Source organism: Agrobacterium sp. DSM 25558, from assembly GCF_900100825.1.
GTDB lineage: Bacteria > Pseudomonadota > Alphaproteobacteria > Rhizobiales > Rhizobiaceae > Agrobacterium.
This window is the reverse complement of the sequence record NZ_FMUD01000004.1, coordinates 1-56,504: the sequence shown is the minus strand read 5'-3', so window position 1 is coordinate 56,504 and position 56,504 is coordinate 1. Positions and strand designations below refer to the sequence as shown.

57 protein-coding genes and 1 tRNA gene are annotated in these 56,504 nt (G+C 55.1%); 24 read left to right on the top strand and 34 right to left on the bottom strand.

The window, feature by feature from the left end; all coding sequences use genetic code 11:
• Positions 1-144: 144 nt before the first annotated feature.
• Both repB and repA read right to left on the bottom strand, forming a co-directional pair.
• Positions 145-1,158, bottom strand: a complete 1,014-nt coding sequence (repB, locus tag DSM25558_RS05190) for a plasmid partitioning protein RepB (RefSeq protein WP_077102475.1) — start codon at positions 1,156-1,158, stop codon at positions 145-147.
• Positions 1,155-2,369 carry a plasmid partitioning protein RepA gene (repA, locus tag DSM25558_RS05185; protein WP_077102473.1) on the bottom strand — a complete coding sequence of 405 codons (1,215 nt, stop codon included), beginning with the start codon at positions 2,367-2,369 and terminating at the stop codon, positions 1,155-1,157. The genes repB and repA overlap by 4 nt, the downstream gene beginning before the upstream one ends.
• A gap of 361 nt (positions 2,370-2,730) precedes the next feature.
• Here repA and DSM25558_RS05180 point away from each other — a divergent pair, with 361 nt between their 5' ends.
• A complete protein-coding gene (locus DSM25558_RS05180; protein WP_077102471.1) occupies positions 2,731-4,122 on the top strand; it encodes an FAD/NAD(P)-binding protein in 1,392 nt (463 codons plus the stop codon).
• A gap of 145 nt (positions 4,123-4,267) precedes the next feature.
• Here DSM25558_RS05180 and DSM25558_RS05175 read toward each other — a convergent pair whose 3' ends face one another.
• Positions 4,268-5,602, bottom strand: a complete 1,335-nt coding sequence (locus DSM25558_RS05175) for an omega-aminotransferase AptA (RefSeq protein WP_077102457.1) — start codon at positions 5,600-5,602, stop codon at positions 4,268-4,270.
• Between the two features lie 148 nt (positions 5,603-5,750).
• Between DSM25558_RS05175 and DSM25558_RS05170 the strand changes: the two genes are divergently transcribed.
• From DSM25558_RS05170 to DSM25558_RS05155, 4 genes are all read left to right on the top strand, one after another.
• The gene (locus DSM25558_RS05170) at positions 5,751-6,299 is read left to right on the top strand and encodes a cupin domain-containing protein (RefSeq protein ID WP_077102455.1); all 549 of its coding nucleotides are present in this window, start codon (positions 5,751-5,753) and stop codon (positions 6,297-6,299) included.
• Between the two features lie 407 nt (positions 6,300-6,706).
• Positions 6,707-8,785: a GumC family protein gene (locus tag DSM25558_RS05165; RefSeq protein WP_077102453.1), complete on the top strand. Its 2,079-nt coding sequence runs from the start codon at positions 6,707-6,709 to the stop codon at positions 8,783-8,785.
• Between the two features lie 9 nt (positions 8,786-8,794).
• Positions 8,795-10,087 (top strand): lipopolysaccharide biosynthesis protein, encoded by a 1,293-nt coding sequence (locus tag DSM25558_RS05160; protein ID WP_077102451.1) that lies wholly within the window; start codon positions 8,795-8,797, stop codon positions 10,085-10,087.
• A gap of 52 nt (positions 10,088-10,139) precedes the next feature.
• On the top strand, positions 10,140-11,054 hold the full coding sequence (locus DSM25558_RS05155) for an ATP-grasp fold amidoligase family protein (protein WP_077102449.1): 915 nt from the start codon (positions 10,140-10,142) through the stop codon (positions 11,052-11,054).
• A gap of 24 nt (positions 11,055-11,078) precedes the next feature.
• Here the strand turns inward: DSM25558_RS05155 and DSM25558_RS05150 are convergent, their stop codons facing one another.
• Positions 11,079-12,314: a glycosyltransferase gene (locus DSM25558_RS05150; RefSeq protein WP_077102447.1), complete on the bottom strand. Its 1,236-nt coding sequence runs from the start codon at positions 12,312-12,314 to the stop codon at positions 11,079-11,081.
• Positions 12,315-12,618: 304 nt separating this feature from the next.
• Here DSM25558_RS05150 and DSM25558_RS05145 point away from each other — a divergent pair, with 304 nt between their 5' ends.
• The 4 genes from DSM25558_RS05145 to DSM25558_RS05130 all read left to right on the top strand — a co-directional run bounded on the left by DSM25558_RS05145 (position 12,619) and on the right by DSM25558_RS05130 (position 18,094).
• Positions 12,619-13,725 carry a glycosyltransferase gene (locus DSM25558_RS05145; protein ID WP_077102445.1) on the top strand — a complete coding sequence of 369 codons (1,107 nt, stop codon included), beginning with the start codon at positions 12,619-12,621 and terminating at the stop codon, positions 13,723-13,725.
• Positions 13,722-14,801, top strand: a complete 1,080-nt coding sequence (locus DSM25558_RS05140) for a glycosyltransferase family 4 protein (protein ID WP_077102443.1) — start codon at positions 13,722-13,724, stop codon at positions 14,799-14,801. The genes DSM25558_RS05145 and DSM25558_RS05140 overlap by 4 nt, the downstream gene beginning before the upstream one ends.
• Before the next feature lie 92 nt (positions 14,802-14,893).
• Positions 14,894-16,159 (top strand): glycosyltransferase, encoded by a 1,266-nt coding sequence (locus DSM25558_RS05135; protein ID WP_077102441.1) that lies wholly within the window; start codon positions 14,894-14,896, stop codon positions 16,157-16,159.
• 105 nt (positions 16,160-16,264) lie between these two features.
• Positions 16,265-18,094, top strand: coding sequence for an alpha/beta fold hydrolase (locus DSM25558_RS05130; protein WP_077102439.1), 1,830 nt, complete (start codon positions 16,265-16,267; stop codon positions 18,092-18,094).
• 116 nt (positions 18,095-18,210) lie between these two features.
• Here the strand turns inward: DSM25558_RS05130 and DSM25558_RS05125 are convergent, their stop codons facing one another.
• The 8 genes from DSM25558_RS05125 to rpmB form a co-directional block, all read right to left on the bottom strand.
• Positions 18,211-18,447 carry a hypothetical protein gene (locus DSM25558_RS05125; protein WP_077102437.1) on the bottom strand — a complete coding sequence of 79 codons (237 nt, stop codon included), beginning with the start codon at positions 18,445-18,447 and terminating at the stop codon, positions 18,211-18,213.
• Positions 18,448-18,574: 127 nt separating this feature from the next.
• A complete protein-coding gene (locus tag DSM25558_RS05120; RefSeq protein WP_244554121.1) occupies positions 18,575-19,267 on the bottom strand; it encodes a TfuA-like protein in 693 nt (230 codons plus the stop codon).
• Complete coding sequence (locus DSM25558_RS05115) at positions 19,264-20,442, bottom strand: YcaO-like family protein (protein WP_083716318.1); 1,179 nt, start codon at positions 20,440-20,442, stop codon at positions 19,264-19,266. Before DSM25558_RS05115 ends, DSM25558_RS05120 begins: the two co-directional genes overlap by 4 nt.
• A gap of 2 nt (positions 20,443-20,444) precedes the next feature.
• Positions 20,445-20,669, bottom strand: a complete 225-nt coding sequence (locus DSM25558_RS05110) for a hypothetical protein (protein WP_077102807.1) — start codon at positions 20,667-20,669, stop codon at positions 20,445-20,447.
• A 12-nt stretch (positions 20,670-20,681) separates the two neighbouring features.
• Positions 20,682-22,475, bottom strand: coding sequence for a tetratricopeptide repeat protein (locus DSM25558_RS05105; protein ID WP_077102435.1), 1,794 nt, complete (start codon positions 22,473-22,475; stop codon positions 20,682-20,684).
• A gap of 5 nt (positions 22,476-22,480) precedes the next feature.
• Positions 22,481-22,915, bottom strand: coding sequence for a helix-turn-helix domain-containing protein (locus DSM25558_RS05100; protein ID WP_077102805.1), 435 nt, complete (start codon positions 22,913-22,915; stop codon positions 22,481-22,483).
• Positions 22,916-23,116: 201 nt separating this feature from the next.
• Positions 23,117-23,752: a queuosine precursor transporter gene (locus tag DSM25558_RS05095; RefSeq protein ID WP_077102433.1), complete on the bottom strand. Its 636-nt coding sequence runs from the start codon at positions 23,750-23,752 to the stop codon at positions 23,117-23,119.
• A gap of 110 nt (positions 23,753-23,862) precedes the next feature.
• Complete coding sequence (rpmB, locus tag DSM25558_RS05090; protein ID WP_077102431.1) at positions 23,863-24,165, bottom strand: 50S ribosomal protein L28; 303 nt, start codon at positions 24,163-24,165, stop codon at positions 23,863-23,865.
• 252 nt (positions 24,166-24,417) lie between these two features.
• Here rpmB and DSM25558_RS05085 point away from each other — a divergent pair, with 252 nt between their 5' ends.
• The gene (locus DSM25558_RS05085; protein WP_077102429.1) at positions 24,418-25,191 is read left to right on the top strand and encodes a DUF3108 domain-containing protein; all 774 of its coding nucleotides are present in this window, start codon (positions 24,418-24,420) and stop codon (positions 25,189-25,191) included.
• A gap of 9 nt (positions 25,192-25,200) precedes the next feature.
• Here the strand turns inward: DSM25558_RS05085 and DSM25558_RS05080 are convergent, their stop codons facing one another.
• The gene (locus DSM25558_RS05080; protein ID WP_077102427.1) at positions 25,201-25,635 is read right to left on the bottom strand and encodes a cupin domain-containing protein; all 435 of its coding nucleotides are present in this window, start codon (positions 25,633-25,635) and stop codon (positions 25,201-25,203) included.
• Positions 25,635-26,405: a hydroxyacylglutathione hydrolase gene (gene gloB, locus DSM25558_RS05075; protein ID WP_077102425.1), complete on the bottom strand. Its 771-nt coding sequence runs from the start codon at positions 26,403-26,405 to the stop codon at positions 25,635-25,637. Before gloB ends, DSM25558_RS05080 begins: the two co-directional genes overlap by 1 nt.
• Before the next feature lie 96 nt (positions 26,406-26,501).
• On the opposite strand from gloB, the gene DSM25558_RS05070 reads away from it, so the two are divergent.
• From DSM25558_RS05070 to DSM25558_RS05060, 3 genes are all read left to right on the top strand, one after another.
• Positions 26,502-27,263: a class I SAM-dependent methyltransferase gene (locus DSM25558_RS05070; protein ID WP_077102803.1), complete on the top strand. Its 762-nt coding sequence runs from the start codon at positions 26,502-26,504 to the stop codon at positions 27,261-27,263.
• 83 nt (positions 27,264-27,346) lie between these two features.
• Entirely contained in the window at positions 27,347-28,453 is a 1,107-nt protein-coding gene (gene hisC, locus DSM25558_RS05065; RefSeq protein WP_077102423.1) for a histidinol-phosphate transaminase, read from the top strand.
• The gene (locus tag DSM25558_RS05060) at positions 28,453-29,382 is read left to right on the top strand and encodes a prephenate/arogenate dehydrogenase family protein (RefSeq protein ID WP_077102421.1); all 930 of its coding nucleotides are present in this window, start codon (positions 28,453-28,455) and stop codon (positions 29,380-29,382) included. Before hisC ends, DSM25558_RS05060 begins: the two co-directional genes overlap by 1 nt.
• A gap of 3 nt (positions 29,383-29,385) precedes the next feature.
• Here DSM25558_RS05060 and DSM25558_RS05055 read toward each other — a convergent pair whose 3' ends face one another.
• On the bottom strand, positions 29,386-30,387 hold the full coding sequence (locus DSM25558_RS05055) for a DUF2125 domain-containing protein (RefSeq protein WP_077102419.1): 1,002 nt from the start codon (positions 30,385-30,387) through the stop codon (positions 29,386-29,388).
• A 46-nt stretch (positions 30,388-30,433) separates the two neighbouring features.
• On the opposite strand from DSM25558_RS05055, the gene DSM25558_RS05050 reads away from it, so the two are divergent.
• Positions 30,434-30,970, top strand: a complete 537-nt coding sequence (locus tag DSM25558_RS05050; protein ID WP_077102417.1) for a gamma-glutamylcyclotransferase — start codon at positions 30,434-30,436, stop codon at positions 30,968-30,970.
• On the opposite strand, the gene DSM25558_RS05045 is transcribed toward DSM25558_RS05050, so the two are convergent.
• From DSM25558_RS05045 to ftsE, 4 genes are all read right to left on the bottom strand, one after another.
• The gene (locus tag DSM25558_RS05045; RefSeq protein ID WP_077102415.1) at positions 30,949-31,740 is read right to left on the bottom strand and encodes a lysophospholipid acyltransferase family protein; all 792 of its coding nucleotides are present in this window, start codon (positions 31,738-31,740) and stop codon (positions 30,949-30,951) included. The two genes, DSM25558_RS05050 and DSM25558_RS05045, sit on opposite strands and share 22 nt — an antisense overlap.
• Before the next feature lie 128 nt (positions 31,741-31,868).
• Entirely contained in the window at positions 31,869-32,570 is a 702-nt protein-coding gene (locus DSM25558_RS05040; RefSeq protein ID WP_077102413.1) for a YdcF family protein, read from the bottom strand.
• Between the two features lie 50 nt (positions 32,571-32,620).
• On the bottom strand, positions 32,621-33,625 hold the full coding sequence (locus DSM25558_RS05035; protein WP_077102411.1) for a cell division protein FtsX: 1,005 nt from the start codon (positions 33,623-33,625) through the stop codon (positions 32,621-32,623).
• Positions 33,618-34,277 carry a cell division ATP-binding protein FtsE gene (gene ftsE / locus DSM25558_RS05030; RefSeq protein ID WP_077102409.1) on the bottom strand — a complete coding sequence of 220 codons (660 nt, stop codon included), beginning with the start codon at positions 34,275-34,277 and terminating at the stop codon, positions 33,618-33,620. Before ftsE ends, DSM25558_RS05035 begins: the two co-directional genes overlap by 8 nt.
• Positions 34,278-34,474: 197 nt before the next feature.
• On the opposite strand from ftsE, the gene DSM25558_RS05025 reads away from it, so the two are divergent.
• The 3 genes from DSM25558_RS05025 (at position 34,475) to DSM25558_RS05015 (ending at position 36,288) form a co-directional block, all read left to right on the top strand.
• On the top strand, positions 34,475-35,143 hold the full coding sequence (locus DSM25558_RS05025) for a DUF3426 domain-containing protein (protein WP_077102407.1): 669 nt from the start codon (positions 34,475-34,477) through the stop codon (positions 35,141-35,143).
• Positions 35,144-35,226: 83 nt separating this feature from the next.
• On the top strand, positions 35,227-35,772 hold the full coding sequence (hpt, locus tag DSM25558_RS05020; protein ID WP_077102405.1) for a hypoxanthine phosphoribosyltransferase: 546 nt from the start codon (positions 35,227-35,229) through the stop codon (positions 35,770-35,772).
• 147 nt (positions 35,773-35,919) lie between these two features.
• Positions 35,920-36,288, top strand: a complete 369-nt coding sequence (locus DSM25558_RS05015) for a response regulator (protein ID WP_045232360.1) — start codon at positions 35,920-35,922, stop codon at positions 36,286-36,288.
• A gap of 61 nt (positions 36,289-36,349) precedes the next feature.
• On the opposite strand, the gene DSM25558_RS05010 is transcribed toward DSM25558_RS05015, so the two are convergent.
• From DSM25558_RS05010 to argH, 4 genes are all read right to left on the bottom strand, one after another.
• Complete coding sequence (locus tag DSM25558_RS05010; protein WP_077102403.1) at positions 36,350-39,010, bottom strand: TIGR02302 family protein; 2,661 nt, start codon at positions 39,008-39,010, stop codon at positions 36,350-36,352.
• Between the two features lie 154 nt (positions 39,011-39,164).
• Positions 39,165-40,433, bottom strand: a complete 1,269-nt coding sequence (gene lysA / locus DSM25558_RS05005; protein ID WP_077102401.1) for a diaminopimelate decarboxylase — start codon at positions 40,431-40,433, stop codon at positions 39,165-39,167.
• 11 nt (positions 40,434-40,444) lie between these two features.
• Positions 40,445-40,642, bottom strand: coding sequence for an LPS translocon maturation chaperone LptM (locus tag DSM25558_RS05000; protein ID WP_077102398.1), 198 nt, complete (start codon positions 40,640-40,642; stop codon positions 40,445-40,447).
• 95 nt (positions 40,643-40,737) lie between these two features.
• Positions 40,738-42,138, bottom strand: a complete 1,401-nt coding sequence (argH, locus tag DSM25558_RS04995) for an argininosuccinate lyase (RefSeq protein WP_077102396.1) — start codon at positions 42,136-42,138, stop codon at positions 40,738-40,740.
• 24 nt (positions 42,139-42,162) lie between these two features.
• Here argH and DSM25558_RS04990 point away from each other — a divergent pair, with 24 nt between their 5' ends.
• Entirely contained in the window at positions 42,163-42,831 is a 669-nt protein-coding gene (locus DSM25558_RS04990; protein WP_077102394.1) for a thiol:disulfide interchange protein TlpA, read from the top strand.
• A gap of 11 nt (positions 42,832-42,842) precedes the next feature.
• Here DSM25558_RS04990 and DSM25558_RS04985 read toward each other — a convergent pair whose 3' ends face one another.
• The 7 genes from DSM25558_RS04985 to DSM25558_RS04955 form a co-directional block, all read right to left on the bottom strand.
• Positions 42,843-43,724 carry a 3-hydroxybutyryl-CoA dehydrogenase gene (locus tag DSM25558_RS04985; RefSeq protein WP_077102392.1) on the bottom strand — a complete coding sequence of 294 codons (882 nt, stop codon included), beginning with the start codon at positions 43,722-43,724 and terminating at the stop codon, positions 42,843-42,845.
• 115 nt (positions 43,725-43,839) lie between these two features.
• Positions 43,840-44,769, bottom strand: coding sequence for an electron transfer flavoprotein subunit alpha/FixB family protein (locus tag DSM25558_RS04980; RefSeq protein ID WP_077102390.1), 930 nt, complete (start codon positions 44,767-44,769; stop codon positions 43,840-43,842).
• Positions 44,770-44,793: 24 nt separating this feature from the next.
• Positions 44,794-45,540: an electron transfer flavoprotein subunit beta/FixA family protein gene (locus DSM25558_RS04975; RefSeq protein WP_077102388.1), complete on the bottom strand. Its 747-nt coding sequence runs from the start codon at positions 45,538-45,540 to the stop codon at positions 44,794-44,796.
• Between the two features lie 181 nt (positions 45,541-45,721).
• On the bottom strand, positions 45,722-46,498 hold the full coding sequence (locus DSM25558_RS04970; protein ID WP_077102386.1) for a rhomboid family intramembrane serine protease: 777 nt from the start codon (positions 46,496-46,498) through the stop codon (positions 45,722-45,724).
• Positions 46,499-46,522: 24 nt separating this feature from the next.
• The gene (locus tag DSM25558_RS04965; RefSeq protein ID WP_077102384.1) at positions 46,523-47,110 is read right to left on the bottom strand and encodes a cob(I)yrinic acid a,c-diamide adenosyltransferase; all 588 of its coding nucleotides are present in this window, start codon (positions 47,108-47,110) and stop codon (positions 46,523-46,525) included.
• A gap of 9 nt (positions 47,111-47,119) precedes the next feature.
• A complete protein-coding gene (locus DSM25558_RS04960) occupies positions 47,120-47,317 on the bottom strand; it encodes a twin transmembrane helix small protein (protein WP_077102382.1) in 198 nt (65 codons plus the stop codon).
• A 64-nt stretch (positions 47,318-47,381) separates the two neighbouring features.
• Positions 47,382-48,215: an SDR family oxidoreductase gene (locus tag DSM25558_RS04955; protein WP_077102380.1), complete on the bottom strand. Its 834-nt coding sequence runs from the start codon at positions 48,213-48,215 to the stop codon at positions 47,382-47,384.
• A 174-nt stretch (positions 48,216-48,389) separates the two neighbouring features.
• Between DSM25558_RS04955 and DSM25558_RS04950 the strand changes: the two genes are divergently transcribed.
• Positions 48,390-49,298 carry a YihY/virulence factor BrkB family protein gene (locus tag DSM25558_RS04950; protein ID WP_077102378.1) on the top strand — a complete coding sequence of 303 codons (909 nt, stop codon included), beginning with the start codon at positions 48,390-48,392 and terminating at the stop codon, positions 49,296-49,298.
• Here DSM25558_RS04950 and gluQRS read toward each other — a convergent pair.
• Positions 49,269-50,150, bottom strand: coding sequence for a tRNA glutamyl-Q(34) synthetase GluQRS (gluQRS, locus tag DSM25558_RS04945; protein WP_077102801.1), 882 nt, complete (start codon positions 50,148-50,150; stop codon positions 49,269-49,271). The genes DSM25558_RS04950 and gluQRS overlap by 30 nt on opposite strands.
• 82 nt (positions 50,151-50,232) lie before the next feature.
• Between gluQRS and DSM25558_RS04940 the strand changes: the two genes are divergently transcribed.
• Positions 50,233-50,856, top strand: a complete 624-nt coding sequence (locus DSM25558_RS04940) for a DNA-3-methyladenine glycosylase family protein (protein ID WP_244554119.1) — start codon at positions 50,233-50,235, stop codon at positions 50,854-50,856.
• A 100-nt stretch (positions 50,857-50,956) separates the two neighbouring features.
• Positions 50,957-51,514 carry an HNH endonuclease gene (locus DSM25558_RS04935; RefSeq protein ID WP_077102374.1) on the top strand — a complete coding sequence of 186 codons (558 nt, stop codon included), beginning with the start codon at positions 50,957-50,959 and terminating at the stop codon, positions 51,512-51,514.
• Positions 51,515-51,520: 6 nt separating this feature from the next.
• On the opposite strand, the gene DSM25558_RS04930 is transcribed toward DSM25558_RS04935, so the two are convergent.
• Positions 51,521-52,036: a disulfide bond formation protein B gene (locus tag DSM25558_RS04930; RefSeq protein ID WP_077102372.1), complete on the bottom strand. Its 516-nt coding sequence runs from the start codon at positions 52,034-52,036 to the stop codon at positions 51,521-51,523.
• A 253-nt stretch (positions 52,037-52,289) separates the two neighbouring features.
• Here DSM25558_RS04930 and DSM25558_RS04925 point away from each other — a divergent pair.
• The 3 genes from DSM25558_RS04925 (at position 52,290) to DSM25558_RS04910 (ending at position 54,044) form a co-directional block, all read left to right on the top strand.
• Positions 52,290-52,374: transfer RNA gene (locus DSM25558_RS04925), tRNA-Leu, on the top strand.
• 294 nt (positions 52,375-52,668) lie between these two features.
• Entirely contained in the window at positions 52,669-53,058 is a 390-nt protein-coding gene (locus DSM25558_RS04920) for a hypothetical protein (protein ID WP_244554118.1), read from the top strand.
• 479 nt (positions 53,059-53,537) lie between these two features.
• A complete protein-coding gene (locus tag DSM25558_RS04910; RefSeq protein ID WP_077102370.1) occupies positions 53,538-54,044 on the top strand; it encodes a hypothetical protein in 507 nt (168 codons plus the stop codon).
• Positions 54,045-54,807: 763 nt separating this feature from the next.
• Here the strand turns inward: DSM25558_RS04910 and DSM25558_RS04905 are convergent.
• Both DSM25558_RS04905 and DSM25558_RS04900 read right to left on the bottom strand, forming a co-directional pair.
• Positions 54,808-55,116, bottom strand: a complete 309-nt coding sequence (locus tag DSM25558_RS04905) for a hypothetical protein (protein ID WP_244554117.1) — start codon at positions 55,114-55,116, stop codon at positions 54,808-54,810.
• A gap of 230 nt (positions 55,117-55,346) precedes the next feature.
• The coding region (locus DSM25558_RS04900) for a methyl-accepting chemotaxis protein (protein ID WP_244554116.1) at positions 55,347-56,504 on the bottom strand (1,158 nt) is incomplete at its 5' end.

Sequence of the window (56,504 nt, the reverse complement as noted above, 5' to 3'; positions counted from 1 at the left end):
ATGCCAAGACTATTGACTATGATTCGCGGAAATGAGATTCTTTGGGTGCTTAGATCAAAGAAAGGCTTCCGTGCGGCAACGTTCGGGGGCTTTTTTCTTTTGGGCTTGCTGCTCCTGTTAATGGTTCAATCGAAAACGGGTTGATTACTGTTTAGAGCGATGCTCTTCGAACAGTGTTTGTAGGTGCTCTAGAACGAAGGCTGCGAATTCTGGCGCTTGCCTACGGTCGATAGAGATATCCAGCCGGTGATCGGTTTCTACGATCTTTGCGAGTTTCTGACCGCTCTCCGTTGATAGAACACCGGTTTTCTTTGGCTCAACCTTCGGCTTGAGAAACTCCAAAATTGACTTGAAGCGCTCTTCCGAAGAAAGCTTGGCGACGGTCTCATCGTTGAGATAGGCCCGCGCAGCTTCATTGACCTTTGAAGACGAAAGCTGTTCTGCGAGATCCATCCAGCTACGACGCCCGACACCTGGAGCGGGGCCTATGCTATCGACGATGTCATCGGGAATGCGGCCGACAACCGAAAGCATGTTTGACAGATCGCCTTTGTACAGAGACATCGCGGCCATGATGGTTTCTCGGGAGAAACGCATCTGGAGCTTTTGCGCAAAGCGTGCCTTTTCGATGTAGCTGAGATCACGACGCTCGTTGTTCTCCTGACCCTGGGCAACAACAAGCTGCTCATCTGTGAGATTGCGAACGACTGCGCGAACGGGAATACCGATTTCAGCCACAGCCCGTAAACGACGATGACCGAAAGCAACCTGATAACGCCCAGGATGCTGCGGATGAGGACGAACGAGAATAGGGACCTGCTGGCCCTGTTCGCGAATAGCCTCCACAAGGCCGACATCGGCTTCAATGGAGGAAGGCATACGGTCAGGAATGAAAGATGGATCGACGTCTGAGGCATCGAGCGCGACGATTGTGAGCCCTTCAGCAAGCTTACGCTCAATCTCTTCGGCACGTTTTGAGCGCTCGGATACCTCATTGAGGGATTGTCCGATCATCCCCACCGGAGAATTGATGACATCGGTCACTAGCTCTGGCGAACCAAGGATAGGGCGAATGCGCGGACGAGCGCGCTCGGCAGGAGCGTCTGCATTATCGGTGTTCTTACCGCCGAGATTGGCGAAGATTTCTTTTCTGCTCATACGGCCCTACCCCAGGCTTTCTTAATCAAGCCTTCAATTTCGGCATTAACATTCGTCATGGATTCCAACGCGCGATCATAAGTCGCTCTCGTGAACTGCGTCCGTTCCACCTCGAAAAGCGTTTGATTGGTCAATCCGGCGTCGGACACCGCGGTGGTCTTTAGCATGGGATGGTTCAACACATGCTCTCCGAATATGGAGCGAAGGAAAGCCACCATCTGGTTCTGTGGACCATCACTCGGCTCGAAGCGTGTGACCAGGTACCGCATCCAGTGATAATCCGACCGAGCACCAGCCCTGCCGATTTCAGCGAGAAGGTCACCGGTCATGGCAAGGAACTGGTTCATCGACATGACGTCGAGCATTTGTGGATGAACGGTAACAAGAACCGATGTCGCCGCCGTCAGGGCCGATAGTGTGAGGTAACCGAGTTGCGGGGGGCAATCGATAACCACGACGTCATAAAAGTTTTGCGCCTGCGCGATAGCTTGACCAATGCGGGCGAAAAACAGCGTGTCTCCTGGCGCACGGCGCATCAGCGCGCGTGGGGTATCATGTTCGAACTCCATCAGTTCCAGATTGCCGGGAATAATGTGGAGATCGGGAATATAGGTTCCGCGAACGATCTCGGCGATGGGGCGTTGTTCGCCGTCATAGCGGATCGCACCGTATAGAGTTTCGTTGGGTCCGACATCTAGCTCCGGTTGATGTCCGAAGAGGGCAGACAGACTTGCCTGCGGGTCAAGATCGATTGCAAGAACACGATAGCCACGCAGTGCGAGAAATTGCGCTAGATGCGCCGATGTTGTGGTCTTGCCGGAGCCGCCCTTGAAGTTCATCACGGCGATGACCTGCAAGTCTTCGCCTTCACGACGATGAGGAAGGTAGCGGCGAGTACCGCGCGCGCCCTGATCGAGGAACTTGCGGATCTCGTGGATATCCTCAACGGAATAGCTTCGGCGACCGCCACTCTGCGAAGCGCTGAGCTCCGGTTGTTCGGCGGCGATCTGGCGGAGATATGCTTCTCCAATGCCGATCAGCTTAGCCGTTTCGGATGGAGAAAAATTCCTCATGCTTTTTTCGGACAGAGGTGCGAATGTATTTGCGTTGTGCGCTTGCAGTTGCGCAGACAGCGCGGCCGAATGCTGTAGGATAAGCTCCGTAAGATCGGGTGCCTTCTCAGCAGATTTCAGATCGGCGCTTTGGGTCATATCAAGTGTTTTCCGCTTGTTGGATCAGTTGCGTTTTTTTCCGCTGAAATCGGTTTTTTCCGCAACTGAGATATAAGCGCCGATTCTCTTTTTGGCGCAATAGGTATTCGGAAAGCCTAAACATGAATCTTTTCAGCCAACTAAGCATTATTCCTGGCGTGAATTTGGTGGAACGGTGCGAATTGTATCGGGAGGTTTGAGGACGTCTTGAAGTTAGCCGCGGCTAACTGCTTTGTATCGACTGTCATGAGAGAGCAGAGCGGGTCGGTTTATAGCTATATGAAGTGCTGGCTAATTCGCATTTGCGTTTCTGGAGTGGTTAAGGTTTTCTGCGTGCGAAATGAAAGACAGGAGATTCTGTGTGGTTTATGACGTTGCCGTTGTTGGGTCCGGGTTTTCCGCGATCAGTCTTGTAACCAATCTTCTAGAAGTTCTTCCTTCGACTGCGTCCATCGCCATTGTTGGAGATGATTCCGCGTTTGGTCGCGGAACGGCTTATCGAACCGAATTGCATTTGCACCGATTGAATGTGCCTGCGGCGCGCATGAGTGCTTTTGCAGATAAGCCATCGGATTTCGTGGACTGGCTGACGAAACGCGGACGGCCCGTTGACGGCGGCAGTTTCGCATCCCGTCATGATTACGGTCTGTATCTCAGAGATACGCTGGCTTCCCTATTGCGCAGCAAACATCAGCGCGCGCGCGTAGACTTTGTTAAAGCCAAGGCCCTTTCTTGCTCGTCATGCGACGAGGAGGGAGTTGGGTTTCGTCTTAGTGATGGGAGAGAGTTAAGAGCAAAAAATATTGCGCTTTGTCTTGGTGTCGGCACCGCGAGTTTGCCGCGGCTAACTTCCGATGCCGATATGGCGCTACTGCGTCGGGTGGTGCGTAATCCCTGGCGCTTGGGCTGGTTGTCGCGCGTGAAGCCAGATGACACCATCGCAATTCTGGGCTCCGGATTGACGATGATCGACCAGGTCCTGTCTCTCCGGAACATGGGGCATCGTGGCAAAATCCATGTTCTGTCCCGCCGTGGTTTGACGCCGCATGCGCACAGCACCCATCCCGTGCAGGCGGTAGAGCCGGCATTGATGAAAAGCCGGTTGGAGATCAGTGAGATTCTTGCAGACCTCCGGCGTCAGGTGAGGGGAGGGCAGGATTGGCGAGCCGTGATGGAAGGGTTGCGGCACAAGACTCAACACCTCTGGCAGGATTTGAGCCAAGCGCAACGGTCGAGATTCCTGCGGCACGCCTTGGCTTGGTGGAACATTCACAGGCATCGTATCGCACCCCAGGTCCATGAGGTTTTCGACGCCCTCATGCAGGATGGTACGGTATCGGTTCATGCGGGTTTCGTCTCCAAGATAGCGCGCCTTGGCGATACCAGCCATCTCACCTTCCGTCGGCGCGGCACATCGGAAGAGACATCGCTCGCATTCGACTGGCTCGTAAACTGTACGGGCATGGAGCGGGCTGGAATAGGCCATTCGCCACTGTTGCAAAACATGCAGGCGCAAAACATGCTCGACATCGATCCTCTCGGGCTTGGGATTAGAGTAGACGAAAACTCCCGGGCTTTGTCTTGTGAGGGTTACCCACGAGAAGGCCTCTTTGCTGTTGGAGCCTTGACAGCGGGGCAGTTTTGGGAAATTACTGCTGTGCCTGACATACGCAATCAGACTCGCCAGGTGGCTGAGCGCATTGCCAAACAAGCGGAGAACAACAGCTCCGATGGACAGGAAAATAACCTATAATTGTCGGTACGAAGTGGTGAAACAAAAACGCCACTTGGCTTTCTTTTGGCGTTTTTTATTTAATTAAAACAAGCGTATAAACTTGCTAAAAATTTAGTAAAGCCTAGCCCCTGGAGCGACACAGCCGCTCCAGGGGCTAGTGAAATTATGCGACGCGTTTCAAGGCATCGCCGATAATCGAGACAATATCCGTAATCTGACTTTCTTCGATAATCAGTGGCGGGGACAGCGCAATAATATCGCCGGTGACGCGAACCAGGAGGCCCTTCTTGAGGCAATCCACAAACGCATCGTAGGCACGGGTTCCCGGCGCACCTTCCCGTGGCGAAAGCTCAATCGCGCCAACCAAGCCCAGATTGCGGATATCAAGGACGTGCGGCAGTCCCTTCAGGGAGTGAAGCGCATCCTGCCATGCTTGTTCGAGATCAGCGGCGCGGGTGAGCAGGTCTTCTTCCTGATAGATCTCGAGCGTGGCGATACCGGCGGCGCAAGCGACGGGGTGCCCCGAATAGGTATAGCCATGGAACAGTTCGATCTGATTGTCCGGTCCTTGCATCAACGCGTCATACACCGCACGCTTGGCAAAAACTGCCCCCATCGGGATCGCACCATTTGTGATGCCTTTCGCAGTGGTGACGAGATCCGGAACGACGCCGAAATAGTCCGTGGCGAATGGTTTGCCGAGGCGGCCGAAGCCGGTGATGACTTCATCGTAGATCAGCAGGATGCCATGCTTGTCGGCGATGGCGCGCAGACGCTGCAAATATCCCTGCGGCGGAAGGATGACGCCAGCCGAACCCGACATGGGTTCTACGATCACAGCTGCTATGGTCTCGGCACCGTGCAGCGCGACCAGACGCTCTAGATCGTCTGCGAGTTCGACGCCGTGTTCCGGCAGGCCATGTGAGAAAGCATTGCGGTCTAGATCCAGCGTATGGCGCATATGATCGGCGGGAATTTGGGGGAAGACTCTGCGGTTGTTGACGAGGCCGCCGACAGAAATACCGCCGAAGCCAACGCCGTGATAACCTTTTTCACGACCGATGATGCGACTGCGGGTTCCTTGGCCGATGGCGCGCTGATAGGCAATCGCGATCTTCAATGCGGTGTCGACGGATTCCGAACCGGAGCCGGTGAAGAAAACACGATCGAGTCCAGCATCCGGTCCTCCGGGTGCGATCGCTGCGAGCTTCTCGGCGAACTCGAAGGCAATTGGATGGCCCATCTGGAAGGTGGGCGCGAAATCGAGGGTCGAAAGCTGGCGCTCTACGGCTTCGGTAATGCGCCTGCGTCCATGTCCGGCATTGACGCACCACAGGCCTGCCGTGCCATCCAGAATCGTGTTGCCATCAATATCTTTGTAATACATGCCTTCCGCACTGGCCAACAGCCGCGGCGACGCCTTGAACTGCCGGTTTGCCGTGAATGGCATCCAGAAATTGGAAAGATTTGGCATGTTGGATTTGTTGCTGTGATCCATCGGGTTCCCCATGTTATGATAAGATATCAATCCTGCACTTCGCATCATCGAACAAGTCTATTTCTTATAATGACTAAGCCATTGATAAAGATGGATTTCCTTGTAAGGATTTGCGGTATATCGAACATATGCAACGGTGAGGTTCACGGTGGTCGTCGACATTGGTAACAGATTGCGTCATCTGCGCTCTCTCCACAAATTATCCCAACGGGAGTTGGCCAAGCGTGCAGGGGTCACCAACTCCGCGATCTCCCTGATCGAATCCAACTCTACAAATCCTTCAGTCGGCGCATTGAAGCGGATACTCGACGGCATCCCTATTGGACTTGCCGAATTTTTTGCGCTGGAACCAGACAAGCCACGCAAGGCTTTTTACGCGGCTGAGGAGTTGGTCGAGATTGGTAAAGGGCCCGTCTCCTATCGTCAGATTGGAGAGAACCTGTTCGGAAGAAGTTTGCAGATATTGAAGGAGTGCTACCAACCGGGTGCAGGGACCGGCCGTGTTCCGCTGGTTCACGAAGGAGAGGAGGGCGGTATCGTTCTTTCAGGAAGGTTGGAAGTGACGGTGGATGATGAGCGTCGCATTCTTGGCCCCGGCGACGCCTATTATTTTGAAAGCAGACGGCCGCACACGTTTCGTTGCGTGGGGCCAGTGCCCTGCGAAGTCATCAGTGCTTGCACGCCTCCAAGTTTCTGATCCCAAGGGTCATCGGACGCCAACTCGAAAAATAAGATTAGCCGGCTATCTAAAAGATGCGGTTCTTATCCTGTGCGTGCGGGCCGTAAGAATGTCTGTGGTGGGAGCTCGCAGAGCGCTAAACGCTAGGGACAAAAACAGGTCAAAAGCTATTGCCTTACTGAAGACGAATTGGCCGCCCAGGAAAGGCTGCTTCCGCAAAACGGTATATTAACCCGTCATCCCTAGACTGACGGCTGGTCAAATACTGGGCGGTTCTTCCGCGTATCATGAGAAAAGCCGGAATATACGCAAGCGGCGCGTCCGCAACGAGCTGGCGATTACACATTAGGCGAACGTTCAAGAGAATGGCGATGTCAGGAAATCGTAAGACGCAGCTTCCACAAAAGATGGGATCGTAAACCGGTATGGCGATTAACGAGACGACATCTTACGAGCCGCATTATCGGGAGCAAACAAGCGGGCCAAACAATCTTCTCCGTTTGGCGGCATTGCTGTGGCGTAACGCCCTGTTCATTCTCCTCATTGGTATCATCTGCGCGGCACTGGCGTTCGGCGCGTCGTTGTTGATCCCGAATTACTATGTCGCGACGTCGCAAATCTTGCTCGATCCTGAAGGCTCCCGGGTCCTGGAAAGCGACTTGCCGGGACAGCCACGTGCGGTGGACTCACACGTCCTCAATCAGCAATATATCATCACCTCTGCACAGGTGCTCTCACGGATCGTGGAGAGCGAGAAACTTTACGACGATCCCAAATTTGGGGCCGCCGACCCGGTCTACCCCGACAAGGAAAGCCGCAGCAATCTGGCGCTCGATGCGTTGCGCAAGGTTATATCCGTCGATGCTGTCGGCAAGAGCTTCATCGTCAATGTGTCGGTCAAGTCCGACAGCCCGCAGCGCGCTGCCGAGCTTGCCAATCTCATCGCCACCACCTACGCGCAAGTGCGCATGGAAATGAACAGCGATGTGCTGCGGCGCACGGGCGGGGGGCTTTCTGCGCAACTTGATCAGCTGCGCAAAGCTGTGGAAGATGGCGACCGTGCCGTTCAGGCGTATCGCGCAGAGCATAATCTGGCGGATATTCAAGGACGACCGGATGTCGAGCAGCGCATTGCCGATGCCAATACCGAAATATCAAGGCTGTCGGCCTCGGTTGCCGAAGGCGAAGCTCTTGTGGCCGAGCTCAATCGTGCCAGAAACGACAGACAATATTTGCGCTCCATTCCGGACACGTCCCTGACACCCGCAATTATTTCTTTGCGCGCGCGTTATCAGGAAAGCCGTGAAGAGGAGTCCGTTCAGGCGACGTCATTGGGTGCGCAGCATCCGTCCCTTCAGGCCGCGCGTGCGCGGACCCAGTCGCTCAATGCTATCCTTGACGAACAATTGCGGAACTTCTCGACGGCGACTTCAAGCAATCTGGCGCGTTTGAGAAACCAGCTCAAACTTTCGACGTCCAACGCCGACGCGCTGAAGACAAGCCTCAACAGCGACGAACAAACCATGGTGCGGTTGCGCGAATTGCAGCGAAAGCTGGAAAGCGATCGTGCCGTCTATGAAGCGTTCTTGTTGAGAACCAAGCAGCTTTCTGAGCAGCAGGGCACATCGAGCGAAAACCCGCAGATAATTTCCAGCGCGGAACCGCCATTGCGCAAAGCTGGACCTCCACGCGGTCTGATATCGGCCGGCGGCGGAATTTTCGGGCTTCTTCTGGCTGCTGGCCTTCTCATTTTGCGGGATCAGTTTCGTGATCAGCCAAGTGAATTGCAGATGGTGCGCTCGCCCCGCAATAGTTTACCTGGCCCTGAGGCAGATCGTGGTCCCAGTGGTGGATTGTTGCCGACCTCGGATAACACCAGCGCTATCCCGGCTGCTCCCGTCGCCACATTCAATCGCTTTGTTCGTGAGGCGGATATGAGAGCGCTGGTCGCAACAGCAGATGAGGGCTTTGACGGTTTGGCGCGGTTCGTTTCATCTGCGCTCAAACCGGGTGCCAACCACACCATCATGGTCGTTTCCACAGGTCCGAAAAATCGCGCGCCCTATTCCGCGTTCAACCTGGCGGCGGATGTTGCCAAACTTGGACGTCGCGTTCTCCTTGTCGATCGTGCGACACACGATCCTTTGTTGACGGCCATGCTTTTACCTGAGCAAAGCACAGTTGAGGTGGACGGAAACGGGTTTTACGATGTCGAGTCCGTTCCGTTTCTTCACTTTTCCCCGGCGGATGAACGGGACTTGAGCGAGACATTCAAAAAAACGACGGACGGAAACGGCGAGGCTTTCGACCTCATCGTCATCGATGGTGGCGTGGCCACAAAATCGCGGGTTCATCCAAGCCTGCGCCGTGATCTCGATGACGTCTTCCTCATGCAGCACGAAGACGATACCGGAAGCATCGTTATCGCGCTTGTCACGTTAGAAGAGAGCGGCATGGAAAATATCAAAGTGGTCCGCATGACGCGTTCCGGTTTGCAATATTGAGGATCGACATTGGCTGAAAACAACAACCGGACAGCCATGCGTATACCGTTTCTGCAAGGTCGTTCTCTTACCGGTATCAACGTCATCTTCAATATGGGCCTTCGCGGTTCGACGCTTGTTTTGCGCTTTGCGCTGTCTTTTTATATTGTCAAATTCATGGGCCTCGAAGCCGCCGGCATCTATGGTCTTGCGCTGGGTGTGGTGAATGCTGCTCCGGCAGCTCTCGGCTGGGGCCTGAATTACTTCATAGCAAGAGACGTCAGCGGAAAAACATCCGGCGTCGCCGGTGTGTACATAAAGACGCGACTGCTGGTGACTGTCACGTCGCTTGCCGCGATGACCGCAATAGGTTTGATCCTAGCCCACTTTATGGGTCATGCGGTGGTACCGCTTTACTTCCTTATCCTTCTGGTCGTTTGGCTAGAGACGATTTCCTGCGATATTCATGTGCCGCTCATTGCACAGGAAATGTCGAGCCAGGCCAATGTGCTGTTCTTTCTAAGAACCTCATCATGGATTCTACCCGTCATCGGTTTGGGGTTGATCTCAGAGGTTTTCCGCAACATCGAAACGATCATGATCGCGTGGAGCCTTGGGTATATTCTTATGTTTGGCGCGCTTGCCAGCTTTCTACGGCAATGGCCTTTCAGACGGATTTTGCAGGCCCCCATGCGGATGCGGTGGGTGAGAAAACGCATGCGAAAGGCATGGCTGATCTATATCAGCGATATAAGCAATGTCGGATTGGTTTATGCGGATCGCTATATCGTGTCGCTGCTTCTCACGCTTTCGCTCACCGGCGTCTACACGTTCTATTGGTCGCTTGCCAATGCGTTGCAGACATTGATAGCGACCGCAGTTTTACAGGTCGCCATTCCCGCTCTTTTCAAAGCTTACAATACCGGCTCCATGAAAGAGTGGCGGGAAGTAATGATCTGGCAGTTTACCAAAACCGCTGCCGTTGCTTTCGGATTGGGTGTGGCGATTTTCATCAGCGGCAATATTCTCGTGCATCTCATGAACATGCCTGAACTCGGCCAGCATCAAGGTATTTTCGCGCTGTTGCTTCTGACGGCCGTCGTCCGCTCCTGCACGGATCTCATGGGTCTGGGGCTCAACAGCCTGCGGAAAGACGGACACTATGCATTCGTCAATCTATCCAGCGTTCTCCTGTCGATCGGTATGAGTTTCCTGTTGATCAGTAGCTTTGGTTTTATCGGTGCCGGTCTGTCCGCGTTTTTCACGGCGCTTGTTACGGCGACGATATCGAGCACGTTGCTTTGGCGAGCGTCACGATCATAGGAACGGCAGTAAGCTGAATATCCCAAATTCGTTTTAGAAGGCGATTGAACCCATGGCATCGGACCAGCCCCGGCATTCATTAGGACGCCGCATTTTCAAAAAGCTGTACCATGCAGCCATTCAGAGCCTGCCGATCAAGCAGGCAACGCAATTGCAGTATTATCGCTATCACAAATTATGGGCCGATCTGGATAACCCCAAAACATTGAACGAGCATCTCGCCGCCCGCAAGATCGCCTGGACAGGTCCGCAGTCCGATCCGCGCCTGATCCTGCTTAGCGACAAGATTGCGGTAAAGGCGCATGTCGCGAAGGTTCTAGGGGAACGATGGGTGACGCCAACGCTGTGGCGGGGCAAAAACCTTGACGATTGCCCACCACTGCCGTTTCCTTATGTCATCAAAGTCAATCACGGGTCAGATCGCAATATCTTCGTCTACGGACCGGAGGATCTGGTTGGCGCAAAGGAGAAATGTGATGTCTGGCTCAACGGGCGAACCGCATGGCGGTTGGCGGAAGAGTGGTACAATCACATCGATCCGGAAATCTTCATTGAACCGTTTATCGGGGAGGGTGGAGAGGCACCGGTAGACTACAAGTTCTTTTGCTTTGAAAACGATGTTCCCTGCATCCAGATCGACACGGCGCGCTTTAGCGACCACCGACGCTGCTTTTATGACGAGCATTGGAACAAGCTCGATTTCGGGCATTATTATCCGCTTGAGACAGGGGACCTAGCGCGCCCGCCGCATCTCGATGAGATTCTGGCAGCCGCTCGTACATTGGCACAGGGCTTCGAGTTCGTTCGCATCGATTTCTATGACAGGCCGTCCGGACCCTTGTTTGGGGAAATGACGTTCAGCCCGACCTCCGGCTTTGGTGCCTTCAGGCCGCAATCAACCGACGCATGGCTGGGAACATTTTGGAAAGACCAGCCCAAAGGCCATTTTCTGACCGGTTCGCAGTAATTTGAAGGGTCAATCGAGGCGGTTTCAGCGCCTCGCTGCGGCCAGTAATATATTCTCTAAATGACCGTAGTAACCGGATTGCTCGGCAGTTCCTTTGAAGCTCGCAAGACCCGGGAAAATCTCGTCGCGCTTTTCCCACCAGCGTTTCTGGCCAATCGCCAGAGCTTTTGCCAAGAGTTCCGACAGCGCTTCTGGCTTGTCTGGATCATAATACCAGCCAGTCTGGTGTTCTCGTATGATTTCCGTGGTGCCGCCACGCATCGTGCCGATGACGGGAATGCCATAGACGGGCGCTTCGACCAGAATGCGGCTCTGCGGTTCGTGCCATCTGGACGGCACGATGATCGCATCGGCCACGCGGTAGATTTCTTCCGGTCTGACGAAACCTTTAAATTCGATCGGCGCACCTTGAGACAGTCGCTTTAGTTTTGCGATGTCGCTGTCACGGCCTCGTCCGGCGAGAATAAGTTTTGCATTGTCGCGGTCTGGCAGTGACATGAAGGCACGGATCAGGTCGTCCACGCCCTTCTCTTGGGACACCGCGCCGAGATAGCCGAAGGTGAACACCGGTGCTGTCGTGTTCCGTCTGCCGACGAGAGATCTATCATAGATATTTTCGGTGGCATTTGTGTTGTGCATCACGTGCCAGTCGGCATCTTCCAAGACGCCGTTGGTGACGAACCGTTGCCGCAGAGCGTCGCTGACAGCGATGACCGTCATGCCTTCGCCTCTCATCTCACGCATCCGCCGCGTCAAAAGCGAGCAGTCGAAACACGGACGCTCACAATTATCGCCATTGCGAAACATGCTGGTCTTGGGACAGAGCAGTCCATAATCTCTCAAATGCAGGCAGATGGGGATATTTGCCCTGCGGGCAGCAATAAAGAGGGCTGGCTGCATATAGGCCGAGTTCTGAGCATAGATGAGATCGAACTTTTCCGTGACCAGAAATTTTGTGAGCTGTTCCGGACAAAGGGCTCCCATGGCGGTGCGCAGATGCCAGCTTGCCCGGTGTAAAAAACCGGCGGATGATTTACGAGGCAGGGGTAGATAGCTGTTGTTCCAGGGAAGGCGAACCACACGAATGCAGCCTTGCAACCGGGTTTCACCTGGCGGTGCGATGGCATCGCCCTCTTTGCCCAATGCCAGCACGGTGATATCGTGACGCTGGCCAAGCTCCATTGCGCCCAGGCGAGCGGAAATTTCCGCGCCGCCCTCCTCTTGTGGAGCGAAAGTTTGCGATACGATGCAGATTTTCAAATCCGCTTACCTCTATCCGCGTAGTGTTCTTATCTTTACGCGTAGTTATGACTTCAGAACCATTTAAATATATTGAACGCTGCGTCGCTGAAATACGCAGTCTTTAACAGAGGCATCAAAATAAAATGAGTAGTGCAACAGGCTGAGTGGCGTTTTCAAGTTGCATAGCGCACAATATGATCAAGTCAAATGGAGCATTCCCTCTTTTTCATTTCAATATTCTGTCTTGATTAAGAAATTTGCGATTTAAGTTTCCGTGAAAGGGCAGGTCGTCATCGATCCAATGCCGTGGATGAGGTGGATCATGAAGATTCTGCACGTTTTTGAGACTATGCCTGGCAGGCCAGCGACCTATTTCAACGAAATAGTCCCAAGCCAAATCAAGGCTCTGGGCGCTGAAAATATCAGGGTTATCGTACCCGATGCCCATATAGGCTTTCTGAAAAATACCCCGGCTTCTTCTATCGCGACTTTCGTGAGACGGAAACGATCCACTGCGCTCCCAGCATTGGCGCGTGCCGTGCTGCACGAGGTAAGATCATTTCGGCCCGATGTCGTTCACGCACATTCCACCCTTGCAGGAGGTATCGTTCGCACAATTAGAGCGATGCCGGGCAAATTTCCGCCTGTCGTCTATTGCCCGCACGGATGGGTGTTCGACATGGAGACGCTTGGCCCCTTGCGTCATCCTGCCCGGTGGGCCGAGCGTATTCTTTCCCCGCTTGCAGACAAGATCGTCGCAATATCGGGTTACGAATATGAGCAGGGCCTGAAAGCAGGGATTTCAGCCGAGCGGATGATCGTCATCGAAAACGGAATATCGTCACAGCTTCCGGTGGCTACGCCGACCGAATGGCTCGACACGCGCACAAAAGTGCTGTTCGTCGGACGGCTGGACCGGCAAAAGGGCGTCGATATTCTCTTGCAAGCGGCAGCGGAACTGAAGGACAAGGCGGTGTTTCGCGTCATCGGAGCGCATGTCACGACAAAGAATGATCTGACGCAGACGTTGCCAGCCAATGTCGAATTGCTGGGATGGCGATCGGCCGAGGATATTGCTGGCCATATGGCCGTTTGCGACGTCGTTGCGATGCCATCGCGGTGGGAAGGTTTCGGACTTGTGGCACTCGAGGCGATGCGTTCACGCAAACCCGTCATCGCCTCGGCGGTCGGAGGTCTGCAATCGGTGGTGAGTGACGGTAAAACCGGTGTTCTTTTTCCCCCGGGTGATCATAAGGCGCTTGCTGCGGCCATTGCGTCACGCAGTTCCGAGGGCTGGGCGCAAATGGGCGCGGCTGGCTATGAGCGTTTCATGCAGCGCTACAGAAGCGAGCGGACGAACGAAGAACTCATGCAGCTTTATGATCACATTGTGGACAACTGGTCTGCTGAAAGCCGCAGGTTCGCATGACCAACTTTATCAACGGACGGTTTCTGACCCAGAAAACCAGCGGCGTTCAGCGTTTTGCGCGGGAAATCGTCAAAGCATTGGACAGGCATCTCGCATCGACAAACAATACGGATGAGTGGGTTTTGCTGGCACCCAAAGATGCATCGCTGGATATGAAGCTGTCTGTCATCGAACAGCGTCATGTCGGCAGTCTCTCGGGTCATCTCTGGGAACAGACCCAACTTTTTGCAGCGTCCCGCCACGGTCGCCTGATCAATCTCTGCAACAGTGGACCGGTCCTGCATGGGAAAAGCCTGACCGTCATCCACGACGCCATGATTTTTCGCACGCCGGAGAACTTCTCGCGTGCCTATCGCTTCGTGCATGGCTCGCTTGGACATCTGCTCGCGCGTCGAGGTCATATCGCGACTGTTTCGGAATTTTCCAAACGGGAACTGGCGCAGACGATCGGCGCAAAAAATATCTCGGTCATTCCCAATAGCTGCGAACACATGGCATCCGTCACACCTGACGATACGGTGTTGCAACGTTTGAATCTGACATCAAATGCCTATGTGCTGTTCGTCGGCTCCCCAACGCCAAACAAGAATATCCTGCGGGCTGTCGAGGCAATTGGCATCATGGCTGACAATGCTCCGCGTTTCGTGGTGGTGGGCGCTGCGGCATCGAGTGTTTTCAAGGAAGATGCGCAGGAAAGCCAAAGCGACAGCGTAGGAGCCGATCAGGTCATATTTACCGGACGCCTGACCGACGAAGAGATTGTCGCACTTTATGCAAATGCCGCTGCCCTGCTTTTCCCAAGCCTTTATGAAGGCTTTGGTATTCCGCCTCTCGAGGCCATGTTCCTGGGTTGTCCGGTACTGTCATCAAACATAGAGCCGGCCTGTGAAGTCTGTGGCGATGCGGCGCTCTATTTCGATCCAAACAATGCTCATGATATCGTCCGGTGCATTGAGCACCTCGCGGCAAATCCAGACATCCGATCCACCATGATCGCACGCGGTCATGCGCGTGCACTTAAGTTTTCTTGGGATAGAAGCGCTGATGCTCTGCTTCGCGCGGTAAACGGTCTTTGATGCTATGTTTACTCCTGCTGAAATAAGATGGCCTGAACAGCTCCCACGGCTTTGCCGGACGAGGAATGCGTGATGGAGAAAAAGCGAAACCGATGAAGATCTGTATTGTCGCACAGACATTCGCGCCTCAAGAGGAGGGCGGGGCAGAGATCGTGGCACGCATGTGCGCGGTAGAGCTTTCGCGTTACCACGATGTCATCATTCTGTCGCTGGGTCTGGAAGGTGACCACATCGCCCCTCCCGGTGAAACGACCAACAGTGACGGCATTCGTGTTTTGCGGATCAACTGGCACAACAGTTATCTGCCAGGCCCACGCAAACCGGCCGTGGGAAAGCTGGCGAAATTGGCTTGGCACATTCGCAGCGCGATGGGTGCGACGTCGGCTAATGACGTCAAAGAACTGCTGCTGCGCGAGAAGGTAGACCTCGTTTACGCGCATAATTCCGCCAGAATGCAGCCCGCAATATTTGAAGCGACCAGCGCGCTCAAGATACCGCTCTGTCTGCATCTACACGACTACGCCTTGCTCTGCCCGAAATCGAGCATGTTTCGCAGCTCCGGCAATTGCGAAAAGCCGTGTCTTGAATGCCGCGTTCTGACGGCGCGTATCAAGTCCAGCAAAGGCGATGGGGTTACCGCGATCTCTGTCAGCGATGCGCTACGTCAGCGATTTTTACGCAATGGCGTTTTACCCCTGGCGGATTGGCACGTGCTTTTGAACGCCAATCGCAGCGAAGCGCTTTTCCAGGCACCGTTGGTGGGTCGAAAAAACAGCACGAGTGAGCGTTTTACGTTCGGCTATCTTGGAGCTTTGGCGGAAGAAAAGGGCATCGAAGACCTGATCCGCGCATTTGTGACGTTACCGCAATCCGAGCCGTCGACGTTGCTGGTGGCGGGACGTGGGCGGGAAGACTATGAGCGGCATCTGAAATCGTTAGCCGGCGATGCTCCGATTCATTTTCTGGGGTTTGTGCCGCCGGAAGACGTTTACAAAGTCGCCGACGTCATCGTCGTTCCATCGCGTTGGCACGAACCGCAAAGCCTCATTCTGATGGAGGCCGCCACCTATGGCGTTCCGGTTATCGGGACAGAACGGGGTGGCACGCCGGAAATTTTGCGGGACCTCGGAACAGGCTGGTGTTATGATCCAGATCGGGAAACGGGCCTTACCGACATTTTGGAGCGAGCTCTTTCGATAGGGCATGACCGTTGGTGGCTGGAGCGGGATACGCATTTCCCCGGCATTGATGGTTTTCGGGGAACATCAGAAGCATCAGGCTATTATCAGAAGCTCAATGAGATTCTGATTGCAGCAACCGCTGTTAAAATTCCCGATTCGAACCACATAAATGCCTGAGCACCAAAAAACGGTTGCTTGTGACAAGTAGAATATCAAGCATTGCTTAACGTGAATGAGCCATTGTTCGTTTCTATGCTTTAGACATCCATTGGAGGGTGGAAGATGAATGCCAATTTTAATCTGCCTGTCGTAGAGGGACAGAGCGTGCAGATCGCCGCTGATTACCCCGTTACGTTTGCAGATACGGTTGGCCTTTTCCGACCCGCCGATGCCTTGGCCGATATGTCTCAACGAGACGGCGCATCTTTCGCGACGGACACTGCCGTTCTTTTTGTGGGTTCGTGGGGTTTTGAGGAACTGTGCGCGCGAAAATTTTGGCAACGGCTTGCCGTGGAGCTGTCGAAACGTGGCATGGCCAGCATGCGTTTCGATTATCCTGGAACCGGGGATGCTCTTGACCACCCGGATTATGCCGACGGTTTGAAGATCTGGCTCGACACCATAGATGCAGCCGCAAGGACTTTGAAACAATCGTCGGGAGTGGACCGGATCCTGCTCATCGGGCATGGTATCGGTGGCGCGATGGCGTGGCGCGTAGCGGAGACGTTGGAAGGCATTTCAGGCCTGGCTCTTGCAGCGCCGGCTTTGTCTGGTCGCCACTGGTTGCGCGAATTCGTCGCGTTGAGCCGAATTGCCAATCAGGGTGCAATCCTGAATGCCAGCTCCACGTCCGGCCCGACCATGGGTGAGCAGGTAATACCTGAAGCGGTCACAGCCGGGTTGAGGACACTCAACATTGCATCCGCAATAAACGCACCGGCACCGAACATTCTTTTGCTCAAGCAGGAAAACCGCCCCGCCGATGCGGCATTTGCAGAGCACTTGAAGACACTTGATGTCGATGTCCGCGCTCTGACGTTTGAAGACTATGACCGGTTCATAAGTGACGTCCTGTTTTCGGTGCCGCCAATGGCGGCTATCGAAACGCTGGCGGAATGGGCAAGCAGCCTCGCCAAAAAGGTTCCGACTGCTTTAAACCTTCAGGCCAAATGGCGTGTTCCTTCATCGGCCACTCTGGTTGGCGATTGTTTCAAGGAAACGCCGGTACGGTTTGGCGAGCAGAGCCGCCTTTACGGCGTTTTGTGCGAGCCGAAGGGGCAACGCAAGGGCGCGACCGTTCTGGTGCTGCCGACAGGTTACGAGCGTGCGTCGGGCTGGGGGCGCATATCGGTTAAGCTGTGCAGAGATCTGGCACGCTCCGGCATCGCCAGCTTGCGCTTCGACATGGCCAATATTGCGGATAGTCCGCCGGTTCCTGATCAAAGGAACCAGATCATTTATGGCGACGGACAGCTTGCAGATATCAGTGTCGCTATGGATTTTCTGGAAGAAAGACAGCTTTTCCCGGTCGTTGTCACGGGCCGGTGCAGTGGCGGCTGGGCGGCTTTCAAGGGCGGGGTGAAGGACAAGCGTTTCAGTGGTGTCGTGCCCGTCAACGTGTTCGATTTCTATATTCCTGCCGATGCCGATGTCGAAGCTCTGTTGGTTTCCTCCCGGCAGCCACTGGCAAGCTATGGGGCGAAACTTTTCTGTGGTGGTTTCTGGCGAAGGGTGCTGCGTGGCGATGTCCGTATCAGAAACGGTATCGTCAATATGTGGGCGATGATTGCGGCAAAAGCGGTTTCGTTCACAACGCCGATTATGGTGCGCTTGCCGTTCCTATCTCAGCGTTTTCATACGCTTTCCCAAGATTTCAAAGCCATTGTTGCCAACGACACACGTATGTCGATCGTCTATACGGATGGTGATGTTGGGGCAGCCATGCTGGAGACCAATTTCGGTCCGCGTGGGCGGTTGTTAAGCAGCCGATATGGAAGTCCTCGGATCGTCTATATCGCAAACGCCGATCACAACTTGACTACGGCGGAAGCGCGCCACGCGTGGGCTGATGAAGTCAGAGCAATTGCGAAACAATTTCCGCCCCTGCAATAGGCCTGGTCCATCGACGGCAATCCTTATCAGGTGATCTCTATCCATAAAGAAACGCCAGAACCGGAATGAAAATCCTTGTCCTGGCGTAGGAGATTCGTTGAATGCAGGCTGTAAGCTCAGCAATGGCCTGCGCGGACCGATGCGAGGTTTACGATGTCGGCATTTGAAAATTCCATGTCCATCTCGTTCTGTAAAGCGGACTGGAGCGCTTGTTTTGCGACGTCGATGTACCAGCTAGCCGATGGCGCACCCAACGTTTCTGCAACGCCTTCTGCGTAGGTCAGCATATTGATGAGTGTGAGAAAGTCTTCCTGGCGTTCATCGATCTCGGCGTCAGTTCTAGATAATATCATCAGAATCTCATCGTATGTCTGTTGCGATGGATTCGTTTTACGCGAAGATCGCGCGTTAAGCGCGTTGCAAAATCGTTGCACACGCAGGGATTGATTTTTAATGTTGCGATTTCACCTTATGCGAAAACTAAAGGTACATTTTCCGAAACAGTGTGGTTGCGTTGAATTGCCAATCTTCGGCTTTCACCGGCTGCAGATTTTGCTCCATCGCCTGAAGCAACGCGATGGCATCCAGCTTTTTCCGGTCCACCCAGCAAAGGTCTAGAACCGGCTTGAGGGTTTCGACGTCAACGCCAGCCAATTGGGCGATCGTCTTCCATGTTCGTCGCTTGAAGAAAAGTGTCTGCGCTGCATAAGCGAGTTTTTCGCAACATGGTTGGTTCAGCAATCCGAGATTGGATATTTTGGCGATCGTCGCCTGAGCATTGACCAGTGGAATACTCAAGGGCGGATATCCGAGTTCCGCAGGGCCATAGGTCAAGGCAACATCGGCATCGTCCACGCGTATACCCGAAACATAGTCCTCGAATATTTTACCGATGCCGATCATGCCATAGGCGGCGCATTCCACTGCCCGTAATGCGCCCATGCTGGCGGCTCCGAACACCGAAATGTTCTTTGATAAAGCAAACAACAACTCCTTGTGCCAGACGGGTGCCGCCATTTCGAACTGTCCGTCGATCAATCCGATTTTGAGTGCTCCATCCGCAATCGCCTGCATGACATCGCCTTGGCAGGCGGGTGGACGGACCTCGACATTTGCGTCCACGAACTCATGAGCATTCGGCAAGCTCGGTCCCACGAAAACAACGATCATCATAAAGCCTTCGAAAGAGCACGGCTGCCTAAGCGCCGGTGTCGTTCTCCATCCGGATTTTCAAGCTGAGGTGCTATGACTTTAACGACACTGGCGGGCAACCATTCGGGCGCGAGATCAACGGCGTAGAGTTCTTGGATATCGCAATTGTGAAGTTGCTCCAGAACCAGCTGAAGAGAGTGCTCGGTGGATTTTGCGCTCAGAGCGGGGAGGTCGGTCAGCTTTTTGCATGCGCAAGCATCCAGCGCCGCGACTGTCATCGGATCTGCGTGCTGGGAAAAAATATCTGGTAGCAGGTCGTCTCTTGCACCGGCGATGAACGTCATCCGGGACTGGGCGGCCTCTGTAATGGCTCTTATTGCTGCAATGGCCGGTGAAGTGGAGGCACCAGCGCCGTGAGTGATGTCGACATGGCGGATGGAGCGGGTGTTTGTTCGGTTTTTGGGACCCATCAACGCTACAATGCACGGTATCCGCAAATCCGTCGTAATGTCGAACAGGACGATATCCAGACCTGCACGCGCGATTTTGTCCAGAGCGGTCCGCAGTGTTGGTTCCGCAATCGCATTCGTGTCGACGGATGACCCGTATCGCTTGGTTGCCGGCGTGACCTGCCACAGCGTCAGCGCGTCACGCTCCACCCGTTCCAGCAAACCGTGAAGCACGGCTTCGTCACGCGTATTACCGGAGGCGAGGCCATCGGACGATTGCCAGTATCGTGGCGATGTCACGGTTCGGTCGAGATGCACGGCATCGAAAGGCACCCATATCTCATGACCCGTCAACAGATGCTTGGCGCGTGCCCAATTAATGTCTTCGGTTTGTGACACCGGCTTTGCGCGCGGCGAGAGCAGGCTGTCGAGGGTGTTCGAGGAATGTCCAGAAGCTTCCAGCGTCTGCTGGCTCGTAACGAGCAACTGGCAAGCCGGATTTGTCGCCACCGATCGCTCGATTGCCTCCATCGCAGCCGATGTTTTCGCGGCCTCGTCATCCATGCCCTTACCTTGGGCGATAACGATTGCTTTTGCATTCGGGGCAAATGCGCACCAGACGGGAATACCGATATCATCGAGATCCGTCTGCCGACCAAGTCTGGTGATACCGAGTCGACGAAGAAAAGGCGAAACCCTTTCCAAGGTTTCGCCTGCAGAACATGCGCGATAATTATCGAGCTGCAAGATCAGCCATTGCCTTCGTGAATGCCGCCTGCTCCGAAGGTCTCGGCGGATGCCGAGATTGCGAAATCGACACCCTTGGTTATCGCAACACCCGATGCACGCAGGGACGCTGCCTTTGCCAGTTCCCCGGTCAAAGGCTCTTTGACGGCTGTTATCGTACCCGATTGAAGATCGACCAGCCAAAGGCCCTCTTCACCCTCGATCCCCAGAATAACTGCTTGTGCCATGGTATCCCCTGCCTAAAATCCGGCCCGTTTGAGGCCGTCTCGATACATTTCGGTCTGCCATTGCTCCTTGTGGGGAATGACAGCCAGCCAACGCTCCAAATCAAAATTGGGGTTGTCTTCAAAGACTTTTGCACGAAAAGCGCGAGCCTTGTCAACCTCTCCCAGCATGCCGCAAGAGGCCGCAGCAAGCCGGGACGCTGCGCGCTTGTTGCTCATCTTGCCGATATAAGCCAGCGCCTGATCGTACTCCTCTAAAAAGTAGCTGGCACCTGCTGCCGTCCAGAAATAGATATCCGGTGATATGGGATTGAGAGCGATTGCATGTTTGATCTTGATAATAGCACTGGCGGGATCGCTGGCATGAATCAGACTGTCAGCATGACTGGCCAGTACATCGGCATATTGCGGGCTGAGGCTTTCAGCCTGCGACAGCGCGGCTAGGCTTTCATCAATATTGCCCATGAAAAGGCGGCTCACCCCAAGCTCCTTGAAGCCGCTGGCAAACTCACCGTTTTCCTTGATAGCGCAGTCGGCAAAATACTGCGCTTTCGCGAGGAGTTCATCATCGCACCTCGCCGTCACCAACCACTCCATGGTGAGTGTGCGCGACATGGCCGCAAGCGCTTCTGGCAGGTCATTTCCATGCTCCAGCGCTTCCTTGAAGTATTTTCGGGCACGCCGGATCGAGGGCAGACTGACGCTCGAAAGGGTTTGCAGACCCTTGAGATAGAGGAAGTAAGCCTCTGGCCTGCGCGAAAAATCGCCGACCGCTCCCTGATGCAAACCTATTCTGGACATCAATTCGCGCTGGATTGCCAGCGCGATAGTTTCTCGATGCGATGCGATCGAAAAGGGAGATAATTCGAAACGTTCTGCCCAGATGATTTCCTCAGTCGGTGTAAAAATCAACTGGAAGAACAGGTGGTTGTCGTTTCGCCTGCTGTCGAGCGCATAAACGACATTGTGCTTTTCGAGCACGGCGGCCTTGTCTTTCGATGCCTGTATACGCTCTGACGTGTAGGGTGCGACGACCGAAACCAGATGGCTGCTGCAAAGCCCAATCGTCAAATCTTCTATCAATGCGTTTGCAATCGATCCATCCCGGCTGGCCTCTTTAGACGTGTGAGGGGGAAGGAGAGCGATACGGGGCTGCGCAGCCTGTTTTGCAGCGCTTTGTTCCCTCACCGCTGGTAGGCGTGGCATTGCCGCTATTGTCTGCGCGCCAAGCCCCGACGACAGTTGCTGTCTGACATCGTGATCTTGGGGGTTCGCTTCAAGCAGAAGGACTGCGGCGCGTTTCAGGTCTGCATGCGCCTGGGACCGCGATGCTGGAGAGCCGGAAATATCCATGAACAGCGATCGAAGCGTACTCAAAAGCCGCAGTCGAACATCCCTGACCCATATGTCGAGCGCTGTCTTTCCTTCGCCAACAGACGGGAGAAATTGCATGGCGACCGCAGCACAGGCTGCGTGAAGGCGCTCCTGCGGCTCGGATATTGTCATGAAGTCAAGGTCGCAGGCCACCATTTGCCGGTTCAGCGACAAGGCGTTGGTGTCGGCAATGATCAAAGGGGCAGGGGCATTCTTCGTCGCGAGTGCAAAGCGTCGCAACGTCGAGCGTAGATTTGTCAGTGCCGCCTCGCCGTTGCCGGGCCATAGAAGATTGGCCACATCACGTCGTGCAACCGGTCTGCCAATATCAAAGAGATAGGCACAGATGAGCAAAGCCTGGGTGGAAACGTTTAGTACGTTTCCGCTCTCATCTTCCAGATTGCAACGGCCTAACGTGGCCAATCGAAAAACCATGTCGGTTAGTTCACTGGGGTTGCGAAGATTTCTGTGGTTTTGGGAGCGTCCGTCTCGGCATTGCCGCCCAGTGACTGGACGAGTTCAAGAACGCGACGGCGAACGCGAACGTCCTTGATGGCTGAAAACGCCTTTGCTAACGATATGCCCTCTTTCGAATTCAGGAACTGGGACAGTGCACTTGGCACAGCCACTGTTCTGTCGTTTCCTGCGTCGGGAACGCCTTCAAAGAAATAGGAAATGTGAACATCCAGCAGTTCCGAGATGTGCTGCAAGCGGCTGGCACCGACGCGATTTGTGCCCTTCTCGTACTTCTGGACCTGCTGGAATGTGATCCCAAGCCCGTCGCCCAGTTTTTCCTGGCTCAGGCCCAGCATGACGCGACGCAGGCGAATACGGGAGCCCACATGTATATCGATTGAGTTGGGTGACTTTTTCATGATGATGCGAAACTCCAGAGCGTAAAACTTTACATAATGATTGCCGGAAACTTTGGCTGTTCGCAATCGGTGATTGGCGCGATTCATCGGCATGTGTGTTTCGAACACGCCAATGAATCGTATTTTTATCGAGATTCCGAAAAGCCGTGGCCAAAGCGTCGAATATCGACAAAGAAGACCTGCGTTGGCAGGCCTCTTCCTTCAGCGGATTTTGGCTGGCGGCATTGGTTTGAGCGTACTCATGAGCGCGCCGTAGGGCAGCAACATGATGATACCGACAAGCACTTTTACGCACAGATCACCCAATGCCCAGGATACCCAACGCGGGGCTTCGCTCGCGAAAATTCCAAGGATTGGCGCCGCTTCGATTGCAAAGGCGTCGTTGGGACCGACGAAAGCGAAAGTGGCGGCAAAGGCAATCGAGAAGAAGAGAGCTGTATCCAACACGGAACCGAACATCGAGCCTGCGAGCGGCGCGCGCCACCAGCTTTGCTGGCGAAGGCGATTGAAGACTACGATATCGAGTAACTGCCCGATCAGGTAAGCGGTGCCGGAGGCGATGGCGATACGCGGTATGGACGTCCAGAAGGACAGTGATACGCCGACGACGAAACCGGCAAGAACAACACGCCGCGCGATGGACGGTCCGAACTGGCGGTTGGTGAGATCGGTAATCAGAAATGCGACGGGGTAGGTGAAGGCTCCCCAGGTCAGCAGGTCGCCGAGATTGATACCGAACAAAGTGCCTGAAAGCGGATACTGAACGAAGATGTTGGATGCCACGACGACGATGGTCATCAGGACGACGTAGACAAGCGTAAAGCGCATATTGGGCATTTTTTTATCCTGGGTGATGCCACCAGTTGGAGCGAAGGGAGAACAAGCAAAAGGCTTGAGCGGCAATTGCCATTCAAGCCTTTTGAAAGTTCGTGATCTTGAAACCGCTATTAAGCAGCAGCTACAGCTGTTTCAACAGTCTTCTTGGCGATCTGACGACGCAGCAGACGGGCGCGCATCGAAAGTTCGGTTTCGCTTGCCTTGAGAAGGAAAGCGTCGAGACCGCCACGATGTTCAACGGAACGCAGAGCAGCTGCAGAAACACGCAGACGGAAGCGCTGGCCGAGAGCATCGGAAATCAACGTAACCTGGCAGAGGTTCGGAAGGAACCGGCGCTTGGTTCTGTTGTTGGCGTGGCTGACGTTGTTGCCCGTCTGGACGCCCTTGCCGGTCAATTCGCATACACGGGACATGGGTACACCTATTTGTTGTCGTCTGTTTTACCAACGGCTCACTACCCGGCAAAATCCGGTCAGCAATCCAACTGGCAATGATTGGAAAGTTGCGGTTCTATAGTCAGACAGGAACTTCCCGTCAAGCCGCTCGCTCTTTTTTGTGAGCGATTTCACCGAATTTCGCCGATACTCTGCTTTTTTATTGCCATAAGTCGGCGTATATCATCGCGGCAGAGGGCAGCTTTTTCTGTCAGCCGAGGTGTTACCTGAATGAATGTCAAAGTACAGAGGTTTTTCGCAGCAGCTGTCCTCACGCTGGGAAGCCTGTCACCCGCTGTTGCCGCAGAGACGCGCCACGATAGCGAATACAGCATCAATCTGGGCCTCTTGCCGATTGCCCGGGCAAACTTTTCGACCCGCATGGATGGCACCGCCTATTCCATTACCGGTTCGTTCAGCGCAGCAGGCATTGCCAGCGTGTTGAAAGACATTTCCGGGCGCACCAATGTTGCTGGAGCCAAGCGGGGAAACCGAATGCAGGCCAACGAATATTCGCTGGTCTACAAGGATGGCAAGCGCACACGGACTTATGATGTGCAATATCGCAACGGCAATGTGACCTCGACGACGGTCAAGCCGGAGCCGAAAGCGCGACCCGACAATTGGGTCGACGTCAAGGATCGCGATCTGCGCTCCGTGCTCGATCCGATTTCCGGGCTGATCTTTCCCGTGGGTGGACGCATTTGCCCCAGCCGTCTGCCGATCTATGATGGTGAGTCGCGTCTGGACCTCGTTTTGAGTTCTGGCGGAACCAAGCCTTTCACGACGAATGGCTTTACCGGTGATGCCATTGTCTGTAATGCGCGCTACGTGCCGAAATCAGGCTTTCGCAAGGGCCGCAAGGACATTGAATATCTGAAGTCGATTTCCATGGAAATATGGTTTGCCAAGGCAGGCAATATGGATGTCTACGCGCCGGTTTATGCGCGCATACCGACTAAGGTCGGTCAGGTTTATATCACTGCCACCAAATACGGCGGTTAAGCCAAGTCCTCAGCCTGGCGACCAGCCGGGTTCGGCCATTACGAAACTGTCGAAGGTGAAGCCGGGTGCCACGGTACAGCCGACCAGTGTGAAATCGCCCAGGCTTTCCGCCGCCTGCCAGCAATCGGCCGGGACGATGGCTTGCGGTCTTTCGCCGTCGAGGAGGGCCGGTCCGAGCTTTATGATATCAACTGTTTTGCCATCCATGCTCAGACGAAGCGCCAAGGGCGCGCCAGCATAATAGTGCCAGACCTCGACAGCATCGATCACTCGGTGCCAATGGGAGCGCTGCCCTTTTTCCAGCAGATAATAAATCGCTGTCGAATGACCACGTTCGCCATCCTTCGCATCTTGAAACGTCTGGCGATAAAAGCCGCCCTCTGGATGCGGCTCCAGTTTCAATGCGCGAATAATGGCATCAGTAGAAAGCAGACTTCCCGCCATCAGAATTTGTCCTTCCGCGTTCTGATCTCTGCAAAGACCTCGGCATCCGTGGCATCGGGCAGGTTGATAGTGGCACGAATGGCTGGATCAGCAACGCGCATGTAGGGATTGGTTTGCTTCTCCAAGCCTATGGTCGTGGGAATGGTGAACTTGCCTTCGTTTCGGAGTGCTTCTACTTCGCCCGCACGTTGCTTGAGAGTGGTGTTTTCAGGGTCCACCGTTACGGCGAAACGGGCATTGGACAGGGTATATTCGTGGCCGAAATAAACGTGGATGTCATTGGGTAGCGCCATCAGTTTCTGGAAGGAGTGCCACATATCTGCTGCGGGGCGCTCGAACAGGCGTCCGCAACCCATGGCGAAGAGGGTGTCTGCGGCAAAAAGCAGCGCATCATCCGGCAGGTAGTAACAAATATGCCCGGCCGTATGGCCCGGTGTGGAAATGATCTGCACGCGACGTCCGGCCAACTCGAATTCGTCACCATCGGCAGCGGATTTGTCGAGCCCGGGGATGGCGACAGCCTCATCATAGGGACCATAGATTTCGCAGCCGAATTTTTCCTTCAGCGCCAGATTGGCTTCGACGTGGTCCTGATGGTGATGGGTGGTGAAAATATGGGTCAGCGTCCAGCCGCGACGGTTGAGTGCGTCGAGGATCGCAGCTTCTTCCGGGGCGTCGATCGAAATGGTCGTGCCGGTTTCGCTATCATGCAGCAGAACACCGAAATTATCGCTGCGGCAAAGAAAGACTTCTATTTCCAACGGCTTCATGTTTCCTCTCCATCTTTTCAGGCTTTTGAACCCTGGGGCTTTTCAATGTAGGTTTCTCAGCTTTGAAGTCCACCCGAGGACTGCTACATCATGACAATGAACACCGATATTGTCGATCTGCGCGAATTCTACCATTCCCCGCTTGGCCGCTCCGCAGAGCAGGCCATCACCATGGCGCTGTCGACGCTTTGGCCAACTTTGCCGGACGAGCGGCTGGTGGGTTTGGGGTATGCAGTGCCATTTCTGGATCGATTTAGGCATGATGCGGAGCGTACCTTTGCCTTCATGCCGCCAGGGCAGGGTGCGATCAACTGGCCAGCCGGTGAGCTTTCTTCCACGGCTTTGGTGTTCGATGAGGAATTGCCGCTGCCGGACTCGTCCATCGACCGAGTGCTGATGGTCCATTCTCTGGAGTTTGCCGAAAATCCGCGTGAGACGCTGAAAGAACTATGGCGGGTTCTGGCTCCCGGTGGGCGTTTGGTGATTGTGGTGCCCAACCGGCGCGGCGTCTGGGCGCGCGTGGAACATACGCCTTTCGGTTCCGGTCGCCCCTATTCGCGCAGCCAGTTGACCTCGCTCCTGCGCGAGACGAATTTTACCCCGAGCGCCACGGCCGAAGCCTTGTTCTTTCCACCAACGAAACTGCGCTCCATTCTGCGCTTGCGTCGTTACCTCGAAAGCCTGGGCCGCAAGCTGTGGCCGGTCTTCTCCGGCGTTATCGTGGTAGAAGCGCAAAAGCGGCTCTACCAGGGTCTGCCAGTCGCGCAAAGGGCGTCGCGCCGCGTCTTCGTGCCTGTGCTTGCACCTCAAGGCGTGCCAACTACCAGAACCGTGCCAGAACAGCAAAAACCGCGCTGACACTCGACAAAAGGCCTGTTCCCGTCTAATGCCTGCGGCATTGTCTTGCCGGATTTTCCGGTGTTTTTCCGAAGGTCGATGAAATGAGTGCAGAGCTTAACCAACCTGTTCCGCGTCCGGGTATTCTGGATATCGCCGCTTACGTTCCCGGCAAGGAGCACGCCGAAGGCGTCGCCAAGGTCTATAAGCTCTCCTCAAACGAGACACCTCTGGGCGCGAGCCCGAAGGCTATCGAGGCTTTCAAGGCAGCCGCATTCAATCTGGAAATCTATCCGGATGGACAGGCAACTGCTTTGCGCCAGGCCATTGCTGACGTTCATGGTTTGAACACAACCAACATTCTGTGCGGAAACGGTTCTGATGAATTGTTGGGCCTTCTCTGCCACGTCTATCTCGGGGCGGGCGACGAAGCCATTATCACCGAGCATGGTTTTCTGGTCTACAAGATCCAGATCATGGGTGCGGGTGCGGCAGCCGTTACGGTGAAGGAAAAAGATTGCACTGTCGATGTCGATGCAATCCTTGCTGCGGTTACACCAAAAACCAAGATGGTCTTCATTGCCAATCCCGGCAATCCAACCGGCACTTACGTTCCCGTTTCTGAAGTACGCCGCCTTCAGGCCGGCCTGCCGAAGCATGTCATTCTGGTGCTGGATGCGGCCTATGCAGAATATGTCCGCAAGAACGACTATGAGGCAGGTCTGGAACTGGTTTCCGGTAACGTCAACGTGGTGATGACCCGTACCTTCTCCAAGGTTTATGGACTGGCGGCCCTTCGTGTCGGTTGGATGTATGCGCCAGCGGCCATCATCGACGCGCTGAACCGTGTGCGCGGCCCGTTCAATATGAATGCGCCTGCCATCGCAGCAGGTGCCGCTGCCATTCGCGATCAGGCCTTCATGCAGCAGTCAGTGGCGCACAACCTCGAATGGCTGGAAAAGCTTAACAGCGCCTTTGCCGACCTCGGCCTGACCGTGACGCCATCAGTCACCAATTTTGTCCTCATTCATTTTCCCGATGTGGATGGAAAGCGTGCAGCGGACGCGGATGAATTCTTGACGCGGCGCGGTTATGTGCTGCGCGCCGTTCGAGGTTATGGTTTTGCCAATGCCCTGCGCATGACGGTTGGATCGGAAGAAGCGAACCTTGGCGTGATCTCCGCGCTTAAAGAATTCATGGGCAGAGCATAATGAGCGACATTCTGTTCGACCGTATTACGCTGATCGGTATTGGTCTGATCGGCTCTTCCATTGCACGTGATATCAAGGGACTGGGCCTTGCACGTGAAGTGGTGATTTCCACGCGTAGCGCAGAAACGCTGCAGCGGGCGCAAGAACTGGAGCTGGGCACGGCCTATACGGTGTCGGCTGCAGATGCGGTGAAGGATGCCGATCTGGTGATTGTTTCGGTGCCGGTTGGCGCATCCGGAAGCGTGGCAGAACAGATCGCTCCGCACCTGAAGGCCGGTTCCATCGTCACCGATGTGGGCTCCACCAAAGCGTCCGTGATCGCGCAGATGGCACCGCATATGCCTGACAATGTCCATTTCATTCCCGGACATCCGCTTGCGGGTACAGAAAAATCCGGTCCCGATGCCGGCTTTGAAGGCCTGTTTCATGACCGTTGGTGCATTTTCACACCGCTGCCGGGAACGGATGCGGTGGCGCTTGGCAAGCTCAAGACATTTTGGGAAAAGCTCGGTTCGCGCGTCGATGAAATGGAGCCTGAGCATCATGACAAGGTTCTGGCTATCGTTTCCCATCTGCCGCACATCATCGCCTATAACATCGTTGGCACGGCGGATGATCTGGGAACGGTGACGGAATCGGAAGTCATCAAATATTCTGCCTCCGGTTTTCGCGATTTCACGCGTCTTGCGGCGTCAGATCCGACCATGTGGCGGGATATCTGCCTGCACAACAAGGACGCGATACTGGAAATGCTTGCTCGGTTTTCGGAGGATCTCGCCTATCTTCAGCGCGCGATCCGCTGGGGCGAGGGCGACAAGCTGTTTGAACTTTTCAGCCGCACCCGCACCATTCGTCGTTCCATCGTTCAGGCTGGTCAGGACGTCGATACGCCTGACTTCGGCCGTCACGCGCTGGATCAGAAGAAATAGCGATCAGATCGGCGGTATCTTTCCCAGGGGAATGAAACCGCTGACGGTTGCGCGACCGCGATCTACCACTAGGTCGACGGATGCCCTGTCACCACCGCCTGCCAAAGCACGCAGAAGCTTACGGGCGGTGTCGATTGTGGACTGCAGTTGCGGAAAGGTCTGTTTGGCGTTGTCTGCCCATTCGCCGAGCTTTTCGATCTCCAGCTTGAACTGGCCGGAGAGATAGCCCTGATCATCGAAGGAGAAGGGGCCCGTGATGCGCATGGTGCGGCCATCGCCGATATCCAGCATAACTCGGCGCAACTCGCCGCTTGCGCCGTAGAGCCCGGTACGGTCGCTGCCATCGATCATGCCAGCCTTGCCAGCGAGTGTTATGTCGCCGATGGCGTTGAGACGCGGCAGAAGCTGCGGCCATCCCTTGATGACGGTCGAAGCATCGGTCAGCGTGATCGCGCCATCGAGGTCCGGGCCGTTCTGGCGAAGATGCACTTCGGTCTTGGCGGCGTCGAAATCGATGGTCTGATCTGTCACTGACGACACGGCGGTCGCTTTCAACCCGTCGATCACGAGGGATGTGCGGTCTATTCCCTTGAGTTTGGTAGTGAGGCTGGATTGCAGATTGGCCCATTGTGCCGTCACGCCAAGCCCGTGTCCTGTTTGTATCGTGGCTGGCGAGTCCAGTTCCCAAACGATATGGCCCGGCGAATAAATCTGTGCTGCCGAGCGCAGTGCGCCGAAGGAGGCTGTCACGTCGTTGCGAGTGTCTTTAACATCCACTTTCGAGCAGAAAAGACCGATACGGAACGGATAGCCTCTGAAAGCGATATCGCGGCACTCGCCGCTGACGCTGGCGGCACCACCGGGTGCGAGTGTGCGGATAACGGTTTCCTGCAGCCGTTGGGCAGCGTAAAACCAACCAGCGGAGTAAATGGCAACGAAAACTATTATCCCAAAGCCCAGAAAAAGGAATTTTCTGCTGGTACGGGATGGGCTTGACGCTGCCATGATGATCTCCAATGGTGCACAGAGGTGATTTGGTTTGGCTTGCGATATGGACGATTTTTGGGTCTTTGGCTATGGTTCGTTAATGTGGAACCCGGGCTTTCCATTTGAGGAGCGTCAACAGGCGCGCTTGTATGGATACCGCCGTTCACTGTGCATTCGCTCGAACGTCTATCGGGGAACCGATGAAAACCCAGGGCTGGTGCTGGGACTGGAGCGTGGAGGCTCCTGCCAGGGGGTTGCGTTCCGTGTGTCGCACGCAGATCGTGGGCCCGTTATCGACTATCTTCGTGAGCGTGAACTTGTCAGCAATGTTTACAAGGAACGTGTCATTGCCGTGGGTCTTGCCGATGGTAGACGTGAAATGGCCATGACCTATGTGGCCGATCCTGAGCATTCACAATATGTCGGCGATTTGTCTCTCGACGAAGCGGCGCACATCGTGCGCCGGGCATCAGGTCGATCCGGGCCGAATGTCGATTATGTCGTCAATACGGTGCAGCATTTGCAGGACATGGGAATCCGTGATGCGCTGCTCGAGCGCGTTGCAGCAACAGTCGTTGCTCAGGTCGCAACCGTTCCCTGAAGTTCTGCCAGCCGTTTCACAGCTGTTGGCGGCAAAGGCAGATCGGGATTGTTGCGCGCGGTTTCGATCAACAATTCGTCGCTTGCCTTTTCCGTAACTTCTATCAGCTTCTTGAAGAAGACATCGGGGTCCAGACCCGGCTGTATGGCGGGCAAAATACGAACCTTGAAATGGCCTGGATAGCGCATCGTCGTGTGGAGTGGCCAGAATAAGCCTGGATGCATCGCAACCGGTACGACTGGAACCTTGAGATCGCGGTAAAGCCGGGCGATGCCGTAACGATATTCCGGCTCGGCACCGGGCGGACGGCGCGTCCCTTCCGGGTAGATGATAAGTTCGCGGCCCTTGGCCATTTCTTCCTTGGCGCGCTCCATAACCTTGAGCATCACTTTTCCACGCGCGGCTCTGTTGACCGGGATCATTCGCTGCTTGGCGACATACCAGCCGAAAAGCGGAATCCACATCAGTTCTCGCTTCAGGATGTAGACGGGGTCTTTGAGGTTCGGCAGAAGCGCGTAAGTATCCCAGAAAGACTGGTGCTTCGGTGCGAAGATGCAGCCGGTTTCGGGAATATTCTCCAGCCCTTCGATCTCGAAGGTCGTTCCGGCGATCTTTTCCATCAGCCAGTGATTGGAGCGAGCCCAGGCTTTCGGTATTTCGAACGCCAGCTTTCGTGGCACGATGAAATAAATCGGCGTCAGCACGAGCATGCGGACAATCAGGTTCAGATAAAACAACGTGTTGAAAAGGATCGAGCGCAGTCTGAGCATGAAAAAGCTTCTCCCGGCGCATCCCTGACCATGAAGGAAGCATCTTCGATGTTGTGCGCAGTGCCGAACGCCTACACGAAAACGGGGTGTTTCAGCAAGGCCCATCATAGGCCGAAGGCCGGGCATACTCAGATCGCAGTTGTACCGTTTCGAAGGCCATCGCCCTTGCCCAGTCCGGTCAGATCAAGAGCCGCGGCTGCAACGAATTTGATATATTCGGAGATCATCGTGCGAACGACATCCGGGTTCTTGAACCAATTGGTGCGGGCCAAATCCGAATTGATGACCGGATATGCTATGAAATTCGTATTCGGGCTGGTGTTGCGCAACTCATAGAGGCTGCGGTGCATGTGATAATTGTTGGTGACCACGACCACGGATGCATAGCCACGATCCGTGATCCACTTTGCCGCCTCGTTCGCGTTGCCGATGGTATCGACCGCCTGATATCCCATATCCACGCAGCATGCGAAGAGGTCGGGCGAGCTTTGCGTCATTTTTCGAATCTGCGTGCGGGTGGTGGACGGATTGACCCCCGAAATCAGCAGTCGCTTGCCCACCCCGTCGCGCAACAGGCCAACGGCCTGGTCGATCCGAAGATACCCGCCCGTCAGAACAATGATGGCATCGGCCTTGGTTGACGAGGGCGGTCGCATCGAGGCGACCGAGTCGGCAAACCAGAGAAACCCGCCGAAAACAGCGCCCATGACCACGACAAACATGAGGATGATGACGCGCACAAATCGGCGCAGGCGACCGCGCCGCGAAAGCCAGCTGCTTCGCGACGTTGGTGTTGGGTGGTCATCCGGGTCTGTGCGACTCATTACCATCAATTATCGATAAGCTCGGATTAAGGCAAGGAACGGGCAGTTTCATGCTCTCAAACACCCTCGCTCTTGGACGGGTCAGAGCGCACGCGATCTATGTCGTCAATGGTGCGGATAACGGTCAGTCTGGCGGTGATCGTAGTCAAAAGCGCGATGACCATCATGGTCGCGAAAATTCCCAAATAACCTTCAACACCGACGGCAAACGTGCCGAAAAGAGCGCTGGCCTGGTCGCTTTGCGGCGTCGCCAAGGACCGGGACTGCCAGAAGCCTGCGGCAAGAAAGACGCCAGCTGCGAGCGCGCTGCCAAAGCCCGAACCTTTGAGGCTGATTTTCAGAAAGTGTTTTTGAAACTCTCTCGCGACGAAGCTGCTTTCGGCACCGACGAAGTGCAGCACCTCAACGATATGGCGGTTGCCGGAAAGCGCGCCGCGTGTGGCAAATACTACCGTTAGAACCATCGCGCTGAACACCAAGACGAGGACGCCGATGCCGATCATGACAGTGGTATGGGCCATGGATACGAGGCGGTCCACCCAGGTGCGGTGGTCATCCAGAAAGGCTTGCGGAATCTCCGCCCTCAGCATGGTTCGCATCGCTTCGAAATCCGGCGGATTGCTCTCATCGATGGTGATGATGACGAGGCGAGGCACGGGAAGCTCCGACAAATCGAGACCGGAGCCGAGCCATGGCTCCAGCAGACGACTGGTTGCCGCCTCATCCATGATCGTGCCTTCGCGCGTACCAACGAAGCTTAATGCCAGATTTCGGGCCTTGTTCAGTGTCGCATTCATGTCGAGCCCCTCGTCCGGCTTGATCTGAATGGTGATTTCGCGCGAAATCTGGCTCTGCCACGTGGAGGCTGTTGCACGCACCATGCTGACAGCGCCCAACGTCAGGCAGGCAAGAAATGCCATGATCGCAATGACCACGATCAGCGCGTTGCCCTGGATATTGGATGGCGGCAGAATGGGTGCCATGGGGCGTATGCGCATCTGCGGCTGTTTGGGTGCCTGCTTCTGCTCTGGTTTCAACGGTTTGCGGTTCATCTCATTCATAGACGTCGAGCCGCCCTTCCGTCAGGATCATTCTGCGCGCATTGACCTGATCCATCAGCGCGAAATCGTGAGTGGCGATAACGACGGCGGTGCCGAGGCGGTTAAGCTCCAGAAACAGGTTGAGCAGACGTTTAGCCATAGGTGGATCGACATTGCCGGTTGGCTCATCGGCCAGCAGAATTTCCGGCTGGTCCATCAAAGCGCGAGCGATTGCCGCGCGCTGCTTTTCCCCGCCGGATAGGATGGGCGGCAGTACGTTCATTCGCTCGCCCAGCCCCACCCATTTCAAAAGCTCGATCACATCGTTGCGATAGGCACTTTCCTCTTTGCCCCGCACGCGCAGCGGCAGTGCCACGTTCTCATAGGTGGTGAGATGATCCAGAAGGCGAAAGTCCTGAAAAACGATACCGACGCGACGGCGCAGCAGTGGCAGTTCACTGCGAGGAATCCGCGCAACATCCCGGCTGAACATGCGGATATGCCCGCGTGTCGGCTGTAGCGACATCAATAGCAAGCGCAGCAGCGTCGTTTTGCCGGCACCTGACGGGCCGGTCAGAAACTGGAACGACCCTTTTGGAATATCGAAGGTCATGTCCCGCAAAATTTCCGGGCCCATGCCGTACCGCAACCCGACATTTTCAAAATGGATCAACGAACTTCCAGTCTTTTGCTTCCGTGGCGAGAGATTTGCATCGTTATGGTGCCTTTCACACGCTGCATGGCGCGTATGGGCGACTCAATGAACGATCTTTGCAAAGCATTAACCAATTAAATTTACGACTAGGCAGGATTTCATTCAATGCCCAGTTTTTATCGGGCCGAAGACCTGACCGAGGGAACTTCATGGGTATGTTCCGTTCATCTCGCCGGAATGCGACACTCGACTTGGACCTTTTGATGCCAGAAACGCCGCTACGTCAGACATGGCGAACGCGTCACGATCCAGACATCGTAGATGCCGAGTTTGTCACGATAAAGGAAACCTCCTTCCGTGACTATGGAAACGACAATCGACGAACCGATTATCAACAGGCGGCACCAAAAGCGGTATCGGCGTTCAGTGCGCTGCGATCTTTCATCAACTGGATCGACAAAAAACTGTCAGGCCTTTCGATCGATGGCTACTCCGCAATCGTTGCCGCGGCCGTCGTCAGCGTTTTCCTGTTGTCGGGCGGCTTCACCATGATGCCAATCGAAAAGGCAGCCGTGGTGGCTCCCATAGACCCTTTGGTCATTTCGCACCTCAGCTTCGTCCCACAGGATGCAGGTGGGATGGAGGTGCTGGTTATCAACGGCATCGTTGAAAACAAAAGTGACAGAGTGCAGAAGATACCGGCCATTCGCGCCGATTTATTCGCTGCCGATGGCGAGAAGGTCGCCAGCATGGTCATCGAGCCGCCCGTATCAGAGATTGATCGCGGGTCAAGCCAGGGGTTTTCCGCGAAGTTTCGCCATCCCGGTGGAAAAACACCCGAAATCAAGCTTTCTTTCGCCAAAACAGGTGTTTCCGAACGCTGACTGTGCTACCCGACGCCCTTCTTTCCGTTCCGATTGACCGCGTCATGTGATAGGTCACGCGGGATTAAAACGCAGGAGAAGACATGCCCGTCGTCCGTGGAAAAAATATCGAGCCGCTTTACACAGCCGAACAAATTGCTGAGCGCAATCGCGATTTGGCCAAGCGCATCGCCAGCGGACCGACGAATGACCTTCTGGTCATCGCTGTTCTCAAGGGCTCGTTCATTTTCGCGGCCGACCTGATCCGCGCCCTCCACGACAGCGGACTGGCACCTGAAGTCGAGTTCATTACGCTTTCCAGCTATGGAACCGGCATGGTTTCGCAGGGCGTGCGCATCGTGAAGGATATCGACAGCGACGTGAAAGACCGTGATGTGCTGTTGATCGACGACATTCTCGAATCCGGCCGCACACTTCTTTTCGCTAAAGAGCTTCTCTACGAGCGTGGCGCGCGTAACGTCTCTATTGCTGTGCTGCTGGACAAGAAGGTCAAGCGCAAGGAAAAACTCGAGGCTGACTATGTTGGCTTTGAGTGCCCTGATTACTTCGTGGTTGGATACGGCATGGACGTGGCCTATGCTTTCCGTGAACTGCCATTTGTTGGCGTGGTGACCGGCGACGCCGAGTAGGCGTACCGTCTCATTTTGCAACGCTTGGTGGCCGATACAAGCATGGATTGTTAACCATGCCACTGAGATGGTCGCTTTCATTTACCTCTTGCAAAGGGAAATGACCGAGTTTGAGCTCGCTGGAATGAATACCAGGAGCGATGGAAAATGGCAAAAATACTAATTACTGAAGACGAAGATGCATTGCGGACCTTTGTTGCGCGCGCGTTGCGTCTGGACGGACACGAGACCTATGAGGCTGCCGATGGCGAGCAAGGGTTCGAGAAACTCAGCGAAGGCAAGTTCGACCTTCTGCTTTCGGACATCCGCATGCCTGTGATGGATGGCATCGAGCTGGCGCACCGCGCGGCTTCACAATTTCCGAACCTGAAGATTCTCCTGATGACGGGTTATGCCGAGCAGCGCGAGCGTGCTGATGACCTGATGGAAAAAATCATCGACGTGATCCCGAAGCCTTTTGCGCTTCCCGACATCCGCAAAGCGGTTGCCCGCGCCTTGGCCGCTGTTCCGGCTTGAGACGTCTCAAATAGAATGACGTAAGGGCGGCTTGACCGCCCTTTTTGTTGGCTGGATGCGACTACTGAATGTCCAGAAGACGCTCCAGATAGCGGCGCTCGACTTCGCCGGGTGGATTGTTACCCAGCTTCTCGCGAATGGCTTCCAGAATTTCACGGGCGCGCTGGACATCGATTTCGTCGGGAACGCGAACCTGATTGTCACCGAAGTCCGGGCCATTGCTTTCACGGGGGCGACCGAGTGGATCACGCCCGTTCTGGCCGCCTTGACCCATCATGCCTTCTTGTCCTTGACCCGGTTGCTGACCCTGTTGACGCATAGCCTGCATGATCTGGCCCATCATATCCTGAGCGCCCTGGCGGAGCGCGTTCAGCGCATTACCTTGACCCTGAACGGCCTGTTCGCCTTGGCTATCGCCCAGCGCTTGACCGGCACCCTTCATTTCCTGCTCGGCTTTGCCAAAATTCTGGCCGGGTTCCATGCCGAGGTCACGCAGACCCTTTTGCAATTCGCCCAGTTGCTTGCCGAGTCCATCCTGCTGCTGGCGAAGGTTTTTCAACGCTTCACGAAGCTGCTCGGCGGTCATCTGGTCGGTCGGGTTCTGGCCCTGTTGTTGCTGACCCTGTTGGCCGGGTGGTTGCTCCCCGTTTTCACCCATTTGCGGATCGCCGCCTTCTTCGCCCTGGGGCTGGTCGCCGCGCTGCGTACGGTCGCGGAGGGCCTGATCCAGTTTGAAAGTTTCGTCCATCAGCTTCTGCTGCTGCTGCATGATCTCGCCTAGCTTGTCGATCTGCTGGCGCAACTGGCTGTTTTGCTGTTGCTGCTGACCCTGCTGTCCGCGCTGTGGACGACCGGCCTGAAGGTTGTTCATCATGCGCTGCATCTGAGAGAGCATTTCCTGGGCTGCATCACGGTTGCCGGAGCGGGCCAGGTTTTCGATCTGGTTCATCATGTTTTCCAGATCGCGCTGGCGCAGCACATTTTGCGCCTGCTGGTTCATGTTGGCCTGCGGCGCGTTCTTCATGCGCTCGGCAAGTTCACTCATGAACTCCTTCATCGCCTCGCGAAGCTCCTGCATCAGCTTGGCGATTTCTTCATCGCCTGCCTTGCGATCGATGGCTTCAGACAGCGCTTTCTGTGCATCGCGAAGCCGTTGTTCCGCCTGCGACAGATCGCCGTCTTCAATACCAAGCGCCACTTCCCACAAATAGTCCGAGGTGTTTTTCAACATCTCTTCGTTGTAGGCCAGCTTCATACGTGTCTGCGCAGATTGCAGCAGCAGATAATGGGTGGTGTTGGGAATGGTCTCGTCAGGGCGCATGCCAACCGCTTCATTGAAAGCGATGGCTTTCGGCATCTGCCGTGTGTCGAGCGAAAAAATCTGCCGCTGTTCGACAATCGAGGCGGCGAGTGGCTCAGAGAAATTTCGACCGGGCAGGATCATCTCTTGCGAAGGACTGCGGCCCGTTTGACCCATGCCATCGGTCGCGACCAGCGTGATGCGAACCTTTTTGCCTGCCATCGGATGTTCAGTCAAGTTGCGGCTGGTCACCCCCTTCATGTCGCGCGGGTTCTGGCGCGGCAAATCCAGTTTGAATTCTGGTGGTGGATAAAGAGGCGTTGCGCCAGCTGCGAGGCCGACTGGCTCGATCACGGCATGGGCTTCGCGAATTCCGTAGTCATCCTTGGCGGTGAAGCCGATTTCCAACGCGCCATTCACGGCACGGCGGGGCAGATTTTCGAACGCGATGGTCGGGGCCTTGTCCGGGATGACGTTGAACTGCCAATGCTGGCCATTGGCTTCTACCATCCCGCTTTCAGATACCTCCATGGTGAAGGTTCTAGGTGCGCGTGGTGCTTCCGTCGCTTGCGGCTCTGTTGTCGCAACAGTCTGCCCGTTGGGCTTGTCAGCGCTTTCCGGCGCGAGCGTCTTGATATCTCCGCCCACTTCGGGCTCGAAGGTGACGGTCTCGTCACCATCGCCGCCGGTCATGCGGATCGTCAATTTGGAGGCCTGGGGCAAGGAAACCGCGTCAGTTGCGGCTGCATTGTTGCCTGTCAGAAAAATCGGTGCGCGTCCGGTATAGGAAGGTGGTGTCACCCACGCATCCAGACGGATATCGGGATTGGCTGGTCCAGCCTCTGGTCGGTTGCGAAATGCATCGGCAATATCACCAGCACCATTCGAAAACGAGAAGCCGAAGGCGGCAACGAGAATGAGTGCTGGAACGGCGCGCAGTGCCACCTGGTCGTGGCGAGCGATGTCAGGCTGGGGAAGTCCTGCGTCCAGCGCTGCAATCCGCTGCGCCATGCGCAACTGGTGCTCTTTCCAAAGGGCGCGAGCGAATGGGGTCTCGAAGGCGGGTTCGTCCTCCTGCACGCCAACGGGCTGGTGGGGCAGGCCATTGCGCTCTTCCAACAGGCGCGAAGCCTCGTCCTTCGTCGGCCATTTCAGGCGCAAAATCGGTAGAAGCGAAGTGATGAAAGCAAAGATAAGGACGAAGACGACGGCCCAGCGCAAGATATCCGGCATCTGCCGGTAGAGGCCGAACCAGCCCAGCACGATAAACAGGGCGGCGATAGAAAGAGGCACAAGAGTTTTGGGTGCCAAACGTTCTGCAACGATGACAAGCTTTGCGATAAAGCGCTTGGACGTCACGCGCCGCGCAAGTTCAGGCCTGTTTTCGAAAGCGCCTTTTCCGCCTTGTTTCGATGTGGTCATCAATCCGTTCTCCCGGTTCTGGCCACCCGATTTCGCCATTCTGGAACGGCGAAACAAATCCGTGCAACGAGAGTGAAGATAACACTCTTTATGGCGAAGACGAGGGGAACTGAGCGCTAACCCCTGTTTTTCAGGCCTATTCGCTCAATTGTGATCACTCAAGCCAGGCCGGAACGGAGTCGAGAGCAATCAATTCCTCATAAGTCCCGCGAGGACGGACGACATGAAACTCGCTGCCCTTGACCAGAACTTCGGGCACTAGCAGGCGCGAATTGTAAGTTCCGGCCTGCACCGCGCCATAGGCACCGGCGGAACTGACGGCGATGAGGTCGCCAGGTTCGGGGGCCGCCATTTCGCGGTCGAGTGCCAGGTAATCGCCTGTTTCGCAGACGGGGCCGACGATATCGGCCTTGATGCGCGGGGCATCTGCCGCAGGCTGAACAACCGGACGAATGCCGTGATAGGCCTCATAGAGCGTCGGGCGGATGAGGTCGTTCATCGCGCCATCGACAATAACGAAGGTCTTTTCGCCGCCGTCCTTCACGTAGATGACCTCAGTCACGAGAATGCCAGCGTTGCCGACGAGCAAGCGGCCAGGCTCCGTGATAATCTTGCAATCCAGGCTCTTCAGCTCATTCTTGACGATATAAGCGTAGGCATCCGGCAAAGGTGGTGGGTTGTTGTCTTCGCGATATGGAATGCCAAGACCGCCGCCGATATCCACGTGGCTGATCGTGTGACCATCGCCGCGAAGCGCTTCAACAAGTGTCCGCAGCAGACGGAACGCCGATTCGAACGGCTGCAATTCCGTAATCTGGCTACCGATATGCATATCAATGCCGCTGACCTGAATGCCAGGCAGGGTCGCCGCATAGGTGTAGACCGCACGCGCGCGCTCATAGGGAATGCCGAACTTGTTTTCTTTCTTGCCCGTTGAAATCTTTGCGTGAGTTCCAGCGTCAACATCAGGATTGATGCGGAAGGAGACATGCGCCTTTTTGCCGGCCTTGACCGCCCGCAGGTTCAATACCTCCAGCTCCGGTTCGGATTCGATGTTGAAGCAGTAGATGCCGGCCTCAAGCGCGAAATCCATTTCGGCAACGGTTTTGCCAACGCCTGAGAACATGATGCGACTTGCCGGAACGCCAGCTGCCAGCGCACGCCGCAACTCGCCACCGGAGACCACATCAATACCAGCGCCCAGCTTTGCCAGGGTTTTCAGAACAGCCTGATTTGAATTTGCCTTCATTGCATAACAGACCATGGCGTCTACATCGGCAAAGGCTTCCGAGAAGACTTTGTAATGGCGCTCGAGCGTCGCCGTGGAATAGACGTAGAACGGCGTTCCAACGGCCTTGGCGATTTCAGGCACAGGAACATTTTCGGCGTGAAGCACGCCGTCGATATAGTGAAAATGGTTCACGTCGCTAAACCTTAAAGGAGTTTATCGAGAATAAATGGCCGTTCAGGCGTGGGCTGCACCTTGTTATGGGTGGAGCGGGTGTTGCGCTGCTCCTTGGGCGTGCTCGGTGGATCGATGTCGCCTTTGCGGCCACAGCCTGAAAGAGCAAGGCCGACAGCAAGCGTAATGCCGACTGGAACGATGAAAGTGCGCAAGGTTTTTGAAAGCATGGGCCTGTCCAAAGGAAATCTCTGCATTCCTGATAACGAAAAACAGGGCGCTTGTGCACCCTGTTTCTTTTGATGCTGACGTAACGGTAGATTGATCAGTTCTTTGTTCGCCACCAGGCGATCTGCTTCCGCACTTCTGACGGTGCCGTCCCGCCGAAGCTGGTGCGGCTGGCAACAGACGCTTCGACGGACAGGACGTCGAAAATGCCTGCGGTAATCGCTGGATTAATCGACTGCAACTCTTCCAGCGAAAGGTCAGCCAGATCGCAGCCTTTCTTTTCGGCCATGGCAACGGCATGGCCGGTCGCGTGGTGGGCATCGCGGAAGGGTAGACCTGCCTCGCGTACCAACCAATCGGCCAGATCGGTGGCCGTGGAATAACCGGACCCGGCGGCGGCGCGCATCTTGTCGACGCGGACTTCCAGGTCGCGGACCATGCCCGTCATGGCGGCGATGGCAAGTTCCAGGCTTTCGGCGGAATCGAACACCTGTTCCTTGTCTTCCTGCATGTCCTTGGAATAGGCGAGCGGCAGACCCTTCATGATGGTGAGAAGAGCAATCAGCGAACCGTTGATGCGGCCTGTCTTGGCACGCACCAGCTCTGCCGCATCCGGGTTTTTCTTCTGCGGCATGATGGAGGAACCGGTCGAGAACGCATCAGAAAGACGGATGAAGCCGAATTGCGGGGTCGACCAGATGACGATTTCTTCGGCCAGACGCGAAAGATGTGTGGCGCAGATGGATGCGATCGACAGGAATTCCAGCGCAAAATCGCGGTCGGAGACCGTATCGATGGAATTGCGGGTCGGCTCGCGGAAGCCCAGTGCCTTTGCGGTCATATGGCGGTCAATAGGGTAGCCGGTGCCCGCGAGGGCTGCGGCACCAATCGGGCTTTCATCCATATGTTCGATGGCGTGGCGAACGCGGGCGCGGTCACGACCGATCATTTCCACATAGGCCATGCAGTGGTGGCCGAAGGTGACAGGCTGCGCCGTCTGCAAATGGGTGAAGCCTGGCATGACGGTGTCGGCATGTTCTTCGGCACGGTCGAGAAATGCCATGATCAGACCCGTCAGCATGGCCTCGGTTTTCTGAAGTTCTTCCTTCACCCAAAGGCGAAAATCGAGCGCGACCTGGTCGTTACGCGAACGGGCCGTGTGGAGACGTCCAGCTGCCGGGCCGATGAGGTCGGCGAGACGTGCCTCGATATTCATGTGAATGTCTTCGAGCTTGCGCGAAAACACGAAGCTTCCCGCCTCGATCTCTGACAGGATCGTGTTCAGGCCGTGAATGATCTTTTCTTTATCTTCTTCAGAAATAATGGCTTTTGCAGCCAGCATGGTGGCATGCGCTATTGAGCCGCGGATATCCTGCGCATAAAGCTTCTTGTCGAAGCCGATGGAGGCATTTATCTCTTCCATGATGGCGGAGGGACCGGAAGCGAAACGTCCGCCCCACATCTGGTTGGAAGATTTCTGTTCGATGCCGTCAGCCATATTTCGCCTGCCCTGGAGTATTCAATGACCGATAAAAAGCCGCTCAGGCTTCCTTCCGCCAGACTTGTTGCAATTGCCGCCGTCGCCGGCATTGTCTGCGGCGCGGGTGTGGTGATGTTCAGGCTTATTGGGTCTGAAGGTCAGGTTCAAGGGGAAGTCGCAGCCCAGGCTGGTTTATGTGAGGGTGCGGCAAAGCGCATCGCTTCCCTGAAGCCGCTGTTGAAGGGGCAAGTCGCGGCCATGTCGGCAAGCGAGCGTCCGCGAGTTGTCCCGCTATCCTTCAAGGGACCGGATGGGGCGGCGATGACGCAAGATGACCTGAAAGGAAAAGCGGTTCTTCTCAATCTCTGGGCAACATGGTGCGTGCCATGTCGTGAAGAAATGCCTGCACTCAACGCTCTCGAAAAGGAAGCAGGAGCCAATAACTTTGAGGTCGTCACTGTCAACATCGATACCGGTGATGATGAGAAGCCGAAAACCTTCATGAGCGAATACGGCATCGATTCACTCAAGCTTTATCGCGACAGTTCCATGGGTGTGTTCAACGCATTGAAAAAGGAAGGCCTCGCATTCGGCCTACCCGCAACACTGCTGATTGATGATCGGGGCTGTCTGCTTGCCTCGATGAACGGGCCTGCCGCATGGGACAGCAATGATGCAAAGGCGCTGGTGGCCTTTGCGAAATCAAAATAGCACCGAATGATTTACCGTGTCGGAACGGGTGTTTCGCCACGGTAATCGTAAAAGCCACGACCGGATTTGCGGCCGAGCCAACCGGCTTCGACATATTTAACCAGAAGCGGGCAGGGTCGATATTTGCTGTCTGCCAGACCGTCATGCAGCACCTGCATGATCGACAAACAGGTATCGAGACCGATGAAATCCGCCAATTGCAGCGGTCCCATCGGGTGGTTCGCGCCCAACTTCATGGCTGTGTCGATGGCTTCGACGGAGCCGACGCCTTCGTAAAGCGTGTAGATCGCTTCGTTGATCATCGGTAACAGGATACGGTTGACGATAAAGGCGGGGAAATCTTCCGCAACCGTAATCGCTTTGTCCAGTGAGCGGACATATTGCTTGGCGCTTTCGAAGGTCTGCTCACCGGTGGCAATGCCGCGCACCAGTTCCACCAGTTTCATGGCGGGTACGGGGTTCATGAAGTGAATACCCATAAATTGCTCCGGACGGTCCGTAGCTGAAGCGAGGCGGGTGATCGACAGCGAAGACGTGTTGGTGGCCAAAAGCGCTTCGGGTTTTAGCACCGGGCAAACCTGGGCATAGATCTTGCGCTTGGTTTCTTCATGTTCGGTCGCGGCTTCGATCACCAAATCCATCGCCGCAAGGTCGTTGACGTCGGAGGAGCCGGCAATCAGGGAAAGCGCTTTTTTTCGGTCCTCATCCAGCATCTTGCCATTGCTGACCTGACGGGCAAGATTGCCGTTGATGGTGGCAAGGCCCGCTTCGATGCGATCCTTGGCCAGATCGTAGATGTGAACCTTGTAGCCCGCCAGCGCCGAAACATGCGCGATGCCACAGCCCATCTGTCCGGCTCCAATAATACCGATAGTCTTGATCGGAACGGCCATGATGTCTCTCCTGTGGAATTGGTCTGTGCGCCCTGCGGCTGCAATATGGTGTGCATCTTATCGGAAAACGAAAGGCGGCGCGTTGGAAAAACGCGCCGCCTTCAAATTGATATGATCAGAGCGCCTTTTCGAGCTCTGGCAATGCCTCGAAGAGGTCGGCCACCAGACCGTAATCGGCAACCTGGAAAATCGGTGCCTCTTCGTCCTTGTTGATGGCGACGATAACCTTGGAGTCCTTCATGCCTGCAAGATGCTGGATGGCACCGGAAATGCCAGCAGCGATGTAAAGCTGCGGGGCAACGACCTTGCCGGTCTGACCGACTTGCCAGTCATTCGGTGCATAACCTGCGTCAACCGCAGCACGGGACGCACCAACGGCAGCACCCAATTTGTCGGCCACTGGCAACAGGACTTCCCTGAATTTTTCGGCAGAGCCCAATGCGCGACCACCGGAAATGATGATCTTTGCCGACGTCAGTTCAGGACGGTCTGAAGAAGCAAGGGCGTCCGACACAAACGATGAAACACCAGGGTTTTCAGCCGCAGCTGTTGCTTCGACCGACGCAGACCCACCAGCCTGCGCTGGTGCAAAGGTTGCCGTACGAACGGTGATGACCTTCTTTGCATCTGTGGCCTGAACGGTCTGGATGGCGTTGCCGGCATAGATCGGACGCTTGAAGGTATCTGGGGAAATCACCTCGATGATTTCGGATACCTGAGCGACATCCAGAAGCGCTGCTACGCGCGGCAGAACGTTTTTGGCGGATGCCGTGGCAGGCGCGATGATCACGTCATAAGAAGAGCTCAGCGAAACGATCAGCGCTGCCAGCGGCTCTGCAAGCTGGTTGGCGTAGGATGCGTCGTCGGCCAGCAAGACCTTGGAGACGCCGGAAAGCTTGGCTGCCTCATCGGCAGCGGCCTTTGCGCCGGAACCTGCCACCAGAATGGTCACGTCGCCACCGATTTGCGTGGCCGCCGTCAGCGTCTTTGCCGTCTGGTCGGAAAGGGTTGCGTTGTCGTGTTCTGCCAGAAGAAGAATGGCCATGGTATAATCTCCCTTTCGCTTTCCTTAGATGACGCCGTCAGCTTTAAGCTTCGACACCAATTCCGCAACCGAGCCGACCTTGACGCCAGCTTTGCGACCCGCAGGCTCCTCGGTCTTCAAAACCTTGAGGCGCGAAACGATGTCGACGCCGAAATCGGCAGGCGTCTTTTTATCGAGCGGCTTTTTCTTGGCCTTCATGATGTTTGGAAGGGATGCATAGCGCGGCTCGTTCAGGCGGAGGTCGGTGGTAACGATCGCCGGAAGCTTGAGCTCCACGGTCTGCAAACCGCCATCGACTTCACGGGTCACGGCAACCTTGCCATCAAAAGGCTCGACCTTGGACGCAAACGTGCCCTGTCCCCAGCCCAGAAGCGCTGCCAGCATCTGGCCGGTCTGGTTGCTGTCGTCATCGATGGCCTGCTTACCGACGATAATGAGGCCTGGAGCTTCAGCATCTACAACGCCCTTCAAAAGCTTGGCGACAGCCAGAGGCTCGACGGCTTCATCGGTTTCGATCAGGATTGCGCGGTCGGCACCCATGGCAAGCGCGGTACGAAGCGTTTCTTCGGCCTTTGCGGGTCCGATGGAAACAACGACGACTTCTTCCGCCTTACCGGCTTCCTTGAGGCGAAGAGCCTCTTCGACTGAAATTTCATCGAACGGGTTCATCGACATCTTGACGTTGGCAAGCTCAACACCTGAACCATCCGCCTTCACGCGGATTTTGACGTTGTAGTCTACCACACGCTTTACCGGGACAAGAATCTTCATCGACAGCCTTCCTTCAACTCCTGACCATAAAGCGAAACGCTGAACGGTCCTCCTGATAATCAAGTTGCGACATGGATACGCATTTTTCCCGCAAATTCAACGGAGCAATGCTCATCATCTCATGCATGTTGCGGATATCTTACGTTAACGTGAACGTAAATATCAATCGTCGTAACAATCTTTACCGGATGCCATCGAAAGGCCGTTCCGTTTGCGACACCACGGCCGTTTGTGGGCCTTGATTCCTGTGAGCGACTGCGCGTGGCGTAACGATTGTGCGGTCAAACAGCGGCACACCCCGTCTGCGCAGGAACAGCACCAGAATAGCGCCCATCACGATTCCGCCGACATGTGCACCCCAGGAGACACGGTCCTGCATGCCGAAAAGGAACATGAAGAACTGCTGCCCGACCCACAGCGCCAGCGGAATGAAGGCGGGCAAGGGTACGGGAATGCGCATGAAAACCAGAACCCAGACCCGCACTTTTGGATGAAGCAGCAGATAGGCCACGACGATCCCGGAAACCGCGCCGGATGCACCGATGAGCGGGGCTTCGGATGCCGGTGCGACTAGCCCATGAAACAATGCACCTGCCACCGCGCACGCCAGATAAAAAATCAGGAAGCGTAGATGACCGAAGGCATCTTCAACATTGTCCCCAAAGACCCAAAGGAAAACCATGTTGGACGCGAGATGCCAGAAGCTCAGATGCATGAAGGCGTAGGTCAGAACCGTTGCATCATCGGGCACCATTTGCAGGCCGTGGTCGAGATGCGCGTAATCGAACACCACAGCGGGAATGAAACCGAGGCCGAAGGATGCGGCATTGGCGGCCTCGTCGCTGGCAAAAAAGTCAGCCACCAGCCAGACAAGAACGTTGATGCCAATCAACGACAGCGTGACATATTGCAGTTTGATGTATTTTAGCGAATTCGCATCATGCAGGGGAATGAACATACGGGGATGACCTTTGCCCTGTGCCTAGCGATTCTGACCGGGAACCCACAATATATCAGGTGCATCTGAGTCAGCCGCATCATTGGCAAAACGAGCCGCGACGAACAGAAAATCGGAGAGCCGGTTGATGTATTTCAAAGCTGCAGGACTGACGACTTCACCTTCGATCCGCGACAATTCCACCATCTGGCGCTCTGCACGTCTGGAAATGGTGCGGGCGAGGTGAAGATAGGCGGCAGCTGGCGTTCCGCCAGGCAATACGAAGGATTTCAGCGGCGACAAATCTCCGTTCAGCGCGTCGATTTCATTTTCGATCCGTAAGACCTGCGCCTCAACGATCCTCAGCGGCTCATAGGACAAAACTTCGCTGAGATCAGGCGTTGCCAAATCAGCTCCTAGATCGAAAAGATCGTTCTGAATACGAAACAGCATGGCGTCGAGGTCAACAAGACCGGTTGTATGGAGACGTGCGACGCCGATGGCCGAATTCGCCTCATCCACGGTTCCGAAGCTCTCGATGCGCAAATCATGCTTCACACGGCGCGGGCCGGAGACGAGTGCCGTCGTGCCGTCGTCGCCCGTGCGTGTGTAAATTTTGTTCAGCTTGACCATTTCCGTCCCCTATCGACCGCCGCCGGTTAGCCACAGCGTCAACATGATGAGTATGATGGCAATGGCCTGCAGGAGAAGTCGCAATTGCATCAGCTTGTTGGATTTGTTGGCATCCGTCCCTTTGAGCATGTTGAATAGTCCGCGTATCAGGACGAGGACGACGAGACCCATAACAATGACCGCCAGAACCATGGTAAAACTGGACATGCTCTACTCTCCCGAAATGCCGTGTAGCCTTTGTGGCGTTGTAGCTGATTGAAGTGTCGAAGCGCTAGTCGAACTTGCGCAGTAATCGGTAAAACAAACCTGACGGTATCAGCCGTTTCAACAATACGGCTTGCTTGGCTGGCTTCGTTACCAAGTAATGGGGCTTCGGCTTCTTTGCCGTCAGCGCGTGTTTGAGCACGGCATAGACCGCGTCTGGCCCCAGCTTATGTTTGTTGACCGGTCCGCTGCCATCCAGCCGGGTGAGTTGACGTTTATAGTCCTGTGCGTGGGCAGAGTTTTCAAGGTCGATATTTCCCTTGATATGCGCAAGTGCCGTCGCGGTAAATTTCGAAGCAATAGGGCCAGGCTCGATCAAACTGACGTCAATGCCGCTTCCATGAAGCTCCATGCGCAGCGTTATACCCAATCCCTCGACCGCAAATTTCGAGGCGGTATAGGCACCGCGATAACGATAAGGGACTAGGCCGAGGATGGATGAACAGTGGACGATACGGCCACTGCCTTGCCTGCGCATAAATGGAATGACGCGGCAGGTCAGGTCGTGCCAGCCGAAAACATTTGTTTCGAATTGCTGGCGCAAAACATTGACGGGCAAATCTTCAACGGCACCGGGCTGGCCGTAAGCGCCGTTATTGAACAGTGCATCGATGCGCCCTCCGGTTTTGGCTGTTACATCATCGACAAGAGCGGCGATCGTCTCAGGCTTGGTATAGTCCATGATCAGGGTCTCCATACCCTGCTGTTCCAGCGCAGCTTTGTCTTCAACGCGTCTGACGGTCGCAAAAACCCACCAGCCATCTTTCTGAAGCGCCTGCGCGCAATAGGCACCGATCCCGGAGGAGCAGCCGGTGATGATGATGACCGGTTTTTCGAGCATGAAATGTTTTCCTAAGACGGTACATGTTATGGAAAAGAGGTAGAATGGAATTCGGTAGCGCACAATTCTTTCTTTAGAGTGGAACCGGTGTGTGGTTTCATGCGCTGTACAAGCATCGAATGGCTTCCCATATCTCGCAATGGGCTACAAATGAATGCAGATTGAGGAGGTGACATGGTTGCCGCGTTGGACATTGTCCGAAAAGTCGCCTTGGATGCCTATTTTCACTTTGCGGAGGACGACGGCTGGGCAATGGCGAGCCATGTTGCGCTCTCCATCCTTCTGGCACTTTTTCCCTTTTTGATTTTTGGAACCGCACTGGCGGGTTTTCTGGGCGCGGACCAGTTCGCCGAAACCGCTGTTCATATTATTTTTGACACATGGCCTGCGGCCATTGCAGCACCACTTGCCGCCCAGGTGCAGCAGGTTCTCACCATCCCTCGCGGTGGGCTATTGACCATTTCCGTACTTGCAGCGGCTTACTTTGCGTCAAACGGTGTTGAAGCCCTGAGAATTTCGCTAAACCGCGCCTACAGGGTCAGCGAAACACGCTGGTGGTACGTAACGCGCCTGCTCAGCCTGTTCTACGTCGTCATTGCCGTCACGACTTTCGCTGCCATCAGCATTGTCCTTGTTGCGGTACCGGTTGCACTTTCTTTTGCTGAAACACGCTTTCCTTTGTTGAAGGACATCTTGGTAACGGTTTCCAACCTCGGCCTCTACGGTACGATCATCGTTCTTGCCGTGGGGCTTTCAGCCGCGCATTTATGGCTTCCCGCTGGACGTCGCCGCATATGGGATGTTTTGCCGGGCATCATCCTGACGCTGATCTTCTGGGTCATTGGTGCGGCAATATTCGCCTATTATCTGGCAACCTTTGCAAACTATGCGGCGACCTATGCGGGTCTGGCTTCGGTCATGATTGTTCTTGTCTTTCTTTATATGGTCGGCGTAATCTTCATGCTGGGAGCGGAGGTCAATGCCGCGCTGATGAAATACCGCATCCGGCATGTCATCAAGGCGGGCATTCACAATGGTAGCCTGAGAGAAGCGCTAGACGCCGAGGAGGCTGCGGATATCTGACGGCGTGTGGCCCTGAGCACGCAGCGCCCAAAGACCCGTACTACCGATACTTTTGGACAGCTTTTTTCCGGTCTCATCAAACACCAGACGGTGGTGGTGATATTCTGGCACCGGCAGTTCCAGCAGAGTTTGTAGCAGCCTGTGAATGGATGTCGCAACAAACAAATCCATTCCGCGCACCACATGGGTCACGCCCTGCAAAGCGTCATCCAAAACCACCGACAGGTGGTAGCTTGAAGGTGCATCCGAACGCGACAGGATGACGTCTCCCCAGACTGCCGGATCGGCTTTGATCAACGTGTTATCGCCGTTGCCGGTTTCACTCCATTCCAACGAGTGCCGGAGATGAGAAATGGCCTTATCCATATCCAGCCGCCACGCATGCTGTATGTTTGACGACAAAAGCGTTGCGACTTCTTGCGCGGGTCTTTGCTTGTCGAGCGGCGGATAGAGCGCTGCGCCATCAGGATCGCGAGGCCATATCTTGCTGTTCGCCTCGTAGTCTCTAACGAAAGCTTTCGTCTCGCTGCGGCTCATGAATGACGGATAGGCCAGTCCGATCCCAATCAATTTCTCCAGTCCCTGGCGATAGTCGTCGAAATTCTCCGATTGTCTCCGCACGGGCTCGTCCCATGAGAGGCCAAGCCATGTCAGGTCCTCATAAATTCTCTGCTCGAGTTCCGGCGTGCAGCGCACGACATCAATATCCTCGATACGCAGCAGAAAACGCCCACCCTCATCCTTGGCCATATCGTGGTTGAGAATGGCAGAAAGTGCATGGCCGAGATGAAGCCGCCCGTTGGGGCTGGGTGCAAAACGAAAAACCGGCTTTTGACCTGAAAGAAAAGACATGGTTTCTTCTGCCACGGTTGCGGTGCTTCGCCAAGACGAAGTCATTTGGTGATGTGGTGTGGTCAAAATCATTCGAGATATTGTGGATATAGATCAAGGACTAGCGGCACTTGTCGTAATCGATCCGCGGCTGAAGGCGATCGCGCAAAAAGCAGGGCCATTGCCGTTGCGCCTTAGTCCGCCTGGGTTTGCGGGTCTGGCCCACATCATCGTGTCCCAGGTCGTCTCCAGGGCCAGTGCCGATGCCATCTGGCGAAAAATGGAAGATGGGATCGGTGAGGTTACGGCGCAGAATTATCTGGCTGGGACCGCTATCGATCAACCCAATTTCGGACTGTCACGCGCCAAAGCGAAAACTCTGAATGGCGTTGCTACAGCCGTAATTGAGGACAGGCTGAATTTTGACGCCTTAGACGCGATGGGTGAGGAGCAAGCTTTTCGTGAACTGACGTCGCTTGGCGGCATCGGTCCATGGACGGCGCAGGTTTATCTTATGTTTTGCGGTGGTCATGCGGATATTTTTCCATCCGGCGATGTGGCGCTACAGGCAGCGGTCGCGCATGCGTTGGAAATGGAAGTCCGCCCCACACAAAAAATACTCGACCGGATCGCGTCTGAGTGGTCCCCCTGGCGGTCTGTCGCTGCCCGGCTTTTCTGGGCTTATTATGCCTCCACGATGCGGCGGGATGCTTTGCCGGTCGCCTGAAATTAGCCTTTCTTTCAGCGCTTCATTTATGGGCTTCACAATCCTGTAACAACAGACCTAATATACAAGATGTAGATGCAGAATCGGTCAGGAGACGCCCTTGACGATTGCCGTTTCACCACAGGCTTTGCCCGCGCTCGTTTTGAACGCAGACTACCGGCCACTGAGCTATTATCCCTTGTCGTTGTGGTCCTGGCAGGACGCGATCAAGGCAGTATTCCTTGACCGTGTGAACATCATTGCAGAATATGATCACGCGGTGTGTTCACCCAGCTTTTCCATGCGGTTGCCGAGTGTCGTTAGCCTCAAGACCTATGTTCAGCCCACCAGAAACCCCGCCTTCACACGCTTTAATGTCTTCCTGCGTGACAGATTCGAATGCCAATATTGTGGATCACACGATGATCTGACATTTGATCACGTTATACCGCGTGCCCACGGTGGAGAAACCACCTGGCTGAACGTTGTCGCGGCATGTTCACCCTGCAATCTCAGAAAGGGTAGTAAGTTGCCCAAGATTGCAGGGATGATCCCTCACCAGAAACCCTATCAGCCGACGGTGCAGGACCTGCATAATAACGGTCGCTCATTTCCGCCCAACTATTTGCACGAAAGCTGGATGGATTATCTTTATTGGGACACCGAATTGCAGCCTTGATCGTCGTTATGCTGACTTGCGGCTGGCACCGAAAAAGGCGATTGCCGCAAGAGCTACACTGGCGAGTACGTTCCAGCCAGCAAACGACAAGCCGAGAACGCGCAACGCCGCATCATTGCAGGATGGTGCCTTGATGGCATTGAGATCGCCCAGGAGATTTCCTGCATTGGTTGTTATGGATGGGGCACTGGTGGCGCAGCTCGTCGGGCCAGCCCAAAAGCCCCATTCCACGCCGGAGTGATAGACACCGAGACCGGCACCAATCAGCATGGCAATGCCAATGATAACAAGGGCCGTTCGCGTCAACCAGACGGGCAGTTGGAACAGGCTTGCAGCAATCGCCAAAATGCCAACGGGTATGGCGTAATAATAGGGATCGCGCTGAAGAAGGCACAATGCGCAAGGTGTGTAACCGCCAATATGCTGAAAAGCGAGCGCCGAGCCAATGGTAAAGATCATTCCCACCGTGACGACGATAGCCGCCATGCTACGGGTCTTTTCTGCGGAGGTTGCACTTGCCATGGTCTGTCTTTCACTTTCGACGGAAAATTCTAAAGCACCTGATCAGGTGTAAAACGGGCGGGATGCGGCTCTTTCAAATATGCTGCTCAATGCCTCTAATCCAGTCTTATCCGGCTTGCAAATCCTTCGTTCGGTGTGGTGGTGCCAGCTCTGAGCAAAGTTTCGTGAAATCGCGATTTTCGCAAATATCTATTGACGTTATATGGTCGGTTCGTATAGTCCGCCGCATACCAAGGAATGAGATTCCAAAGTTGCCCCTTTGGCGGAATTGGTAGACGCGCCTGACTCAAAATCAGGTTCCGCGAGGAGTGCTGGTTCGATTCCGGCAAGGGGCACCAAAATTTCAGTCAAAATACTGAGAATTCAACAGGCTAAGTGGAGCTATTGCTTTTCGATCCACCTTTCTGACCACCTTTATCCGCTCGGCAGAAGGCTGTTCACAAACGTGTGAAATAGCTCCTCGGGCATCATCCCATATACGACTGTCATTCCGATTTGGGAGGCGAGAATTTGGTTTCAGCAACATCTCTACTGGGCGCTGTCAGCGAGCACTTCGTTATGTGCCAGTTGCTACGGCATGGAATGATTGCTGCTCTCTTGCCCCATCTGGCGTCCCAAACGCAGATATCGTGGTGACAGACGACATCGGGGACAGGCTGTGCGCTATCCAAGTCAAAACCCGCACTGAAAAAGGATCTGACGGCGGTTGGCATATGGGCCGAAAGCATGAGGGAATTGCGTCCGACCGGCTATTCTATGTCTTCCTTGATTTCGGTATTGATCTAACCTCAAATCCCTCCTCCTTCATTGCCTCAAGTACTGTTGTTGCCCACGTGATCAAAACATCTCATCAACACTGGTTGTCCGCGCCGGGAAAGAAAGGTCAGCAAAGGAAGGATTCAGATTTTCGACAGATGCTCCCCGATTATGACCGAATAGGTTTGAAGTTTGGCTATGGTGCGGGATGGATGGAGCAGTATCGTGAGAACGGGAAAAGCCTCCGAACGGAAGCCAGTCGCTGATCCCCGCTACGCACGTAGTGACCGCAAGAACACCCTTGACGCTCGTCCAGTGAATGCTGAAGAGTCTTCATCAACCTTTTGATGGCACACTGTCCGCTCCTAAAAGATAGGGGCGTCATGAGGGGTATTTTGATCGCGGCGGCAGCGTTGCTTGCTGTAGGATCGGCAGCGGCAGCCAATTATCCGTGCAGTGGGAAGAAGGGCGGCATTGATCGATGCCAGGGCGAGATGTTCATTTGCGTGGATGGATCAGTCAGCGCTAGCAAGAAGTCCTGCATCGCGACAATTGGCAGCCTGGGCGTGCTAGGCTCTGAGGCATCGGACATGTCACCGGCAGCGCCGTCATCCAAGGATTGCTCTTGTCGCGGCGGTTCATACTGCACTGGTCCGAGAGGTGGGCAATACTGTCTCAAGGATGACGGCGGAAAGAGTTATCTCAGAAAGTGACCGAAGTGGCTTACAAATAGGGGAGAAAGGGATTGAAGGGGAAGTTTTTCTCGGAAGAAGCCGTTCAACAACTGCGCAAGGGACAAAGAGGAGTAAGGTCAAAAGCTCTCGCGTTGAGGGAGAAGTTTGTTCTGCACAGGTACGAAACCGAACGCGGCAAAGAATACGCGCTGCACGGATTTAGTCGCAGACTAGACGGTCTAGCGCACTGTGTGGAGCGAGTTTTCGACCTTCCAAAGCGCAACTCACTTGTTGAAGCTGCGTCAAACATTCAATCCTTTATCATCAACGTATCAGGGTGCTGCAACAATTCAGCGTGGGTATGGGTGTTTCAGAAAAACGTTACCCTAGAAGATGGCTCGGATTTGCCACAGCATGGTTCGCCTCACACAGTGGACCCTTCCGATGCGGCTGAATACGTCGAATTGGAAGATAAGATTTACAAGGCAACTCTACTCGGCGACATATCTCTGGTGGAATCCTTTGAGCTGGCAGCGCTGATGCGTTTGTCGCCCTTCATGGTCCACTCTGCCACGTAAGGCTCCCCAACCGCCTTGTTCCACGCACAGATGCTTGCTGACTTTCACACCATTGAGGAATTGGGCGAGCGTCTTCTTGCAGAGTTGAGCGCTGATGGCATTGAGTTCTAGTCGTAACACTTGCTTGGGTGACTGCATCCCCCCGGGTAACGCACGCCGCACTGCATGGCGCGTGGTTTGTTCTGGTCGAATGAAATCTTTTGATAGTTTTTCAAACGGCCCGGTGCTGCTTGAGGCTCTTTTACGGCTTCCGAAAATTCAATGGCGCGAACGCTTTCTTGTGCGTACCCGCCCCGCCGTGGGGCCGACCCCAGTTTTTCAGAACTTTAGTTAAATCTGGACCTCCGTTACGGAAGTGCAGGCCGCCAGGCTGCGCTACCGGTTCAACATTCCTCAACAGCGCCGCCCTTGGCTAGTGCGAACCAAAGCGACGAATTCGTCGGGTTGGCTCAGGCAGCGTTTGCATCGCTGTGATGCACCTTTTGAAATCCTTTGATAAATTCAAAGCCTCACGCGGGCGCGCGTGCGTAGTTGGTGCGGAATGGTCCTATGTGCAGAATTGCATATCGACTTACCCGGTTGTTTCGGGCCAGCTCCAACAGCGGGTTTTCACAGGACCACAACTATCGATCTGAATATCTCCGAAGGTTTTTAGCGTTTCGACGTGCGTTCGCCCTTTGAAACAAAAGGCATGGCACTAAGTGCCGCTACTGGCGGCAATTGATGAACGCACCCCGCCTGATTCTATCGGGATGGCTCCGCGTCAATGCAGAAACGCGACAATTTCCATCCGCAGGTGGTCACGCTTTCCGAACCTCTCGGATATCTCTTGCAGCAGTGGCTGAACCGAATCGCCCTGAACATCGGGCAGATCGGCATCGCCCAGTAGGCAATGCTCATCGCCAACCGCCGTGATATCGCAGCCCGTGGCCGCTACAGCCTCAACGAACGCCGGTATAGTGAAGTCGATAATCTTGTGTCCTGCGGCGTGCAGCTCGGACACCATTTTCTTTGCCGCGATGCTGGCAGACGGCTTGAGTGCGAGAGCGCGGTCGGCAAGTTGAAGGGACATGTTCCTCTCCGTTTCAATGTTCGAGAGGATAGTAGCTGTCCTTATTTTGAAAAAAAGCAATAAATTACGATCAAAAATGATCTATAAAAGGAACGTAATTAGTGCTCGTGTATGTGAAATAATTTAGTCATGTGCGCCCATTATGCGGCATGAAGCGACATAGGAAATCTTAGTATTTCCCCAGAAAAGGGGCGGCAAAAGCCGCCCCTTTCATTTACTTTGAGTTCGTCTCAAAACTCCTCCCAACTATCATGCGCAACGGCGGCAGCCGAACCACCACCACCGAAGGCACCGACGATCTTGCGACCCAATGCGCGGGCTGGAGATGGTGCCGGTCTTGATGTGCTGGAGGCAGAGCGGACGGGTGCGGACGCTGGGGCAGAGCGGCTGGCGCTTGCGCCATCACCCAGATTAAAGCGCGACAGCAGCTGGTTGAGAGATGCCGCTTCCTTGGCAAGGCTGTGGCTGGCGGCGGTCGATTGCTCGACCATGGCCGCATTCTGCTGCGTGCCCTGGTCCATCGTGTTGACGGCGGTGTTGATTTCCTGAAGACCAACCGACTGTTCGCGTGACGATTCCACGATCGCACCGATGTGGCGGTTGATTTCCTGAACCTCGGTGACGATCACTTCGAGCGCCCGACCGGTTTCGCCGACCAGATTGACGCCGGAGCGCACATGCTCACCGGAGGTCGTGATCAGCGCCTTGATTTCCTTCGCAGCCTTTGCAGAGCGCTGTGCCAGTTCGCGCACTTCCTGTGCCACTACCGCAAAGCCCTTGCCCGCTTCACCCGCACGCGCCGCTTCGACACCGGCATTGAGGGCGAGAAGGTTTGTCTGGAACGCAATCTCATCGATGACGGAGATGATGTTGGTGATCTCGCCCGATGAGCGTTCGATCTCGTTCATGGCTGTGACGGCCTGGCGCACGACGGCCCCGGACTTTTCTGCACCATCACGGGCCTTGGCAACCAGATGGCCGACTTCTTCGGCACGGCTGCTGGAATCCTTCACCGTTGTGGTGATTTCTTCCAGAGCAGCAGCCGTTTCTTCGACAGATGCGGCCTGCTGTTCAGTACGCTTGGACAAATCGTCTGCGGCAGAGCGGATTTCATTGGCACCGGCATCGATACCGCGGGCATTCTGGCCGACGGCACGCAGCGCGTCATTCAGATTGGCAACGGAACCGTTGAAGTTGTTGCGCAGTGTGTCGAGATGGGTAACGAACGGCGTATCGATGCGGTAAGCAACGTCACCTTCGGCAAGACGATCCAGGCCCTTGGCCAACTGATCGACGGCAAACTGGGTATCCGCCGCATCCCTGGTCTTCTGTGCTTCACGCTCGATGCGTTCCTTTTCGGACACGCTGCGGTTTGCTTCGGTTTCCTG

Excerpts from the sequence above, each read along its gene's own strand:
- hpt (WP_077102405.1), top strand. The coding sequence starts at position 35,227 with ATGCCCGTCGTCCGTGGAAAAAATATCGAGCCGCTTTACACAGCCGAA.
- DSM25558_RS05135 (WP_077102441.1), top strand. The coding sequence starts at position 14,894 with ATGAAGATCTGTATTGTCGCACAGACATTCGCGCCTCAAGAGGAGGGC.
- DSM25558_RS05175 (WP_077102457.1), bottom strand. The coding sequence starts at position 5,602 with ATGGATCACAGCAACAAATCCAACATGCCAAATCTTTCCAATTTCTGG.
- gluQRS (WP_077102801.1), bottom strand. The coding sequence starts at position 50,150 with ATGTCTTTTCTTTCAGGTCAAAAGCCGGTTTTTCGTTTTGCACCCAGC.
- DSM25558_RS05070 (WP_077102803.1), top strand. The coding sequence starts at position 26,502 with ATGAACACCGATATTGTCGATCTGCGCGAATTCTACCATTCCCCGCTT.
- DSM25558_RS05145 (WP_077102445.1), top strand. The coding sequence starts at position 12,619 with ATGAAGATTCTGCACGTTTTTGAGACTATGCCTGGCAGGCCAGCGACC.
- DSM25558_RS05165 (WP_077102453.1), top strand. The coding sequence starts at position 6,707 with ATGGCGATTAACGAGACGACATCTTACGAGCCGCATTATCGGGAGCAA.
- DSM25558_RS05040 (WP_077102413.1), bottom strand. The coding sequence starts at position 32,570 with ATGGTAATGAGTCGCACAGACCCGGATGACCACCCAACACCAACGTCG.
- repB (WP_077102475.1), bottom strand. The coding sequence starts at position 1,158 with ATGAGCAGAAAAGAAATCTTCGCCAATCTCGGCGGTAAGAACACCGAT.
- DSM25558_RS05055 (WP_077102419.1), bottom strand. The coding sequence starts at position 30,387 with ATGGCAGCGTCAAGCCCATCCCGTACCAGCAGAAAATTCCTTTTTCTG.
- DSM25558_RS05125 (WP_077102437.1), bottom strand. The coding sequence starts at position 18,447 with ATGATATTATCTAGAACTGACGCCGAGATCGATGAACGCCAGGAAGAC.
- argH (WP_077102396.1), bottom strand. The coding sequence starts at position 42,138 with ATGGCTGACGGCATCGAACAGAAATCTTCCAACCAGATGTGGGGCGGA.
- repA (WP_077102473.1), bottom strand. The coding sequence starts at position 2,369 with ATGACCCAAAGCGCCGATCTGAAATCTGCTGAGAAGGCACCCGATCTT.
- DSM25558_RS05085 (WP_077102429.1), top strand. The coding sequence starts at position 24,418 with ATGAATGTCAAAGTACAGAGGTTTTTCGCAGCAGCTGTCCTCACGCTG.
- DSM25558_RS04930 (WP_077102372.1), bottom strand. The coding sequence starts at position 52,036 with ATGGCAAGTGCAACCTCCGCAGAAAAGACCCGTAGCATGGCGGCTATC.
- DSM25558_RS05120 (WP_244554121.1), bottom strand. The coding sequence starts at position 19,267 with ATGATGATCGTTGTTTTCGTGGGACCGAGCTTGCCGAATGCTCATGAG.
- DSM25558_RS05015 (WP_045232360.1), top strand. The coding sequence starts at position 35,920 with ATGGCAAAAATACTAATTACTGAAGACGAAGATGCATTGCGGACCTTT.
- DSM25558_RS04950 (WP_077102378.1), top strand. The coding sequence starts at position 48,390 with ATGGTTGCCGCGTTGGACATTGTCCGAAAAGTCGCCTTGGATGCCTAT.
- gloB (WP_077102425.1), bottom strand. The coding sequence starts at position 26,405 with ATGAAGCCGTTGGAAATAGAAGTCTTTCTTTGCCGCAGCGATAATTTC.
- DSM25558_RS05155 (WP_077102449.1), top strand. The coding sequence starts at position 10,140 with ATGGCATCGGACCAGCCCCGGCATTCATTAGGACGCCGCATTTTCAAA.
- DSM25558_RS05095 (WP_077102433.1), bottom strand. The coding sequence starts at position 23,752 with ATGCCCAATATGCGCTTTACGCTTGTCTACGTCGTCCTGATGACCATC.
- DSM25558_RS05045 (WP_077102415.1), bottom strand. The coding sequence starts at position 31,740 with ATGCTCAGACTGCGCTCGATCCTTTTCAACACGTTGTTTTATCTGAAC.
- DSM25558_RS05025 (WP_077102407.1), top strand. The coding sequence starts at position 34,475 with ATGTTCCGTTCATCTCGCCGGAATGCGACACTCGACTTGGACCTTTTG.
- DSM25558_RS05110 (WP_077102807.1), bottom strand. The coding sequence starts at position 20,669 with ATGGCACAAGCAGTTATTCTGGGGATCGAGGGTGAAGAGGGCCTTTGG.
- DSM25558_RS05010 (WP_077102403.1), bottom strand. The coding sequence starts at position 39,010 with ATGACCACATCGAAACAAGGCGGAAAAGGCGCTTTCGAAAACAGGCCT.
- DSM25558_RS04985 (WP_077102392.1), bottom strand. The coding sequence starts at position 43,724 with ATGGCCGTTCCGATCAAGACTATCGGTATTATTGGAGCCGGACAGATG.
- DSM25558_RS05080 (WP_077102427.1), bottom strand. The coding sequence starts at position 25,635 with ATGGCGGGAAGTCTGCTTTCTACTGATGCCATTATTCGCGCATTGAAA.
- DSM25558_RS04970 (WP_077102386.1), bottom strand. The coding sequence starts at position 46,498 with ATGTTCATTCCCCTGCATGATGCGAATTCGCTAAAATACATCAAACTG.
- DSM25558_RS05130 (WP_077102439.1), top strand. The coding sequence starts at position 16,265 with ATGAATGCCAATTTTAATCTGCCTGTCGTAGAGGGACAGAGCGTGCAG.
- DSM25558_RS05060 (WP_077102421.1), top strand. The coding sequence starts at position 28,453 with ATGAGCGACATTCTGTTCGACCGTATTACGCTGATCGGTATTGGTCTG.
- rpmB (WP_077102431.1), bottom strand. The coding sequence starts at position 24,165 with ATGTCCCGTGTATGCGAATTGACCGGCAAGGGCGTCCAGACGGGCAAC.
- DSM25558_RS04905 (WP_244554117.1), bottom strand. The coding sequence starts at position 55,116 with ATGTCCCTTCAACTTGCCGACCGCGCTCTCGCACTCAAGCCGTCTGCC.
- DSM25558_RS04990 (WP_077102394.1), top strand. The coding sequence starts at position 42,163 with ATGACCGATAAAAAGCCGCTCAGGCTTCCTTCCGCCAGACTTGTTGCA.
- DSM25558_RS05000 (WP_077102398.1), bottom strand. The coding sequence starts at position 40,642 with ATGCTTTCAAAAACCTTGCGCACTTTCATCGTTCCAGTCGGCATTACG.
- DSM25558_RS05050 (WP_077102417.1), top strand. The coding sequence starts at position 30,434 with ATGGACGATTTTTGGGTCTTTGGCTATGGTTCGTTAATGTGGAACCCG.
- DSM25558_RS04980 (WP_077102390.1), bottom strand. The coding sequence starts at position 44,769 with ATGGCCATTCTTCTTCTGGCAGAACACGACAACGCAACCCTTTCCGAC.
- DSM25558_RS04965 (WP_077102384.1), bottom strand. The coding sequence starts at position 47,110 with ATGGTCAAGCTGAACAAAATTTACACACGCACGGGCGACGACGGCACG.
- DSM25558_RS05105 (WP_077102435.1), bottom strand. The coding sequence starts at position 22,475 with ATGGTTTTTCGATTGGCCACGTTAGGCCGTTGCAATCTGGAAGATGAG.
- DSM25558_RS04975 (WP_077102388.1), bottom strand. The coding sequence starts at position 45,540 with ATGAAGATTCTTGTCCCGGTAAAGCGTGTGGTAGACTACAACGTCAAA.
- DSM25558_RS05100 (WP_077102805.1), bottom strand. The coding sequence starts at position 22,915 with ATGAAAAAGTCACCCAACTCAATCGATATACATGTGGGCTCCCGTATT.
- hisC (WP_077102423.1), top strand. The coding sequence starts at position 27,347 with ATGAGTGCAGAGCTTAACCAACCTGTTCCGCGTCCGGGTATTCTGGAT.
- DSM25558_RS04955 (WP_077102380.1), bottom strand. The coding sequence starts at position 48,215 with ATGCTCGAAAAACCGGTCATCATCATCACCGGCTGCTCCTCCGGGATC.
- DSM25558_RS05140 (WP_077102443.1), top strand. The coding sequence starts at position 13,722 with ATGACCAACTTTATCAACGGACGGTTTCTGACCCAGAAAACCAGCGGC.
- DSM25558_RS04960 (WP_077102382.1), bottom strand. The coding sequence starts at position 47,317 with ATGTCCAGTTTTACCATGGTTCTGGCGGTCATTGTTATGGGTCTCGTC.
- DSM25558_RS05035 (WP_077102411.1), bottom strand. The coding sequence starts at position 33,625 with ATGAATGAGATGAACCGCAAACCGTTGAAACCAGAGCAGAAGCAGGCA.